We start from the raw sequence: 56,428 nt of genomic DNA on the forward strand, positions 1-56,428 counted from the left end.
GGGAGGATCTCGACCCATATCGTTCATCTGCTTTTCGACTTCTGGCCCGAAGGGGTCGCCGGACCCCTGGCCCGGGAGGCCGACAAGGTTCTGATCCCGCGCCGGAACGTCCTGACAATCAGCATCGTCCTGACCCTGCTCGTCGCCACCAACGGGGTCGAGAGCCTGCGGGTCGCCCTGTGCCGGGCCTACGGGGTCGAGCGGTTCCGGCCGTGGTGGCAGGCGCGCCTCATCGGGATCGGCTTCATCCTGATCGGCGCGGGCGCGCTCGTCGCCTCTTCGGTCCTGGTCGTCCTGTGGCCGTCGATCTGGCGGTGGGCCTTGTCCTACATGCCGGATCTCAGAGGGCTCGGCCCGACCTACGACGTGGTGCGCTACGGCCTGGCGTCGTTCATCCTGGTGGCGGGCCTCGCCGCGACCCATCTCTGGCTGCCCGACACCCGGCCGCAGTCGCGGGACGTGGTGCCGGGCATTGCGGCCACCCTGGTCCTGTGGCTCGTCGGAGCGAGCCTGTACGGCGAGTTTCTCGCCACCATGACCCATCTGAAAGCCACTTATGCGGGTCTGGCGGGCATCCTGACCGCGCTGATCTTCCTCCAGATCTCGGCGGCGATCTTCATCTTCGGGGCCGAGCTCAACGCGGCGCTGCGCCGCCGGAGGACATGCGGTGAGGGGGCGCGCAAACCGGTGTCCGCATCCCAGGACGGAGAGCCGCTGTCCGTCGCGTCGCTCTAAAGCCTCGGACCCGAAAGTGGACTTGCGCTTTTGGGATCCATCCGATGCTTTCGTCTTGAATGAGAGCATCGGTCAGAACGGACCCGAAGGGCCGCGTCAGCGAAAACCGGATCCACTTTTCGCTGACGCGGCCCTCTGGGTCCGTCCGATGCTCTAGGAGCTCACGCCTTCATCCCGCTTTCGCTCGCAGTCCCGCTTCGGGGTCTGCTGAGGAGCCTGCTGCTGCTGGGCGATGGTCGTCTCGTCGCGGGAGATATCCGCCGCCGGGGACGGGGTGGCGAAGGCTGTCAGGACGGCAAGGGAGAGAATGCGGAGCATGGTCGGTCTGTCCTTGGTCGAAGCGACCCGATGCTAAGGGGATACGGCCCCGATGGCCAGCGGGTTTCAGGAGACGATGCGAGCGATGCCGCTCGGGCGTTCGGAGCCCTCTTGAAATCCGAAAAAAGCGTTCCTACCATCAATATTGCCGAGGCCTTTCAGAGGCTTGGCATTACGGGCGCCGGCGGGTGTCCGGCGCTCTCACGTCCATGTTGCTCAATGGAGGATATGGTGATGAGAACAGCCTTCGACTTCTCTCCCCTGTACCGTTCGACGGTCGGCTTCGACCGCCTGTTCGACATGCTCGATCAATCGTCCCAGATCGAGCCCATGACCAACTGGCCGCCCTACAACATCGAGAAGGTGGGCGAGGACCAGTATGTGATCACGATGGCCATCGCGGGCTTCGCTCCGGACGAGATCGAACTCACCCAGAAGGAGAGCCAGCTCCTGGTGGCCGGTCAGAAGAAGGGCTCCGAAGAAGGTCGGCAATATCTGCATCGCGGCATCGCGACCCGCGCCTTCAAGCAGACCTTCAACCTCGCCGACCATGTGAAGGTCACGGATGCGCACCTCGAGAACGGCCTGCTCACGGTCGATCTGAAGCGCGAAGTGCCCGAAGCGCTCAAACCGCGCAGGATCGAGATCAATGCCGGCGCCGACGCGGCACCGGCTGGCCGGCCGCCGCAGCAGATCGAGCACGGCAAGGCCGCCTGACAGGGGCCGTGCCACAGGCAGCGCCGGTTCAGCACTGGCGCTGCCGCACCATCTGAGCGAAAGGAGGATGACACCATGAACATGCGCGATCTCATTCCCTGGGGTCGCAACCAGCAGACGACCCCGAGCCGCTATCGCGACGAGGCCGATCCCTTCATGACCCTGCATCGCGAGATGAACCGGCTCTTCGAAGACGTTTTCCGCGGCTTCGACATGGCGCCGCTCGGCAGCATGAACCGGATGGCGACCTGGCCGCATGTGGAAGTCGTCGACAACGACAAGGATGTCCGCATCTCGGCGGAGCTTCCGGGCCTTGAGGACAAGGATGTGGAGGTCCTGATGGGCGACGGCGTCCTCACCATCCGGGGCGAGAAGAAATCCGCGATCGACGACAAGGAGCGCGCGTTCAGCGAGCGGCACTACGGCCGCTTCGAGCGCCGCATCCCGCTGGCCTGGGAGGTCGAGGAGGACAAGATCGACGCCAGCTTCAGGAACGGCGTTCTCACCGTCACTCTGCCCAAGGCGGCCGAGACTCGCCCGGAGGTGAAACGCATCGCGATCAACCGCGCGGGCGACGAAACCAAGCATTGATCACGGATTGGGAGCGCCCGGACGGGCCGGGCGCTCCCTGGTTCCGTCATACCGATCCGTCGCTCGGGTCAGAGCGACGCATGCATGAACAGCGCCGCCTTCACGAGATCGTCGGGGCCGAGATCGTCCTCGGCGTCGAATTTCAGCATCTCCACGAGGCGGTTGCGGGCGCGGTTGATCCGGCTCTTGATGGTTCCGATGTTGGTGCCGCAGATCCGCGCCGCCTCCTCGTAGGACAAACCCTCCGCGCCGACGAGCAGAAGCGCCTCGCGCTGGTCGACCGGGAGCTTGCCCAAGGCTTTCAGCATGTCGGTGAAATCGAGCCGCGCGCCCTGCTCGGGCATCACGGCGACCTTCTCGGCCCAGGATCCCTCCGGATCCTCCACCTCGCGCTTGTTCCGACGGGTCTGAGTGAGAAAATCGTTGCGCAGGATCGTGAAGAGCCAAGCCTGCATGCTGGTGCCGGGCTGGAACTTGTCGAGATTGCTCAGGCCCTTGAGAAGCGTGCTCTGGACCAGATCATCGGCCCTGTCGACGCTGCCGGACAGGGATATCGCGAAGGCCCGCAGATGGGGAGTGGCATTGAGCATCTGCTGCTTCAGGGAGTTTTCGACCGACACTCTTCCAACTCCTCAATTTCGGACCCGTAAGAAGACCCTCCCCGGCGGGCTGCCGCATTAACCTATGCGAAGCCTGTGGCTCTTTGTGATGATTGCGCCCAAGCTTGGCTTTAGCAGAGGCCGAGGGACAAGAGAGAATATTCCCGTCCGGTCGGCCTTCACGAATCCGTGCGCGCCGCAGCCACGGCGGCTCACCGTGGCTCTTTGGTATAAGCTTGTCTTTGGAATGCCGGTTCTGCAGCCAAGATTCACATGCATCAATGAAACGGATCACAGGCCGTCCTACATCGGACGGAGACGGATGCGTTCTCGCGCATCCATCGCCTGTCTCCGCCGCCCGCGCATTCTTCGAAGCCTGCTCTCTGCCAGTCGGAACGGACAAGGGACGCCATGACCCAGACCCGCTGCATGATCGTCGAAGACCAAGCGTTGATCGGCATGTCCCTCGAGGCCTTCCTCGAGGATGCCGGCTTCGCGGTGGCCGGGGTGTTCATGAGCAATGCCGACGCCCTGAAATGGCTCGAGGGCGACGCGCCGGACATCGCCATCCTGGACATCATGATCAAGGACGGCACCTCGCTGGAGATCGCCCGGGCCCTGAAGAGCCGGGGCGTGCCCTTCACGGTCTATTCCGGCCTGCCGGCGAAAGCCGACTGCCCGCCGGAGCTGCGGAACGTGCCCTGGCTCGAAAAGCCCGTCAGCCGGGAGACCCTTCTGGGCGTGCTCGGCGGGCTGATCGGCCCCGCCGGCGACAGGATCGTCGTCTCCTCGGACACGCTTGCGATGCGCGACTGACAGGGTTCAAGGCGCTGCCCGCAGGACTTGCGTTGAAGCCGCCGCCGAGACGGGGTAGACGCATGGTCTGCGCATTACGGATGTCCCATGACAGTACGCTTCCATCGCGGCGACCTGCCCGCCGGCTACAAGCCGGGCCCGGCGATCGCCATCGACACCGAGACGCTCGGTCTCAATCCGCACCGCGACCGGCTCTGCGTGGTGCAGATCTCCACCGGCGACGGCACCGCCGACGTGGTGCAGATCCTCAAGGACGGGCCCTTGCCGGAGAGCCTGATCCGCGTCCTGTCAGACGAGAGCGTCTTGAAGATCTTCCATTACGCCCGCTTCGACCTGGCGGTGATCTTTCACACCTTCGGCGTCATGCCGCGGCCGATCTACTGCACCAAGATCGCCTCGCGGCTCGTGCGCACCTATACCGACCGCCACGGCCTCAAGGAGCTGGCGCGCGAGCAGCTCGGGGTCGAGCTGTCGAAGCAGCAGCAATCCTCCGATTGGGGCGCCGAGACCCTCACCCCGGCCCAGCTCGACTACGCGGCGTCCGACGTCCTGCACCTGCATGCCCTCAAGGACAAGCTCGATCGTCTGCTGGAGCGCGAGAACAGGCTCGGCATCGCACACCAGTGCTTCAGCTTCCTGCCGACCCGGGCCCAGCTCGACCTGCTCGGCTGGCCCGAGACGGATATTTTCGCCCATTCTTGACGCGCGCTTAAACTTTCCCGCATAAACCCCATATCCGTCATAACATCGCCATGCCGCTCCGGCATGGCGCCGTGCCGATGGCCACGCGCCGGGGATCAGGACGGAAGGGGTTGACGACAGTGGCGGGAATTCAGGGCTCCACCATGCGGGACGGCCCGGCCTCGAGGCCGGCCGTGCGGTCGCGCGCCTTCACCAAGGCCCGTCGCCATTCCCGCTGGGTCCGCTTCGCGAAGGTTGCCATTCCGCTCGGCTCCCTGCTGGGCATGGCCGGCGTCGGCGTCGTGGCCTATTACAATCCGTTCCGGCAGATCGAGAACCTGAGCTTCGGCTCCATCGGGGTGAGCGGCACCCATGTCACCATGGAGAGCCCGAAGCTGAACGGCTTCAAGAATGACAACCGCCCCTACGAGGTGACGGCCAGCGCCGCCACCCAGGACGTGCGCAAGCCCGATCTCGTGCAGCTGAAGGACCTCAAGGCCCGCATCGTGACCGACGAGCGCGGCAGCGTCGCAAGGCTCCAGGCCGATTCCGGCGTCCTCGACACCAAGAAAGAGCAGATGAGGCTGCGCGACAACATCGTGGTCACCACGGATGGCGGCCATGAGGTCAAGCTCCAGACGGCGTTCGTGCGGTTCAAGGCCGGCTCGGTGGTCTCCAACGATCCGGTCACCGTGGCCTTCGGCAGCGGCACCATCGAGGCCGAAGGCCTCGACGTGTCGGACAATGGCAAGGTCATGAGCTTCAAGGGCCGCGTCCGCACCGTCATTCAGCCCTCCTCCGGCTCTCCCCCATCCTCCCCGGAAGCCGCCGGCACAGGCCCCGCGGCGCCCGCACCCCAACAGACAAGTATCCGTCCATGATGAGTTTCACACGCGCCGCCCTGGCCCTCGGGCTTCTCTTTCCGGCTCCCCTTGACGTGGCCTTTGCCCAGGCCAGCAAGGAGCGGGCCGTCGGCTTCGGCAATTTCGGCTCCAGCAAGGAGCCGATCAAGATCGACGCCAACAAGCTCGACGTCTTCGACAAGGAGGGCCGTGCGGTCTTCACCGGTGACGTGGTGGCAGTTCAGGGCGAGAGCACCATGAAGTGCACGATCATGACCGTGTTCTACGAGCAGCGGGACCAGAACGGCGGGCAGGCGGCTCCGTCCACGCAGACGGCGGACGACAGCGCCATCAAGAAGATCGACTGCAAGGGCCCGGTCACCATCGTGTCGCGCACCCAGGTGGCGACCGGCGAGAACGCCACCTTCGACCGGGGCTCCAACAAGATCATGCTGACCGGCAACGCGACCCTGAGCGACGGTCCCAACGTCACCAAGGGCGAGCGGGTGCTCTACGACATCAACACCGGCGTGGCGAACATCGAAACGACGCCCGGCGGTCGGGTGAGGGCGCTGTTCGTGCCCGGCCAGGGCGGGCCGGCTCCGACCGGAGCCGGTGGGGGAGCCTCTCCCGCCTCCAAGCCGAAGCCCCAGCAGCGGCCGGCCACGAACTAGAGCGGGCGTTCAGTTCCCGCTTTTCCCTTTTCACGATCGACGATTGAGCCAGTGAAACCGCTTTTCAACCGTTCTCAAACCGGTCCCTCCGACGTGAGCCTCCTGGAAACCCGTTCGGCCGGGACGGGCCCGCATGTCTTCCACCGCGCCGAGAGCGACACCGTGTTCGGCGGCCCCGGGGTCCTGGCGGTCAAAGGCCTGCAGAAGAGCTATCGCGGCCGCACCGTGGTGCAGGATGCGGGCCTGAACGTGCGCGCCGGCGAGGCCGTGGGCCTGCTCGGTCCCAACGGCGCCGGCAAGACCACCATCTTCTACATGATCACCGGACTGGTGAGCGCCGACCGCGGCGTCATCAGCCTGGACGGGCACGACGTCACGGGCCTGCCCATGTACCGCCGCGCCCGCCTCGGCATCGGCTACCTCCCGCAGGAGGCCTCGATCTTCCGCGGCCTCAACGTGGAGGACAACATCCGCGCCGTGCTGGAGATCGTCGAGCCGAGCCGCAAGGAGCGCGAGCGCAAGCTCGATGCCCTGCTCGACGAGTTCAACATCACGCGCCTGCGCAAGTCGCCCTCCATCGCGCTCTCGGGCGGCGAGCGGCGGCGCTGCGAGATCGCCCGGGCGCTCGCCGGCGAGCCGACCTTCATGCTCCTCGACGAGCCTTTCGCGGGCATCGACCCCATCGCGGTGGGCGACATCCAGAACCTCGTGCGCCACCTGACCCGGCGCGGCATCGGTGTGCTCATCACCGACCACAACGTGCGTGAAACCCTCGGCCTCATCGACCGGGCCTACATCATCCATTCCGGCCGCGTCCTGACCGAGGGCACGCCGGATGCGATCGTGTCGAACGAGGAGGTGCGCCGCCTGTATCTGGGCGAGGACTTCCGTCTCTAGCGCATCGTGCGGCCCTGCGGGCCACGCCAGTAACCCGGAGGGCCGCGCCAGCGAATACCGGGTCCACTTTTCACTGGCGTGGCCCTTCGGGTCGCGGACGCGGCCCTCTGTGTCCGTCCGATGCGCTAGGACGATTGACCTTTTGACCTTCGGGGAAGGGCCGGGGTAGAACGGTCGAGGCATGCAAGAAGCATGCCCATACGGCCTCGGGTGCGTTCATGACGGCGATACAGCGGCTGGAGCTGCGCCAGGGCCAGTCCCTGACGATGACTCCCCAGCTCGTTCAATCGATCAAGCTGCTTCAGCTCTCCCATGCTGAGCTCGCGGCCTATGTGGAGGCTGAGCTCGAGCGCAATCCCCTCCTGCAGGAGGGCGACACCCTGGCCGACGCGGCCCCGCCGAGCCTTGCCGATTTCCTGCATGCCAAGCAGAAGGCGGAGGCCGCCGGGCCGAGGATGATCCCCGGGCCACCCCCGTCCCGGCGGGAGGCCCTGCCGGTCTCGTCCGCGCCCGCGGCCGGCGCGGCCCATAGCGAACTCAGGCCCGAAATGGAGGATATGCTCGCCCGGGTGACGAGCCTGAGCGAACATCTCGAGACGCAGCTCGAGCTCGCCACCGCGGACCCGACCCTGCGCAGGATCGGCCGGCACCTGATCCACAATCTCGACGAGGCCGGCTACCTCACCGAGGATCTCGCGGAGCTCGCTGCCCGCCTCCAGGTCGCGCCCGCCGACGCCGAGGCGGCCTTGAGGCTGATCCAGGGGTTCGAGCCGCCCGGGATCGGCGCACGCAATCTGGCCGAATGCCTGAGCCTCCAGCTGCGCGAGCGCAACCGGCTCGATCCGGCCATGGAGACCCTGCTCGCCCATCTCCCTCTCGTCGCCCGGCAGGATTTCGCCGCCTTGAGAAAGCTCTGCGGCGTCGACGAGGAGGATCTCGCCGACATGCTGGCCGAGATCCGCCGCCTCGAGCCCAAGCCTGGACTTGCCTTCACGCCTGTCCCGGTCGATGTGCTCGTGCCCGACGTTCTGGTGCGGACCGCCCCGGATGGCGGCCTGACTGTCGAGCTCAACCCTGACACCCTTCCCCGCATCCTGCTCAACCGGACCTATTATGCGCAAGTCGCCAAGGTGGTGCGCAAGGATGAGGACAAGAGCTTTCTGTCCGACTGCCTGCAGGCCGCAAGCTGGCTGACCCGCAGCCTGGACCAGCGCGCCAGGACGATCCTCAAGGTCGCCGCCGAGATCGTTCGCCAGCAGGAGGCATTCTTCCGCCAGGGAGTGGGCGCCCTGTGCCCCATGACCCTCAGGAGCGTCGCGGAGGCGATCGGAACGCACGAATCCACCGTCTCCCGGGTCGCGGCGAACAAGGCGCTCGGCACCGAGCGCGGCACGCATCCGATGAAGTTCTTCTTCAGCGCCGCCACCGGGGAGGGCGAGCACTCGGCCAAGGCCGTCCGCCACCGAATCAGACAGCTGATCGAGGCCGAGACTCCCGCTGCTGTGCTCTCGGATGAGGCAATTGCCCAGAAATTGAAGGCGGACGGGATCCGGGTCGCCCGGCGTACGGTCGCGAAATACCGGGAGTCCCTGCGCATCCCGTCTTCAGCGGACCGCCGCCGCGCGGGCCGGATGAAGCCCTGACCTGGCAAGCGCGCCCATTTCAAGGCTTGCATTGGGCCTCATTCGGATCATCATCGACCCCAAGCGCCACCCCGAAGGATCGCCACGAAGCGACGGCGCAAGAGGAGGAGATCACCATGACATTGAGGGTGTCGGGGAAGAATCTCGATATCGGCGAAGCCCTTAGGTCCCAGGTCCGGGACCGGATGGCCGGCGCCCTGTCGAAATATTTCGACGGCGGCTATTCGGGTCACGTGACGGTCACCCGCGACGGCACCGGCTATCGCACCGACTGCGTTCTTCACCTGACGTCGGGCATGACCCTGGAAGCCTCCGGGGCGGCTCAGGACGCTTATGCCAGCTTCGACCAGACGGCAGGCCGGATCGAGAACCGCCTGCGCCGCTACAAGCAACGGCTGAAGGATCGTTCCGGCGCCGGGAACGGGCGCGCGGGCGGCCTCGAAATGGCCTATTCCGTCCTTGAAGCCCCCAGCGACGAGGCGAGCGAGGACGAGGCCTACCATCCGATGGTGATCGCCGAGACCACCAAGCCGCTCCACAGGCTCTCCGTCAGCGACGCTGTGATGCAGCTCGATCTCACCGGAGCTCCTGCCCTTGTGTTCATCCACGCTAGCACCGGCCGCGTGAACGTCGTATACCGCCGCGGCGACGGAGCGATCGGTTGGGTCGATCCGCCGCTCGCACAGCCTTGACGGGGGAGCTACCTCTTCTTGGCCCGGTTCTTGCGTGGAACGGTGAGAGGCCTTCCAGGCTTCACATCAAAATGCAGCGTGATCGATGCCTTTGCTGGATTTCTTAGACCCCCGGGCCGTTCTGCCCGCCCTGCGCGTCAGCGGCAAAAAGCAGGCCCTTCAGGAACTGGCCTCCCAGGCGGCCCGGCTCACGGGTCTCCCCGACAGCGCCATCTACGAGGCTCTCCTGCAGCGCGAGCGCCTCGGCTCGACCGGAATCGGCGAGGGCATCGCCATTCCTCACGGCAAACTGCCGAATCTCACCCGGATCTTCGGCCTCATCGCGAGGCTCGACAGACCGGTCGATTTCGAAGCTCTCGATGGTCAGCCGGTCGACGTGCTCTTCCTTCTGCTCGCACCCGAAGGAGCCGGCGCCGATCATCTGAAGGCCCTGGCCCGGGTCGCCCGGGTGCTGCGGGAACCTGGGCTGATCGAGCGGGTTCGGGCCACCCGGGACGCCACAGCCCTTTACGCCATCATGACCGAACTGCCGAAGGCCGCCTGACCGAATCGCGGACGGCCCTCTGACCCAGCGTCAATGACTCCTTAACACGTTCGCCCCAATCTTGCCGCAAAGTCCTAAAGGGGGATTCGGGGGAATGTCGTCTCTTGCTCGTGTGAGGCGGCCGTCGGTGCGGGTGCGGGTCGCCGCGTTGAGCGGCGTCATGGTGCTCGGCTTCGCGGTCATCGGCGCCGTATTTCAGACAGGCCGCCATGAGGTCGAACAGGCGCTGTCGGTGCAGCAGACCTATTCCGCCCTGGCCGAGAAGGCCAACCAAGTCCGGAGCCGGGCCGACGCCCTGAAAGTGACCGCCGGCGAATGGACGGCAAGCCGCCTCGCCCACCATGGCCAGGCCTTCGTCGATCAGCACAAGGCTCTGGCCGCCCAGCTCGACGAGATGGGTGCCGCCACCGGGGCCACCCTGATCGCCCCCGAGGTCGCAGCCCTGAAGCAGCATGCGGCCGCCTTGATCGGCCAGGGCAACGCCCTCGGCAAGCTCTATGCCGCCGTCGGCAGCAAGCCGGACGAAGGCGCACAGGGACGCCTGCTGAAGGCCGAGACCAATCTCGAAAAGCTCGTGCGGCCCCTGACCGGCAGCGGCGAGACCATCGCCTGGCGCCTGTGGGCGGCCATGCTCGGCATGTTCAACCAGGAGGCCCGCGCCCGCATCCTGCTCGAGGAGAGCATCCTCGGCGCCTTCGAGGTCGAGCAGGGACGCTTCACCCGGGCGCTGGCCCAGTTCTCCGGCGATCCCAAGGACAAGGCGGTGATCGACTCCGCCAGCGTCTCGTTCCAGGAGGCGTTCCACGCCTGGAGCGAGCTGGAGCAGCAGGTCTCCGGCCAGGGCGAGAAGCTGATGGGGCAGTTCGACCTGCTCGTCCCGGTCCTCGACCAGCTGCTCGCCAAGGTCCGCGCGGAGGCGCACGAGACGGACGAGCAGCTCACCGCCTCGCAGCATCGCACCTTCACGCTGATCCTCTGGGCCATGGGAGCCACGCTGCTGTTCGGCCTCGTGCTCAACGTCCTCGTCGGACGGTCGATCTCGCTGCCCCTGACCCGCCTCCAGCAGGCCATGCGGCGGCTGGCGGACGGCGATGCGGCGAGCGAGGTCCCGTTCACCGGCAACACCGACGAGATCGGCGCCATGGCCCGCACGGTCCTGGTGTTCCGCGACAATGCCCGCGAGCGCGAGCGGCTGACGCAGGAGCGCGAGGGCATGGCGGCCGTGGACGCCCAGCGGGCCCACGCGATCTCCAACGCGATCATGGCCTTCGACGCTTCGGTCGAGCAGATCCTTGCAGAGGTCCGGGACGTCACGGGCGAACTCGCCAAGGCGTCCGGGCAGCTGGAGGGGTCGGCCCATCACGTCACCCAGCAGGCCCAGATCGCGGGAGCCGCCTCCACCCGCACGGCGCACAACATGTCGGCGGTGGCAAGCGCCGCCGAGGAGCTCGACGCGTCCCTGGCCGAAGTCGCGGCCCAGACCCAGGCCTCGGCGCAGGCCTCCGAACGCGCGGTCGCTGAGGCGCGCGGCGCGTCCGGCAGCATGTCGACGCTCTCGACGGCCACCTCTCAGATCGGCGAGGTGGCGAACCTCATCCGAACCATCGCGGCCCAGACCAACCTGCTTGCGCTCAACGCCACCATCGAGGCGGCCCGGGCCGGCGAGGCCGGCAAGGGCTTCGCGGTCGTCGCCTCCGAGGTGAAGGATCTGGCCGGCCAGACTGCCAAGGCCACCGAGGAGATCGCCCGTCAGATCGAGGCCGTCCAGGCGGCCTCGCGGGAGACCCTGGTGGCGCTCGGCACGGTGCAGGCCTCCGTGGAGGATCTGGCCGGGGTCGTGTCCACGGTGGCCGGAACGGTGAGCCAGCAGACGGCAGCCGTGTCCGAGATCGCCCGCTCCGTGGCCCAGGTCTCGACGGAGGCGCAGGCCGGCACCTCCGCCATCGAGACGACGCAAGGAGTCGCGACCCAGTCCCTCGACGCCGCCCGCAATGTGGCGGATCTCTCGGTCGCCCTGGAGAGCCAAGCCCAGCGCCTCGGGGCCGAGATCGGCCAGTTCCTCCAGAGCGTCAGGGCGGCCTGATCCGACGGGCCGGGGCGTCTCAGGGCTTCCCGGCCATTTCCCAGACGAGCTGCACGTTCGCCGTGTAGCGGATCGTCGCCGGCGGCACGATCGGAACCGATTCGGCCCCCTTGGCCATCGCCATGGACATGCGCATGTCCGGCTGCGGCTCGAAGGGCTGGGCGGAACCGTCCCGGATCTCCAGGAGGCGGCCCAGGGACACGCCGGCGGCCGCGGCATAGATCTCCGCCTGGCGACGGGCGTCGCGCACGGCCGCTTCCCGGGCCCGGTCGCCGCCCTCTTCCTGCCGGTCGAGCCCGAAGGCGACCGACTGGAAGGTCATGTCGCCGCTCGCCAGGATCTCGCCGGCGAGACGCCCGACGCCGTCGAGGTCGCGGGTGGTGATCCGCAGCTGGTGATTGGCGGAGAATTTCGGGGTCTTCACCTCCTTGCCGTCCGGGCCGAGCTGCGGAGGCGTCTGGAAGACCTGGAAATTGACCGTCCGGATGTCCTCTCGCTTGACGCCGAGCCCCTGGATGCGGGCGAGCACCCGCTCGGTGGCCGTATTGTTGGCGGCGCTCGCCTGCGCCACCGTGTCGGCCTGCGTGGCGACCGTCACATGAATGCGGGCGAAATCCGGCTTCAGCTCCGCCTCGCCGGTTCCCATCACGCTGATCGTCGGCTGGCGCGGCGCGGGATCTTGAGCGAGCGCCGGGGCGGCAAGGCTCAGGGCTGCGAGGGCAGCGGCAACGGCAACGGCAAGGCGCATGGAAAGAGTCCTTCTCGAAGACACAAGCTCCGCCCATGGGCGGAGCTTTCAGGGCATCGCGACGATGCCGGACCGAACCTGAGCGGCGGATTAACGCCCGGTCTTCACCCGGGTCCAGAGCCGCGTGACGGTGCGCTGCGAGCGCTCGTCATAGGCCGTGTTGGTGAACAGGCGCTTCATGGTGGCGTCGTCCGGGTAGATGCCGGGATTGTCGAGGATCGCCTTGTCGATGAACTGCTTGGCCGCGAGATTGCCCGACGCGTAGGACACGAAGTTCGCGTTCCTGGCGGCGATCTCGGGCTTCATCATGAAGTTGATGAACTCGTGCGCCTCCGCGACGTTCTTGGCGTCCGCCGGGATCACGAAGCTGTCGAACCACATCAGCGCGCCCTCGCGCGGGATGACGTAGCCGACCTCGACGCCGTTCTTGGCTTCCTCGGCGCGGTTCTTGGCCTGGATCACGTCGCCCGAATAGCCCACCGCCACGCAGATGTCGCCGTTGGCGAGGGCGTTGATGTATTCGGAGGAGTGGAACTTCTGGATGTTGCCGCGGATGCGGAACAGGGCGTCGCCCGCCTTGTTCAGATCCTCCAGGCGCTTCGAATCCGGGTTGAGGCCGAGATAGGCCATGACGCCGGGAAAAAGGTCCTCGGGGCTGTCGAGCATGTAGATGCCGCAGGCCTTCAGCTTGGAGGCGATCTCCGGCTTCATCACCAGATCCCAGGTGTTGAGCGGCATGTCGCCGAGGATCTCCTTCACCTTCTTCACGTTGATGCCGATGCCCGTGGTGCCCCACATGTAGTTGACGGCATATTGGTTGCCCGGATCGAACACGGCGAGACGCTGCGTCACCTCGGGCCATTGATTGGCGAGGTTCGGCAGCTTGGCCTTGTCGAGCTTCTGGAACACCTTGGCGCCGATCAGGCGCTGCACGAACGGGCCCGACGGCACGACGATGTCGTAGCCTGACTTGCCGGCCAGAAGCTTGGTCTCGACGATCTCGTTGTTGTCATAGGTGTCGTAGACCACCTTGATGCCGGTCTGCTTCGTGAACTCGTCGAGCGCCTTCGGGTCCACGTAGTCGGACCAGTTATAGACGTTGACCACGCGCTCCTGGGCGGCGGCGGCGGTGACGAGACCGAGGGTCAGAGCAACCGAGGCGAGAAGACGGAACATTTTGGGGCGGCACTCCTCAAGACAGGTGACAACGAGGCAGGCTAGGAAATTCCGGGCCAAGAAACAATGTCCAAGGCGCAACCGCGATGGCAGGCCTCAGGCTGCCCGCCTGATCGCCGTCGCCAGCCGCTCCAGCCCGGCATCGAGGGTCGCGTCCTTCTTGGCAAAGCAGAAGCGCACCACGGTCTTCACCGCGCCCTCCGCATAGAAGGCCGAGACCGGGATCGCCGCGACCCCATGCTCCATGACCAGGCGGCGGCAGAAGGCGACGTCGTCGCTCTCGCCCAGGGCCGCGATGTCGATGTTGACGAAATAGGTGCCCTGGCTCGGGATCACGTCGAAGCCGAGGCTCCGCAACCCGTCGGTGAAGCGGTCGCGGCTGCGGGCGAAGTTCGTCCGCATGCCGCCGAAATAGGAATCGTCCTTGCCGAGCCCGTAGGCCACCGCGGCCTGGAGGTTCGGAGCCGTCGTGAAGGCGAGGAACTGGTGCGACTTCGCCAGCACCTTCATGATCGGCGGGGCGGCGCAGACGAAGCCGACCTTCCAGCCCGTGAGGCTGAAGATCTTGCCCGCCGAGCCGATCTTCACCGAACGCTCGCGCATGCCCTCGAGCCCCAGCACCGGGCGGTGCTTGCGGCCGTCGAAAACCACGTGCTCCCAGACCTCGTCCGAGATCGCGATGGCGTCGAATTTCCGGCAGAACGCGGCGAGAAGGTTCAGATCCTCGTCCGGGAACACGGTGGCGGTCGGGTTGAGCGGGTTGTTGAACACCACCGCCTTGGTCTTGGGCGAGAAGGCCTTCGCCAGCGCCTCTTCCGTCAGGCGGAAATGGGGCGGCTGCAGGGTGACGAATTTCGGCACCCCCCCGGCGAGCCGCACGAGGGGCAGATAGGCGTCGTACATGGGCTCGAACAGCACCACCTCGTCGCCCGGCTCCACGATGCCCAGGATCGCGCCCGCGAGGGCTTCCGTGGCCCCGGAGGTCACCATCACCTCGGTGCCGGCATCGAGGTCGAGGCCCTGCCAGTGCTTGTAATGGGCGGCGATCGCGGTGCGCAGCTCCGGAATGCCCATCATGGAGGGGTACTGGTTGTAGCCGTTGAGCACCGCCTCCGCCGCCGCCCGCCGCACGTCCTCGGGGCCGGGATCGTCCGGAAAGCCTTGGCCGAGATTGATCGCCCCGGTCTCGCGGGCGAGGCTCGACATGACTTCGAACACGGTGGTGGGCAGGTTGGCGAACAGTCGGTTCATGCCGCTCTCTCGTTGCTGGATCGTCGTGGCGTCGAGGTGCTTCGTATCACGGAGCGGCGGACAATCGAACCGGCATTCTCGCAGGACATGCACGGCCGCGCGCGATCCGGCCTTCCCACCGCGCCATCATCGGGACGGGGCCGGTGATGACGTGCGGAGGTGGCCCAACGGGCGGGCGGCCATCGCCGGGAGGGTGCCAGGACGGGCGGAGGGCGACGGAACGGCCAGCAGGCCGGGCGTGGCGAAAAGATGCCTCGGGGGCGCCGACCGCGATGCGACGGGCGGCCGTCCCGGCCTCGGCAGGACGTCGACCCGGTCAGGCGCATCCATGGCCCCTCGCCAGATGCCCGCCGCAGGCCTATCTGAGGAGGCCATGCACACGCTTCTTGCTCCCGCCACGCGCTTGTGGCTTCGCCTGCGCCTGAACGAGGTCGGTCCTCTGCTGTCCATGTCGGCCTGTGGGTTCTTCGCCTGGGCCTTCATCGCGCTGGCCGACGAGGTGCGGGAAGGGGAAACCCACGCCCTCGACAGCCGGCTCCTGCTGGCCCTGCGGGATCCGCAGAATCCGGCCAATCCCCTCGGACCCTCCTGGCTGGAGGAATCGGCCCGGGACATCACCGGCCTCGGCGGCTACGCGATCCTGACGCTCCTTACCCTGGCGGCGGTCACGTATCTGCTCATGGCGGGCAAGCGCGGCGCGGCCCTCCTGGTCCTGGCCGCCATCGTCGGGGGCACGCTCCTCTCCACGGGCCTCAAGCTCGGATTCGAGCGGCCCCGGCCGGATCTGGTGCCCCACGCGACGCGGGTCTACACGGCAAGCTTCCCGAGCGGCCACGCGATGATGTCGGCGATCACCTATCTGACCTTGGGCGCCCTGCTCGCCCGGGTGGAGAGGAGCCGGCGCGTCAGCGCGTTCATCATGGGCCTGGCTATGCTCACGACCCTGCTCGTGGGGGTGAGCCGCGTCTATCTCGGCGTGCACTGGCCGAGCGACGTCCTGGCCGGATGGGCGGTGGGCGCCGCCTGGGCGTCCCTGTGCTGGTTCGTGGCCCTGCAACTGCAGCGGCGCGGCCAGGTGGAGAAGCCCGGCGAGGCCTCGCCTCCCGCGGATGCCAAGCTGGAATGACCGACGATCCCAAACCGGTCCGCAAGCCGCCCCGGAAGGTGACGCCCACCTATCTGCAGCGGGCGGCGCTCGCCTATCTCGAGCGCTATGCCTCCTCGGCCGAGAACCTGCGCCGCGTGCTGCGGCGCAAGGTCGACAAGCGCTGCCGCCTGCGTGGCGAGGATCCGGCCGCGTTTCACGACATGATCGACGAGGTCGTGGCCAAGAGCCTGAGGAGCGGCCTCATCGACGACACCCGCTATGCGGAGGCCCGCGTCGCCTCCCTGCGCCGCCGGGGCGGCTCGGCCCGGGCGATCCAGGCCAAGCTCTCGGCCAAGGGCGTCGACCGCACTGCCATCGCGGCGGCGCTCGAGGGCAAGGAGGGCGACGAGGAGCAGGCGGCCCGCGCCTTCGCCCGCCGCCGCAGGCTCGGGCCGTTCCGGCCGGGCGAGCGGGCGCCCTATCGCGACAAGGATCTGGCCGCCATGGCGCGGGCCGGGTTCCGCTTCGACGTGGCGCGCGACATCGTCGACGGAGAGCGCGACGAGCCCGACGAGCCGTAGCGTTCGAATTTTACCCGGATGTATTGACGGCGTAATTTAACCCGGATAAAAGTCGGCTCCACGACGGACGAGGACAACATGGGTGAAAACCTCAAGACCTACACGGCCTTCGCCGGCGCGCGCCTGATCCGGTCGGGCCCGCTCCCGGCGGTCGCCGAAGCGGCCAAGACGGCGCTGGATCGCGGCGAGACGGAGCCCGTGGTCGTTCTCGACGATGAGACCTGCCACGTCGTGGAGGTGGATTTCCGGGGCACCCCGGAGGATGTGCGCAACCGGCTGAGCGACCGGTCCGACACCGGCCCGGGCCCGTTCGAGCCGCGCGGGCCGGGCCGGCCCAGGCTCGGGGTCGTCGCCCGGGAGGTGACGCTGCTGCCGCGGCACTGGGACTGGCTCAACGGGCAGCCGGGCGGCGCGTCGGTCGCCCTGCGCAAGCTGGTCGAGGAGGCGCGGCGGGGCAGCGAAGGCCAGGACCGCGTCCGGCAGGCCCGGGAGGCGCTTTATCGCTTCATGGCGATTCTGGCGGGGAACGAAGCCGCCTTCGAGGAGGCCTCGCGCGCCCTCTTTGCCGGCGACCGGACGCTGTTCATGGCCCTGATCCGGCTGTGGCCGAAGGATATCCGGGCCCATGCCGAGAGACTGTCGGGCCCGGCCTTCGCGGACAAACCGGCCGAAACGTGAGACGACGGACGCCGCCCCTATCGCACGAACATGATGGTCGGCTTGTCCTTGTAGGTGGTGCGGCGAAATTCCCGGTAGCCGCATTTCTCCGCCACCCGGATCGACGGCTCGTTCTCCGGTGCAATGATGCAGGCGGTGCGCACGGGGCCGAAATGCCCCTCGCCCCAGGCGATTGCGGCGCGTGCGGCCTCGGTCGCGTAGCCCTTGCCGTGGCCGTGCGGCGCGATCACCCAGCCGATCTCCGGAATGCCGTCGAGGGGCGGTTCGATCACGCGCCGGAAATCCGAGAAGCCGACTTCTCCCACGAAACGGCCGCCGTCCTTCTCGGTCACGGCCCAATAGCCGAAGCCCAACAGGGTCCAATGTCCGACATAGCGCACCAGCCGGGACCAGACCTCCTCCTGCGTGGACGGCTTGCCGCCGATGAAGCGCGTTATCTCCGGATCGGTCCAGAGGGCGAGGCAATCGGCGAAGTCGCCGATTCTGTGCCCGCGCAGAACGAGGCGCTCGGTCTCGAGAATCGGGACGGACAAGGAGGCTGAAGTGGCTGTGCGCATCGGTTCGATCGTTTGGGACCTTTCCTGCGCCGCAGAGCGCAGCGCGCGGCGTCCGACGATCTCTGCATAACGGTCGTGGTCCTGCAAGGACCCAGACGCCTCGGATGCCGGCCCCGAGGGTGAGCGGGCCCCTTACAGCAAGCCGGCCCCCACATTCACCGCCAGGGCCAGGATCGTCGTGTTGAACAGGAACGACAGGATCGTATGGGCCAGCACGAGACGGCGCATGCGCCGGGCCACGATGACCACGTCCGAGGTCTGCGCCGCCGCACCCAGGTTGAACGAGAAATACAGGAAATCACAGTAATCCGGCCGGCCCTCGTGGGGAAAAGCCAAGCCCCGCCGCTCACCCTTGTCGCCATAATATTCGTGCGCGTAATGGATGGCGTAGATCGTGTGCACGAAGAACCACGAGCACAGAATGGTGAGGCCCGCGATGGTCAGGTGGAATCCCTGCTGATCGGCCGGGGTCGCCTGGATGTTGGTCAGTTCGACCGCGATGGCCGCGAGGCTCGCTACCGAGGCGGCGAGCGTCAGAACGAGCACGACGACGGCGCTTTCGTCCTCCAGGGCCGCCCGCTCCTGCATCTGGGTCGTGGAGGAGCGCAGGGCCATGGTCCAGGCGAGAACGAGATAGCAGGCCACGCCGATGTCCCAGGCCACGAGCATCCGGGAATTCACCGGCCAGGACGCCGGCAGGAGCGCGAAGACCAGGAGCGCTGCGAGGGCGGAGCCGAGAAGCCTCGGACGCAGGCGGGCCTGCATGGGAATCCACATCACACACCTGCGATCCGAATGGGACGAGACCTCTGGAGCCTGACACGACCTGTCCTAGATCACCAAGCCTATCCACACAAAGGAGATCGTGATGAACCGCAAGGCAAGAGCCGTTTGGCAGGGCACGGGCAAGGATGGCAGCGGCCATCTCACGTCCGATTCCGGCGTGCTGTCCTCGACGCCGTATTCCTTCAAGACCCGATTCGAGAACGAGAAGGGCACGAACCCGGAGGAGCTGATCGCCGCCGCCCATGCCGGCTGCTTCACCATGGCGCTCGCCTTCCAGCTCCAGGGTGCCGGCTTCACGCCCACGGAGCTTGCCACGGAAGCGGTCGTCTCCCTCGAGCAGGAGGGCAGCGGCTTCGCGATCCGGAAATCGGCCCTGACGCTCACCGCCAACGTGCCGGGCATCGACCGGGCCAAGTTCGAGGAACTCGCCCGCGCGGCGGAGAAGAACTGCCCGGTCTCCAAGGTGCTCAACGCCGAGATCACCATGGACTTCACGCTGGCGTGAGCCCTGCCTAACGCCGTCACCGCCTCATACCCCTCTCAACGTCATCACCGGGCTTGTCCCGGTGATCCCGATCCGGGAAGCGCCGCGTTCCAGGCAATCGAAATGGCCGGCCCGAGGCCGGCCATGACATCGAAGGGCCGAGGGCCCCTACATCGCGGCCTTCTTGTAGCTGTCGATGATGGCCTGCCCGTCGGGGCCGGCCTTCTTCAGCCAGTCCTGCGTCAGCTGCTCGCCGACCTTCTGCAGGCCCGCCTTGAGCTCGGGGCTCGGGGGCTGCACCTTCATGCCCTTCGCGGTCATCTGGTCGACGTACCACTTGGTCTTGTCCTGAGCAGTCTTCCAGCCCCGCTCCTCGGCGGTCTTGGCGGCCTTCAGAACGGCCTCCTGGGTCGGCTTGTCGAGGGCGTCGAAGGCCGCCTTGTTGACGAAGGTCAGGTTCTTCGGGATCCAGGCCTGGGTGTCGTAGAAGTGCGAGAGCGATTCCCACACCTTCGAATCGTAGCCCGTGGCGCCCGAGGTCATGAAGGTGTTGACCACGCCCGTCGCGAGCGCCTGCGGCAGGTCCGCCGCCTGGACCGTGACCGGCTGCGCGCCGACGAGCTCGGCGATGCGGGCGGTGCCGGGATTGTAGGAGCGCCACTTCACCCCTTTCAGATCCTCGACGGTGGCGATGTCCTTCTTGGCGAAGATCCCCTGCGGGGGCCACGGCACGGCGAACAGCAGCATCAGGCCCTGGCTGGCGAACTTCTTCTCGATGGCCGGCTTCTGCACGTCCCAGAGCTTCTTCGCCTGATCGAACGAGGTGGCGAGGAACGGCACCACGTCGAGGCCGTAGACCGGATCCTCGTTCTCGTGCAGGGACATCAGGACCTCGCCGGCCTGGGCCTGTCCGGTCTGCACCGCGCGCTTGATCTCGGGCGCCTTGAAGAGCGAGGCGTTCGCATGGACGGTGACCTGCAGCTTGCCGCCGGTCGCGTCGGCCACGTCCTTGGCGAAGGCGTTGAGGTTCTCGGTGTGGAAGTTGTCCGGCGGATAGGCGGCCGGCAGGTTCCACTTGGTCTGCGCCAGCGCGGGCGCTGCCATGAGCAGGGCTCCCGCGAGGCTCAGGCCGAAGCGCGTCATGTGTCTCATCGTTCGTCTCCCTCTTGTTGTCATGAACGAGGCTAATCCGGAAAGGCCATCTGCGGCAGCACCATCACGATGCTCGGGAACACCGTGATGATGGCGACCGCCGCGACGAGCAGGAAGAAGAAGGGCAGCGAGGCCAGCGCCACCGTGTTCGAATCCTTTCCCGACATGGTCTGCAGCACGAACAGGTTGAAGCCGACCGGCGGCGAGACCTCCGCCATCTCGACCACCAGGATCAGGAAGATGCCGAACCAGATCAGGTCGAAGCCCGCCGTCTTGACCATCGGGATCACCACCGCGGTGGTCAGCACGATCATCGAGATGCCGTCGAGGGCCGTGCCGAGCAGGATGTACATGACCGTGAGCGCCGCGATGAGCGCATAGGGCGAGAGGTGCAGGCTGTCGACCCAGGAGGCGAGCGCCTGGGGAATGCCCGTATAGGCCATCGAGGTCGACATGAAGGAGGCGCCGGCCAGGATCAGCATGATCATGCAGGTGATGCGCGTCGTCCCCATGACGCTGGCCCAGAACGAGTCCCAGGACAGCGACCCCGACCACCAGGCGATGGCGAGCGAGCCGAGCACGCCCCAGGCGGCGCATTCCGTCGCGGTCGCCCAGCCGAGCAGCAGGGTCAGGAAGACGAGCGCGATCAGGAGCGCGACCGGAATGAGGTTGGTCGATTCCTTCAGCTTCTCGCGGAAGCTCATCGTCGGCTCGGGCGGCGGCGACTTCTGCGGGTTGGCGAGCGACCACACGGCGATGTAGCCGGAATAGAGAGCCATCACGAGCAGCCCGGGCAGGAAGCCCGCGAGGAAGATCTGGATGATCGACACGTTGGCCGCCACCGCATAGACCACCATGGTGATGGAGGGCGGGATGAGGATCCCGAGCGTGCCGGCGCCCGCCAGGCTCCCGAGGCTCACCATGTCGTCGTAGCCGCGCTTCTTCAGCTCCGGCAGGGCGATCTTGGCCACCGTCGCGCAGGTGGCGGCGGACGAGCCGGAGACCGACCCGAAGATCCCGCAGGCGAGCACGTTCACGTGCATGAGCCGTCCCGGCAGCCAGTTGAGCCAGGGCGCGAGGCCGCGGAACATCTCCTCGGACAGCCTGGTGCGGAACAGGATCTCGCCCATCCAGATGAAAAGCGGGAGCGCCGCGAGCGTCCAGGAGGCGGAATTGCCCCAGATCGTGGTGGCGAGCACCGAGCCCGCCGGAATGCCCCCGCCGACGAACTGCATGCCGACCCAGCCGCAGGCCATGAGCGCGATGGCGATCCAGACGCCGCCGGCGAGGAGCACGGCAAGAAGCAGGAGCAGCAGCCCCGAGATCTCGATGAGTTCCATGACGTCCTACACTCCGCTCTGGATCGCGCGCTCCACCACCTCTTCGGCCGTGGTGGCGGGCGGCTTCTCGTAGCGCGGATCGCCGCCGCGCAGCACGTGGACGAACTCGTCGACGAAGGCGATGAACAGGATCACCAGGCCGGCCGCGTAGCCGATCTGCGGAATCCAGAGCGGGATCGCCAGCACGCCTTGCGCCATGTCGTTGAAGCGCCAGCTGTCGTAGGTGAGCACGACCGCGTGCCAGGCGAAGAAGCCCACGAAGCCGAGGCCGATCACCAGCGAGAACATCTCGAGCCACCAGCGGGTCCGGCCGCGCACGCGGTCCGTGAGCAGGCCGACCCGGATCATCTCGCCGGAGCGGAAGGTGTGGGCGAGACCCAGGAACGCCATCGCGGCCATGGACCAGGAGGCGAGATCGTCGCCGGCCGGGATGTTGACGCCAATGCCACGGCCCAGGGAGAGGCCCATCATCAGCAGGAAGATCACGAGGAGGAACAGGCCCGCAAGGTAGCCTGAGACGCGGTAGAGACCATCGAGGAAGGTGCGGATCATGCAGTCCGTTTCGGGCGTTCGGCAGGGAAGCTTGGCCAAGTCTAGGGGCATTCACGGCGGGTGCAAGCGCTTCCTTGCCGCCGCTTGCCCAGGCATTGGGCAGAACCTCGAAAAGTGCCCATCGTCCCGACAGAACCAATCATCAACTTCGCCGTTGAGAGGTGAGAAGTGACCGCGCGTCACGGATCAATCAGGAGGAATACATGGCTTCGAAGCATCTTGTGCTGGCGCTCCTCGGGACGGCCCTGGCGTCGGCCCCGGCTCTTGCCCAGACTCAGCCCTCCAGCTCGTCGGCCAGCCCGAGCGCCGCGTCGTCGTCCATGTCCACGGGCAACTGGATGACCCAGGAGCAGCCGGGACAATGGCGCGCGTCCAAGCTCGAGGGCCTGGACGTGTACAACAACAACAACGAGAAGGTCGGCGACATCAGCGAGGTTCTCGTAGATCAGAGCGGCAAGATCCAGGCCGTCGTCATCGGCGTCGGCGGGTTCCTCGGCATGGGCGAACACGACGTGGCCGTCCCCTTCGACCAGATCAAGTTCGTCAACGAGCCGCGCGCCAATGCGACGGCGTCGAACACCACGACCGGAACGGCCGGCATGAGCGGCAACAATGCCGGCACGACGGCCGGCACGACCACGACCGCGCCGGCGACCACCGGTTCGACCGCGTCGAACGCCAATGCGGCGAATGCCAACGTGAACCGGTCGGCTCCCGACCATGCCATGCTGGACATGACGAAGGATCAGCTGAAGGCTGCCCCGGAGTTCAAGTACAGCCGCTAAGGCGGATCACCGAACGAGAAAGGGGCCCGCCGGGCCCCTTTCTTGTCGACCTCTCACGACTTCTGGTGCGCGATGATCCGGTCCTTGATCGCATCATAGGCGTTCTGCGGGATGATCTTCTTGTCCACGAGCTCGTTCTTCGCCTTGTAGGGCCGCCCCTTGATGATCGCCTCGGCCCGGGCCTCCCCGATCTGGGGCAGCTTGTCGAGCTGATCCTTGGGCGCGGTGTTGATGTCGATCAGGGCGCTCGTGGAGGCGGTCGTGCCGGGCATCGGCTTGGCCGCGCCCGCGCCCGCGGCCGGGGCCGGAGCGGTCATCGGCGGCTTCGCGGCCGCGCCCGGCGAGGCGGCCCCGGGGGCGGCCGTCTGCGCGAGAACCGGAGAGGCAAGCAGGGATCCGAGAGCGACCAGCGCTCCGAAATGGGACAGGCGCATCGTAACCTCCTCTGGCCGGACCCATTCTGAAGGCGTTCGGTCCGGCTTCATCAACCTACACAATCAACGCAGATCGGTCCCTGAACGATCCGTTTTCCCAGGTTCATGATCGGGACGCGCCTATCGCGCTCCGTCCTCATCCACCCGGCGCCAGGCCAGGATTTCGGCGCCTGGGCCCTCCGGCGATGCGACCTCCCGTCCCTCTCCCGGACCTCGCCTTCTCTCCACGACCGTGCTAGAACAAAACACGAACAACCTGCTGGAAGACCATGGACGAGAAGCTTTCGAAGAAGCTGCGCATCCTGGCGGACGCGGCCAAATACGACGCCTCCTGCTCCTCCTCCGGGGCGCCCAAGCGCAAGGCGGATTTGGGCGGGCTCGGCTCGACCGAGGGAAGCGGCATCTGCCACGCCTATACGCCGGATGGGCGCTGCGTGTCGCTGCTCAAGATCCTGCTCACCAATTACTGCCTGTTCGACTGCGCCTATTGCGTGAACCGGCGTTCTTCCAACGTGAAGCGGGCGAAGTTTTCCGTCGACGAGGTGGTGACGCTCACCGTCGAGTTCTACAAGCGCAACTACATCGAGGGATTGTTCCTGTCGTCGGGCATCATCCGCTCGCCGGACTACACCATGGAACAGATGCTGCTCGTGGCCAAGAAGCTGCGGCGCGACCACGGGTTTCGCGGCTACATCCACCTGAAGACGATCCCCGAGGCGAGCCCCTGGCTCATCGAGGAGGCAGGGCTGTGGGCCGACCGCCTGTCCATCAACCTCGAACTGCCGACGGAAAGGAGCCTGGAGCGTCTGGCGCCCGAAAAGGACGGTGCCTCCATCGAGACCGCCATGGCGCAGATGTTCGAACGCATCGAGGAGGCCCGCGAGGAGCGCCGCCATTTCTCGCCGGCGGGCCAGACCACCCAGATGATCGTCGGTGCGGACGAGACCACGGACGCGGACGTGCTGCGCACCTCGGCCAAGCTCTACGGCCATTACGACATGAAGCGCGTCTATTATTCCGCCTTCAGCCCGATCCCGGACTCGAGCGCCATCCTGCCCCTGAAATCGCCCCCGCTCATGCGCGAGAGCAGGCTCTACCAGGCCGATTGGCTGCTGCGCTATTACGGCTTCGACGTGGACGAGATCGCCTCCGGGGGCGAGAAGGGCATGCTCGATCTCGACGTGGATCCGAAGCTCGCCTGGGCGCTGAAGAACCGCCATCGCTTCCCGGTCGACGTGAACCGGGCCGACCGGGAGATGCTGCTGCGCGTGCCGGGCCTCGGTGCCCGGGCGGTCGACAAGATCGTGGTGGCACGCAGGCACACGAGCCTGCGGCTGGAGGACGTCGCGCGCCTCACCTCGGGCCTCAAGCGCGCCAAGCCGTTCCTCATCACGGCCGATCATCATCCGAAAGCCAGGCTCGATACCCTCGACCTGCGCGAGAGGCTGATCGAGAAGCCGGAACAGCTGAGCCTGTTCGGATGAATCTGCACCGCATCACCCTCAAGGCCGGCGCCGACCTCGACGGCTTTCGCCGGTCGGTCCGGTGGCTCGTCGCCGAGGAGCTGGCGCCGCAGCACGTCGTCTTCGAGAGTGACGAAGCACCGGCCCTGTTCGGCCGGGACGTCGCGGGCGACGCGCCCGCGATCTCGATCCCGAAGGGCGTGGCGCGGCTCATCGAACCCGTGGTCTGCCACACCGACCCGGAACGCTACGCCCTGCTCTACCAGCTCGTGTGGCGGGTGCTGAACGGCGAGCGCGACCTGCTGGAGATCGCCAGCGATCCCCTGGTCCACCGGATCGACCTGATGGCGCGCTCCGTGCGGCGCGACCTGCACAAGATGCACGCCTTCGTGCGCTTCCGCCGAATGACCGGCGGGGATCTCGAACGCTTCGCCGCGTGGTTCGAACCCGAGCACTTCATCCTGGAGGCGGCGGCGCCCTTCTTCGTCGACCGCTTCCGCTCCATGGACTGGACCATTCTCACGCCCATCGGGTCCGTCCGGTGGGACCGCGCGGCCCTGACCTTCGGCCCGCCGGGGCAGCGCGAGGACGCGCCCGCCGAGGACAGCTTCGAGGAGGGCTGGCGCGGCTATTACGAGAGCGTGTTCAACCCGGCCCGGGTGAACCCGACCGCCATGCGCGCCGAGATGCCGAAGAAGTACTGGCGCAACATGCCCGAGACCGCGGCGATTCCCGGCCTGATCCAAACCGCCTCGCAGCGCGTTGAACGGATGATCGAACAGGAGGCGACGATGCCCACCAAACGCACCCCCGAGCGCGCTCTTGAGGCCATGTGGGATCAGGAGCCGAAGACCCTGGCGGAGCTCAACGCCATCATCGCCAAGGCGGGACCGCTCGTGCCCGGCGCGACCCAGGCCGTGTTCGGCGAAGGGCCCGCTCATGCGGAGATCGTCTTCGTGGGCGAGCAGCCGGGTGACCAGGAGGACCTGCAGGGACGCCCCTTCGTGGGACCCGCGGGCAAGCTCCTGACAAAGGCCATGAAGGAAGCCGGCATCGACCGCGAGCAGGCCTACCTCACCAACGCGGTGAAGCACTTCAAATTCGAGCAGCGCGGCCACCGGCGCATCCACGCCAAGCCCACGGCCGGCGAGGTGAAGCATTACCGGCCCTGGCTCATGAAGGAGCTGGAGCTGGTGAAGCCGAAGCTCGTCGTGGCGCTCGGCGCCACCGCCCTGCTGGCGCTCACCGGCAAGGCGACCCCGATCACCCGCTCGCGCGGACGGGCGCGGCTCGGGCCCTACGAGGGTTACGTCACCGTGCATCCCTCGTACCTGCTGCGCCTCCCCGACGAGGCGACGAAGCGGGAGGCCTATGAGGCGTTCCTGAACGACCTGCGGCGCATCCGCGATCTCGCCCGGGCCGATCTGGAGACCGGCGAGCTGCCGCTGGCGGCCGAATAGCCCTCGCCGGACCGGGCTCTCTCTAGGCCCTCGCGGCCGTGCGTTCGGCGAGCTTGCGCCGCAGATCGAGCCGCCTCATGGTCGGCGTGACCGTGATGCCGTGGAGCACGATGGAGACCAGGATGATGAACCCGGTCGTGCTCCACAGAAGATGACCGTCATCGAATTTCGCATGGCCCATGGCATAGGCGAGATAATAGACCGAGCCGATGCCGCGGATGCCGAAGAAGCCGATGGCCGCCTTTTCGCCGGAGGGCGGATGGGTTCCGATCAGCCCGATCCAGCCCGCAAGCGGCCGCACGACGAAGATCGCCAGGAACGCATAGGCGGCGGCCTGCCACGTGAGGGCGTCGAAGAGGTCGCCTCCCGTGATCGCTCCGCCGAACAGGACGAGCAGCACCATCATCATGAGCCGCTCGAGCTCCTCGGCGAAGTCGTGCAGTTTCTGATGGTATTCGTGCTCCGGCTCCGTAGCGCGCAGAGCCAGCGCGGCCACGAACACCGCGACAAACCCATAGCCCCTCACCATCTCGGTCAAACCATAGGCGATGCAGGTGATGCCGAGCGCCACGAATCCGGCCCCGGTCCGCGAGAGCTTGGCCCGATTCGGCAGGTGAAAGGTGAGCCAGCCGAGCGCCCGTCCGACCCCGTATCCCATGCCGATTCCGGCCGCGATCTTCCACGCCACCGCGTAGACGAACCACTCCGCGATGCCGGTCACGCCTCCCTCCTGCGTGAGGGAGATGGCGAGCAGCACGAAGGGAAAGGCGAGGCCGTCGTTGAGGCCGGCTTCGGACGTGAGGGTGAAGCGTACCTCGTCCTCCTCCCGGTCCATGGGCGGGCCGACCTGCACGTCGCTCGCCAACACCGGATCGGTGGGCGCCAGCGCGCCGGCCAGCAGCAGGGAAGCGGCGAGGCTCAGGCCCAGCATCTGCTGACCCATCCAGACGAGGCCGAGAATGGTCAGCGGCATGGCGATGCCGAGCAGCCGCCAGGTCAGCCGCCATCGCTTCCATCCGAACGGCCGGTCGATCTTCAGGCCGGCCCCCATGAGCGAGATGATGACGACGAATTCGCTGAGATGCTCGACGATGGCGAGCTCCTCGCCGGGGTGCGGCATGACGCCCGGAAGCTCGGGGAAGGCGAAGATCAGCGCTCCGAGCCCGACGCAGAAGATCGGAAGGGACAGAGGCAGTTCCTTGAGCACCATGGGGAGCCAGGCGGTGAGCAGCACCACCACGCCGAACCCCGCCAGCACGACGACATAAGCATTCATCAGCGGGCGAACGCCGCCCGAACTCGGCAGTTCCGCGGCGGAAGCGTTAATCCCCGTTAACCGCCCCTTAAACTGCCACAATTAGGGTGCTCCAGAGCATGAAAGGCCGGACGATATACCGGTCATGTCGATGCGGGGTTTTTAGAGGTGGCGAACGGACGTGACCGGCGGGAGCCGGTCTTCGATGCGCCCGCTGGCGAAGCGGGCGGGCTGGACTTTCGCCTTTCGCCCGAGGACCGGGCAGGGGGAACGATGGCGCGCAGGCGGGCTTCTTCGAACGGCGGCGACGGGCCGCGCCGTCCCGCGAGGCCCAGAAAAGCCAAGCGCAAGGGTGGCCGTTCCCTGTTCAGCAAGCTCGTCTATGCCGGGCTGGTGCTGTGTCTCTGGGGCGTCATCGGGGTCGGCGGCGTGGTGGCCTATTACGCCTCGCAGCTGCCGCCCATCGATCAGCTCACGGTGCCCAAGCGCCCGCCGAACATCGCCATCATGGCCAGCGACGGCTCGCTTCTCGCCAACCGCGGCGAGACCGGCGGGCGCACCGTCACGCTCAAGGAGCTGCCGCCCTACCTGCCCAAGGCCTTCGTGGCCATCGAGGACCGGCGCTTCTACGACCATTTCGGCATCGACCCGACGGGCATCGCCCGCGCGGTCTACCGCAACCTGGCCCACAAGGGCGGCCTGCAGGGCGGCTCGACCCTCACGCAGCAGCTTGCCAAGAACCTGTTCCTGACCCAGGAGCGCACCGCCTCGCGCAAGATCCAGGAAGCCATCCTGGCGCTCTGGCTCGAGCGCAACTACTCGAAGGACCAGATCCTCGAGCTCTACCTGAACCGGGTCTATTTCGGCGCCGGCGCCTACGGGGTCGAGGCGGCCGCCCAGCGCTATTACGGCAAGTCGGCCCGCAACGTGTCGCTCTCGGAGGCGGCCGTTCTGGCGGGCCTCGTGCAGTCGCCGTCGCGTCTGGCCCCCAACCGCAATCCCGAGCGCGCTCAGGCCCGCGCGGAGCTGGTGATCGCGGCCATGAACGAGATCGGCTTCATCACGCCGGGCATGACCAAGACGGCCCTCGGGGCGCCCGCCGAGCCGGTGCGTGCGAACGGGGCCGGCTCGGCCAATTACGCGGCCGATTACGTGATGGACGTGCTCGACGACTTCGTCGGCAACGTCGAATCCGACATCGTGGTCTCGACCACCATCGAACCCTCCCTGCAGACGACGGCCGAACGCGTCCTGGTGGAGGAGCTCGACGCCAAGGGTCAGAAATTCAACGTGAGCCAGGGCGCCTTCGTGGCCCTGCAGCCGGACGGCGCGGTCAAGGCCCTGGTGGGCGGCCGCAATTACGAGACGAGCCAGTTCAACCGGGCCACCACGGCCCGCCGGCAGCCGGGCTCGTCCTTCAAGCCCTTCGTCTATCTGACCGCCGTGGAGCGGGGCTATACGCCCGACACGGTCCTCGAGGACGGGCCGGTCAATTTCGGCGGCTGGGCGCCCAAGAACTACGACCGCAAGTATCGCGGGCCGATCGCCCTGCGCGATGCGCTGGCGCTCTCCCTCAACACCATCGCGGTGAAGCTCAACATGGAGGTCGGGCCGAAGAACGTGGTGCAGACCGCGCAGCGGCTCGGCATCTCGTCGCCCCTGCAGGCCAACGGCTCCCTGGCGCTCGGCACCTCCGAGGTGACGCCCCTCGAACTGGTGAGCGCCTACGCGGCCTTCGCCAACGGCGGCACGGGGGTCGTGCCCTACGTGATCTCGCAGGTGAAGACCACGGACGGCAAGCTGATCTACAAGCGCCCGGGCTCCGGCGGCCTGGGCCGCGTCATCGACGCCAACGCGGTCGCGATGATGAACGAGATGATGCACAACACCTTCGTGGTCGGCACGGCGCGGTCGGCGCAGGTTCCCGGCTGGGCCATGGCAGGCAAGACCGGCACCACCGACGACTTCAAGGACGCCTGGTTCGTGGGCTTCACGGGCAATCTCGTGGCGGGGGTCTGGCTCGGCAACGACGACGGCACGCTCACCAAGCGGGTCAGCGGCGGCAATCTGCCGAGCGAGATCTGGCACAATTTCATGAAGGTGGCCCTGAAGGACAAGCAGCCCGTGCCGCTTCCGGGCAGCGAGCGGTTCCGGGACGACGTGCCGGTGGCCAATGCCGGCCCCGATCCGCGCTATGCCAATGCGGGAACCGGCGACAATGCCTGGATCCCGCCCCAGCCCGCGCCGCAGCGGCGCGCCAGCCGCGAGAAGAACTTCTTCGAGAAGCTGTTTGGGCTCTGAGCCGGCTTCCGGCACGGCCCGGTCCTCGCGCCAGGGTCGGGACCGGCCTTCTGCACGCTGGAGTTGCCAAATTCCCGCGGTTTGTCAGCGGGGATTGAAGGAGCAGTCATTCTTGCAAACCCATCGTGTGTTTTTGCCAGGCCGACCCTCTTTGTCCAAGGAGCTTGCACATCGGATGGTTTAGATATGATCCATCGTTGCATCGATCGTGATCCGCGTTTCGCGAAGCGGATCGACGGCACCATCGACGAGAGGAACGGATCATGACCTCACCCATCCAAGTCACCGGGATCCTGCCAGCCCGTCTGGTGCCGGACGCAGCGAGCACCCTAACGGCCGCCTCGGTGATTCAGGGCAATGCCGACGACAACGAGCTCGGCACTCCGGAAACCCCGATATCCGTCACGATCAACGGCGCCGAGGGCTACGATACGCTCTGGGGCGGTCTGGCCGGCGACGAGCTTCACGGCGACATCGACAACGACCTGCTGATCGGCGGCGCCGGGAACGACACCCTCGACGGAGGCATCGACTGGGATACCCTCTCCTATCGGGAGGAGACGGGCGGTGCGGGCATCGTGCTCAACCTGAGCGATTCGGCCTGGACCTATGGGGACACGACCTACGAGTCGCTCACCGGCACGGACACGTGGGGCGATCTCGACACCCTGCTCAATTTCGAGGAGGTCTACGGTTCGACCGCCGGCGACGTGATCTATGCGGGCAATTCCCTGCAGGGCTGGTACATCTACGGCAACGAGGGCGACGACACCCTGACCGGCGGCGGCAACGACGATACGCTGGTCGGCGGCGCGGGGAACGACACGCTCGTCAACGGTACGGTGATCTATATCGGCACGGAGACGATCCATGCCGATCTGTCCACCGGCCGGGCCTCGGGACAGGGCGAAGACACGCTGGTCAACGTGACCCGCCTCATCGGCGGCGAGGGCAACGACACCATCTACGGCGGCAGGTTCGCCTCAACCATCGACGGCAGCCTCGGAAACGACGTCCTCTATGCGGGTGCCTCGACCACGATCGTGGCCACGTTGGGCAACGACACCGTGCATGGCGGAATGGCGAACGGCACCTTGTCTGCCCCGAGCGTGAACCGAATCACCGGCAATGGATCGACAACGCTCACCTATGAGGATCTCAGCGCGTCCCTGGGAGCCATCAAGGCCGATCTCGGCAATGGCTGGGTCGACGAATATTACAACGGCGTCAGAAATGCCACTGACACGATCTTCAAGATCGGCTCGCTCATCGGATCGAACGGGAACGACACGATCTTCGGCAGCGCCTTGAACAACACCATCTCGGGCGGTGGCGGCAACGATTACATCGTCGGCTTCGGCGGCAGCGACTCCCTGTCCGGCGGCGACGGCAACGATACGCTCGCCGGCAGCGACGGCTACACGGATACGCTCGTCGGCGGCCTCGGCAACGATACCTACGTGACCGGAGACCGCGACGACGTGCTCGTCGATGCCGGCGGCACAGACACCATCGAAACCTATCTGTCCACGTACACGCTCCAGGCGGGCATCGAGAACCTGACCGCTCAGACCTCCAGCAGCGTGTCGTTGACGGGCAACGGCCTGAACAATGTCCTGACGGGGAAAGGCGGCAACGACACCCTGAACGGCGCCGCCGGCCGCGACACCATGATCGGAGGCGACGGCAACGACGTCTTCTACATCGACGATCTCGGCGACCTTGCGGTCGAACTCAACGGCGCGACGGGCGGCACCGATACGGTCATCATCTCGGTCCGCAACTACGACGGCACGAAGCTTGCCAATATCGAGCGCATCCAGTTCGTCGGCGAAGGCAGCATCGCCGGGACCAACGCGGTGCCCGAGATCGGCGGGCTCGCGTCGCCGGTGAACCTGACGATCGCCGACACCGAGACCGTCAGGGAATTCACGTCCGTCACCATCACGGATGCGGACAGCGCCAGCGTCACGGCCGTCGTGAGCCTGAACAACAGCTACGGCGCGCTGACCCATCTCGGCATCGGCACCTATGATGCCCAGGAGCGACGCTACACGGTCACGGGCACCGCGGAGCAGGTCCAGAACGCCCTGCGCGGCCTCGTCCACGATCCCTTCGACCGGCCGAACGATGCGGCGGGAAACGCCCTGACGACGGCTTTCGCCATCACGCTCACCGATGGGGAAGGGGCCTCGGCCACGCCCAACGCGAACGTCTCCGTGACGAGCGTGACGGCCAACCGCGCTCCCACGATTTCCTTCGTGCCGCAGACCTTCACGATGGCCGACACGGAAAACACGGACCTCGTGGCGCCGTTCACCCTTCTCGGGGTGAACGAACCGAATGCCGGCGACGTGCTGACCGTGAGCATCCGGCTCGACGACGCCGGAAAGGGCGCGCTGGTCCCGGTCCAGGGCGGCGCCTACGATGCGGCCACGGGCACGTTCACGGTCACCGGCACCCTCGCGCAGGTGCGCACGGCGATTGCCGCGCTCCTGTTCAATCCGACCGACCGTCCCCTGGCGGAGAGCGGTTCCATCGAGACGACCACGTTCGCGATCACGGTCACGGATGCGAGCGGCGCGACGGCCACGGCGGCCAGCGTCGCCACGGTGAATTCCGTCGCGACCGGGTATGTCAATCATGCGCCGACTGCACCGGTTCTGTCGCACAGCGACATCTCCGACAGGCTGACGATGGACCTGACCGTCGGATCCCTGACGGCAACCGATCAGGACGGCGATGCCCTGACCATCACGTTCGACTGGGCGCAGCCCGATTCGTCGGGGCTCGTCAGCGCCGACGGGCGCTTCAAGATCGTCAACGGCATCGTGGTGGTCAACGATCCGTCGCTCGTCCAGGTCGAGGGCAACCAGACCTTCACCTACGCGGTCACGGCCACGGACGGTCACGGCGGCACCACCTCGGGCTCGATCGCGATCCATGTGGCGGACGTCAACCACGGGCCGACGGCGCCCCTTCTCGCCGGCGGCACGATCTCCGAGACGTCGGCCGCCCATGCGGTCGCCGGCACGCTCTCCTCGACCGATGCCGACAACGATCCAGTCACCTTTGCCTTCACGAACGCGCTCGGCGGAACGAACGGGCGCGTCAGCGCCGACGGCCGCTTCGAAATCGTCAACGGCACCATCCAGGTCAGGGACCCGTCCCTGATCCAGGTGACCGGCGACGCCACCTTCAGCTACGGCGTCGTCGCATCGGACGGCTATGGCGGCAAGGTTTCGAGCACCATCGCCATCAAGGTGACGGATGCGAACCCGGCGCCCCTCGACATCCTGCTGTCCGGCACCGCGGTCGCCGAACACAGCGCCGTCGGCCAGATCATCGGCACCCTGTCCTCGACTCTTCCGGGCCAGGGCCAGCGCACTTACACCCTGCTCAACGACGGCGGCGGGCGCGTGGAGCTGGTCGACAACCAGCTGCGCGTCAAGAACAACGCCAAGATCGATTACGAGCAGCTCACCTCGTTCAAGGTCACCGTCGCGGTGACCGACGGCTCGGTCCGGAAGGTCAAGGACTTCACGATCAAGATCCAGGACGTCAATCCCGAGACGGTGACCGGGACCGACGGCTCCGACCTGATCAGGGGCGGCAGCGGCGCAGACACGATCGCGGGCGGAACCGGGAACGACACCTTGAGCGGCGGCGCCGGGACGGACGTTCTCTCCGGCGGCAAGGGGGCCGACATCTTCCTGTTCGAGCGCAGCACGCCGGGCACGGCCGGCCCTGACCTGATTCAGGACTTCAAGGTCGCGGAATACGACCGCGTCTATCTGTCCCTGAGCACCTTCACGGGGTTCAAGACCTCCGATCTCGGCCGGTTGAAGGCGAGCGACTTCGTCCTCGGCACGAAGGCCCTGGGAAAAGAGGATCGGGTCATCTACGACCAGGCCAAGGGCGAGCTCTACTACGACGCCGACGGGACGGGTGGCGCCAGCCAGGTCCACATCGCGACCTTCACGAATGCGGGCACCAAGCCGGCCTTGACCTATGCCAGCTTCTTCATCGTCTGATTGACCATCGATCCGGCTAAAGCATCGGACCCAAAAGTGGACTTGCACTTTTGGGATCCATCCGATGCTTTCTTCTTGGATGAGAGCATCGGTCAGAACGGAAAACCGGATCCACTTTTCACTGGCGTGGCCCTTCGGGTCGCTGACGCGGCCCTCTGGGTCCGTCCGATGCTCTAGATCCGGGCGGCGCCCGACAGGCGCCGTCCGCGGCAGAGCCATCAGCCGGGCTTTCCCCGACGAGCCCGTCCCGTGGCCAGGAAGAGGCCGAGCGCCAGCACGCCCGTGGCCGCGATGGTGGCCGGCAGGGGAAGCGCGGAGCCGTCGAGATTGTGGCCGAGGAGAATGCCCACCACGCCCGCGAAGGTCATCTGGCAGATGCCGAGCAGGGACGAGGCCGCGCCGGCCCAGTCCGGAAAGGGCATCAGCGCCGAGGCCATGGATTGCGGCATGGTGAGGCCGACGCCCACCCCGTAGATCGCCATGGGGGCGCTGATGGCGAGCGAGGACCGCACCCCCGCCAGCACCAGGCACAGCATGGTCAGGCCGCCGAGCGCGAGGCACGTCACGCCGATCCGGATGGTGCCGTCGAGCCCGTAGCGGCCGACGAGATGCTGCGCCAGGGTGGTGCCGGTCATGAAGCCCGCCACCACGAAGGTGAACGAGAACGCGAAGGACAATTCGTCGAGGCCGTAGATCTTCTGCAGCACGAAGGACGAGCCCGAAATGAAGGCGAAGAGCCCGCCATAGGTGAGCATCGACAGGCCCACATAGGTCCGGTACCCGGCATGGCCGAGCAGGAGCCCGAAACCGCGCAGGATCGCCGGAAACGAGATCGGCACGTCCGATTTCCGGCGGATGCTTTCGGGCATGCGCCACAGGATCGTGGCGGCGAGCGCGATGCCGCAGACGATCATGGCCCCGAAGGTCACGCGCCAGCCGGTGAAGCGCTCGATGACCCCGCCGAGAACGGGAGCCGCAGCCGGCACCACGCCCATGATCGTGCCCATGCGCGACAATTCGCGCCCGGCGCGCGGCCCCTCGTAGAAATCGCGCACGATGGCGCGCCCGAGCACGATGGGTCCCGAAGCACCGAGCGCCTGAAGGAAGCGCGCGCCGATCAGGGTCTCGATGGTGGGCGAGAGCGCGCAGATCAGGCTCGCGAGGGTGAAGAGCCCGAGACCGAAGAGCAGCACCGGCTTGCGTCCGATCCGGTCGGATACCGGCCCGTAGAAGAACTGCCCGGCCGCGAAGCCGAGGAGGAAGGCCGACAGGGTGAGCTGCGTCTGCCCGGTCGTGGCGTTCAGGCCCGCGGCGATCGCCGGGAGCGATGGCAGATACATGTCCGTCGACAGGGGACCCAGCGCGGTGAGCAGGGCCAGGACGACGGTGAGGGCCAGCGTGTCGGGTTTGAGCATGAGACGGTTTCGTCGGTGACAGGCACGCCCGGTTAAGCCGAAATCGGCGCACCTGTCATCTGATTTGGCGGTTCCTAAGCTGCCCGGACGGTCGCCAGGAAGTCGTTGACCTGGTTGCGCAGGTGCTCGGCCTGGCCCACGAGAGCCGAGGAGGACGTCAGCACCTGATGGGCCGCGACCTCCGTCGCCTCGGCCACCTGGGCCACCCGGCTGATATTGGCCGTCACCTCGCCGGTTCCCGCCGAGGCCTGGTTGACCGAGGCGACGATCTCCCGGGTGGCGGCGCCCTGCTGGTCCACCGCCATGGCAATGCTGCCGGACACATCGCTCATGGCCTGGATGCGCTGGGTGATGCCGCTGATCGCTTCCACGGCCTTGGAGGTCGAGGTCTGGATCGCGGCGATCTGGCTCGAGATGTCGGCCGTGGCCTTGGAGGTCTGGTCGGCGAGCGACTTCACCTCGGTGGCCACTACGGCGAAGCCGCGGCCGGCCTCGCCGGCGCGGGCGGCTTCGATGGTGGCGTTCAAGGCCAGCAGGTTGGTCTGGCCGGCGATCGCCGAGATCATGTCGATCACGGCCCCGACCCGGTCGGCCGCGGCGCTCAGCTGCGAGACGATCTCGGTCGTCAGGGTCGCGGCCTGCACGGCCTCGCGGGACATGACGGCCGACTGCTCGACCTGGCGGCTGATCTCGCCCACGGAGGCGCCGAGCTCTTCGGTGGCGCTCGACATGGCGAGCACGTTGGCCGAGGTCTGCTCGGCGGCGGCCGCCACGGCCGTGGAGCGCGAGGACGTGGCCTGGGCGGAATTGGTCAGCTGCTCGGCCGTGGCCTGCATGCGGCCAGCCGCCGTCGAGACCGATTCGATGATCTCGCCGATGGCGCCGTCGAAGGTCTCGGCCAGCTCGGTCATCATGCGCTTGCGCTGGACCTCGGACGCCTCCCGGGCCTGGATCGCCTCGAGCTCCAGGGCCTTGTTGCGGACCATACGGTCCTTGAACACCTGGACCGTCTCGATCATCTGGCCGATGTCGCGGCTGCGGTTGCCGGACGGCAGCTCGGCCGCCAGATCGTCGTCGGCGAGCCGGCGCATGACCGAGGTCAGATTGCGCAGGGGCGCCACGATGCTGACCTTCGTCATCAGGAGGCTGATCAGCACGCCGAGCGCGATGCCGGCGGCCGCGACGCCGATCTGGAGCCGGACGGCGCCATTGGCGCTGTCCTCGGCGGCCGCGCGCATGTCGGCGAGCTTCTTGGCCGTGTAGGTGCTGTAGGCCTTCACCGTGTCGGTGACGCTGCGCTGCGACGCGAGTCCCTTATCCACCTCGGCGGCCATGACGGCCGGGTCGGTGCCTTTGCCGGAGGCCGCTACCGCGATCATGGTCCGGATGACGTCGAAATAGGCGTTCAGGGATCCCCGCATCTGGCCGAGCAGGAGCCTCTCCTGGGAATCAGCCACCGCCTCGAGCTTCTTGAACCGGTCGAGCATCTCCCTCGTGCGGCGCTCGGCTTCGGCGCCGAAGTCGGATGCCTTGGTCGGCTGCAGGGCGACCTGGTAGGTCATGCGGCTGATGGCGATGATGTCGACGCGCAGGTCCATGGCCTCGCGGGCGGCCTCCTCGCGCGGGCCGACGATCTCCATCGCGTCCTTGAGCCGGGAGGTTTCGCGCCAGCCCACGACCGCGATCACCGCGGCGACCAGTCCCATGAGGGAGACGACCGCGATCACCTTCTGCGGGATCGAAAATTTTTCAGTGCCATTGGAATCTTGCCCCTGCCGACCGGCCGTGCGTCTGGCTCTCGAGGAAGCGGCCGGATCGACGAAGGTCAGGTCTATTGCCCTAACGGCATGTCTGCGGGGCAGCAGTTAAGAAACCGATAAATTGTCCAATGGAAACAATGGAGACGGGCAAAACCGCGGTGGGAGCCATCCTGCGCATGTCGTGGCCGGGCTCGTCCCGGCCATCCCGATCCTGTGGAACGCCACGCTTTTCCGCTCGATATCACCGGCACAAGGCCGGTGATGACGGAGAGGCTCGTGTCGATCGACGGGCTCGGCAGTCCTCACCCGATCCGGTGCAGGGCGCTGCCGTAGGTCTTGAGCCACTCCTCCGCCTCGTCCGTGCGCGGGCAGAGCTGGTGCGTGAGCCTCCAGAACCGGCTGGAATGGTTGAGCTCGCGCAGATGCGCCACCTCGTGGGCGGCGAGATAATCGAGCACGAAGGGCGGCGCCATGATCAGCCGCCAGGAGAAGTTGAGCGCTCCGTTGGCCGAGCACGAGCCCCAGCGGCTCTTGGTGTCGCGCACGGTGATGCGCTTGGCCGGCTGGCCGAGCTGGGCCGTATGCTTCTTCACGGCGGCGGCAAAGTCCTTCCTGGCCTCCGCCTCGAGAAAGTCCCGCACCCGCCGGGCCACGTGGGCGGCCTCGCAGGCGACCGCGATGACCGGCTCGCCCGTGGCGCTCCGGGCCGCCTGGGTCACCCCGCGAATCGCCGACCAGTGGACGATCCGGTGGGGCACGCCACGAAAGGGCACGAGGGCGCCCGGCTCGAAGAGCACCCGCTCCGGCACCTTGGCGAGCCGCGTGGCGATCCACTGGCTGTGGCTGTCGGCGAACTTCTGGGCGAGCCCCACATCGGTGCGCTCGGGGATGCTGAGCACGACCTCGCCGGTCGCGTTGGAGACGCGCAGCGTGATCCGCTTGGCGGTCGGACGACGTTTGAGGGCCACCTTGAAGGTCTGGCCTTCGTGGACGACTTTGAGATGAGGCGGGTCCGCAGGAACGCGGCGGAACAGGGCGGATTTCATGTCCGCAATCTGCCCTGTCAGGCTGATTCTGTCAGCGCAGCCGTTTGCCGCTCCTAAGAACGTATCAAGAACAGGATCATGCCCTTGACGGCTTCGTCCGGGCTGGTTCTCGGCTGTGATTCTCAATGAATTCAACGATTCGAGGAGCGATCTGAGCCCTGAAACGAGAACCGTTGAAGACGCCATAGTGACCGACCCCGGCCTGGAGATGATAGAGCTTCTTGTCGGAGGGAAGGTTGGGGGTCAAGTCCAGGGCCGCCAGGGTCTGGCCCACGCCCGAGATGTCGTCCCGCTCGCCCTCGACCGCCATGATGGCGCAGCGCCGGATGGCCATCAGGTCCACCGGCTGGCCCCGGTGCATCATCTCGCCCTTGGGCAGGTCGTGATTGACGAACACCGTCTCGACCGTTTGCAGGTAGAACTCGGCGGTCAGGTCCATGACCGCGAGATACTCGTCGTAGAAGTCCCGGTGCTTCTCGGCCGAATCGCCGTCGCCCTCCACGAGATGGTTGAACATCTCGTAATGGGCCGTGAGATGCCGGTCGATGTTCATGGCCATGAAGCCGGACAGCTGCAGGAAGCCCGGATAGACGTCGCGCCAGAAGCCCGGGTGGGACGGCGGCACCTTGGTGATGCAGTGCTGGCGGAACCAGTCGATGCCGCGCTCCTCGGCCAGCCGGTTCACGGCGGTGGGCGAGCGGCGGGTGTCGATGGGCCCGCCCATGAGGATCATGGAGCGCGGAACGAGAGGGTCGTTCTCGGCCTCGAGGCGGGCGACCGCCGCGATGACGGGCACGGCCGGCTGGCACACGGCCATCACGCTCAAGTTCGGGCCGAGGTCCCGGAACATGGCCTTGAGATAGTCGATGTAGTCGTCGAGATCGAACCGGCCCTCGGCCAGGGGCACCATGCTGGCGTCGGCCCAGTCGGTGATCATGACCCGGTGGGTCGGCAGGAAGGTTTCGACCGTGCCGCGCAAAAGCGTAGCGTAATGGCCCGACATGGGGGCCACGATCAGGAGCTTCGGCTGGTCCTCGGCCCGGGCGTGATCCCGCTCGAAGGCAATGACGCGGCAGAAGGGGCGCTCCCAGACGATCCGTTCGGTGACCCCCACCTCCTCGTTGCCGATCACCGTCGTAGGCAGGTCGAAGGTGGGCTTGCCATAGCGCCGGGTGGTGCGCTCGAACAGCTCGCAGGCCGCCGAAACGGTCCGGCCGTAGGGCGTGTTCGTGAGGGGATTGTCGGGATTGTCGAAAAAGTGCTTGGTGATATCGGAAGCTGCGCGAGCCGGACTCAAAAGCCAATGCGCGGTATCGTACCATACATAGGAAAAATTCATCTAACTGTCCCCAAGGGCCGGGTGCCTGGTTCTCGCATCACGCGGTAGGCTTTATCCTCAACCGTAATTTTAAGATTAAAGTTCCTTCAGATTATTGCAACAGACTAGCTCCTCCACTGCGAAAACGAACTACATACTTTGGTTTCAGACCGCCGCCGAAGTCGTCGATAGGACGATAGTCCAAGGCCGGATGCTTGGCGAACGTTGAGGCCACCCTATTCTGTTCGGTGATGTCCAAGATCGACCAGAAGAGCCTGACCCACCACGCCCGGCACCTGCGCCTCGACACCCTCGTTCGCCTGCGCTGGCTCGCCATCGCGGGTCAGGCGGCCGCCGTCGCCGGGGTCCGGTTCGGGCTCGGCTTCCCTCTGCCCTTCGCCCTCTGCTTCCTGGTCATCAGCGCCTCGGTCTGGGTCAACCTGCTCCTGCGGATCCAATACCCGGCGAGCCACCGGCTCAGCGACACCATCGCCACGGCGCTCCTCGCCTTCGACATCCTGCAACTGGCGGGGCTCCTCTATCTGACCGGCGGGCTGGAAAACCCCTTCGCCATGCTGTTCCTGGCGCCCGTGCTCATCTCGGCCACGGCGCTCACCCCGGAGCGGACCCTCGGCCTCGGCCTCCTGGCCATCGGCTGCGCGACGCTGCTGGTGCTCGCCCATAAGCCTCTGCCCTGGTCTCCGGCGCAGAGCTTCACGCTGCCGTTCCTCTACGTTACCGGGATCTGGACGGCGATCGTGCTCGGCACGGCCTTCACGGGCATCTATGCCTGGCGCGTCGCCGAGGAGGCCCGGCAGCTCGCCCAGGCGCTCGCCGCCACGGAGCTCGTCCTCGCGCGGGAGCAGCACCTGTCCCAGCTCGACGGCCTCGCGGCCGCGGCGGCCCACGAACTCGGAACCCCCCTGGCCACCATCGCCCTGGTGACCAAGGAGCTGAGCCACGCCATGCCCAAGGACGGGCCGGTGGGCGAGGACCTGCGGCTCCTGCAGGAGCAGGTGGAGCGCTGCCGCACCATCCTGACCAAGCTCACCTCCATGGGCCAGGAGGAGGAATCGGAATTTCTCGAGACCATCTCCCTGAGCCATCTGGTGGAGGAGATCGTCGAGCCGCAGCGCGCCGTGGGGTTCGACGTGCAGGTCGAGACGCGGGGCGAGGGTCCGGAACCCATGGGGCGGCGCAATCCGGGGGTCGTCTACGGCCTGTCCAACATCCTCGACAACGCCACGGACTTCGCCGAAAGCCGGGTGACCATCGAGGCGTTCTGGTCCCCTCACGAGGTTTTCATCGAGATCCGGGACGACGGCCCGGGCTACGCGCCCGATATCCTGCTCAGGGTGGGCGAGCCCTACGTGACCACCCGCAGCGCCGCCGAGCGGACGGAGGACAGCGAGGAGGGCGGCGGCCTGGGGCTCGGCCTGTTCATCGCCAAGACCCTCATCGAGCGCTCGGGGGCGGAACTGACCCTGACGAACGCCGCGCCGCCGGCCTCGGGGGCCATCGCACGGATCGTTTGGCCCCGTCATGCGTTTGAACGAGGTGCGGCAATTTCGCCGCAGGGAGAGTCCACGCTGTCTCTCCAAGGCTAGGGGAAGGATTCCCATATGAGAAAGGAGCCGGACAGGCTCGCTCATGAGGGAGTTAAAGCCCAACATGCAAGGAGATATTCTGATGGCCGATGCGCCTGCCGCGTTCGAAGATCGCGCCGACAAGAGCCTCTTGATCGTCGACGACGACCGGCCGTTCTCGACCCGTCTCGCCCGCGCCATGGAAGGCCGCGGCTATCAGGTTCGCGTGGCCGAAAGCGTGACGGACGGCCTCGCGGCCATCGAAAGCGAACCGCCGGCCTTCGCGGTGATCGACATGCGCCTCGGCGACGGCAACGGGCTGGATGTGATCGAGCGTCTGAAAAGCCGCCGTCCCGACGCCCGCGGCGTGATCCTCACCGGCTACGGCAACATCGCCACGGCCGTGACGGCGGTGAAGATGGGCGCCTTCGACTATCTGGCCAAGCCCGCCGATGCGGACGAGATCCACGCCGCGCTCATGGCGCAGCCGGGCGAACGCGCCCTGCCGCCGGAAAACCCCATGTCGGCCGACCGGGTGCGCTGGGAGCACATCCAGCGCGTCTACGAGCTCTGCGGCCGCAACGTCTCGGAAACCGCGCGCCGCCTCAACATGCACCGCCGGACCCTGCAGCGCATCCTCGCCAAGCGCGCCCCGCGCTGACACCCCGAACGCCAGGCCCTCGCCCGGCTCTCTGCCGGGCTCAGCGCGAGAACGCGCCTGACGGCTCCTGGGCGAGGGGGCGCGGATCCTCACGGTACCGCATCCGGAGCAGAACGAGCCCGAAGACCGGCAGCAGGACATCCGTGTAGAAGATCGCGCCCGCATTGCCCGGGGCGAAATTGTGCGCCTGCACCATCTGCTGCACGTGGCCGGCCGCCGCCCCCCACAGGAAACAGGCCGGACCCGCGAGAGCGGCGAGGCGCAGGCCGCGACCGCCCCTGAACGCCATGAACCCAACCACGGAGAAGCCGAGGCTGGCAAAGCCCACCTCCTTCTGGAACGGGCTGGTCTGCCAGCCGATGAAGGCAGCGGCCATCTCCGAGAAGAAGACATGCATGACGAAGTTGTAGAGGAAGCTCACGCCGAGCGAGAAGAACAGGAACCAGGACAGGAGCGCCTCGACGATTGTCGTCCGGGTCCAGGGTCGCGGGCGGCGCAGCAGGGCGATGAGCGATGCGACCAGCCCGACGGCGAAGAGGGTGAGCGTGAAGTTGCTGAGCAGAAGCCGGATGGCCTGTTCCATGATCGCCCCCGCGACCGGCGGATCCGGTCATGGGCGGGAGAGTGACGCCAGGCGGCCGGTCCCGCAACCGCCGTCAAGACGGACTTGCACAGGAAACGCGTGGCGCGAACCCGCGGCGGGTCAGAGGCGTCCGTCCGCGACCCGGTCCGGATCGGCGAGGGCATGCAGCAGCGAGGCGGCCGAATGGGCGAAGCGCAGGGTCACGGCCTTGCGGCGGGCGCCCGCGAGCGGATGATGCGAGGCCTCCCGGACGATCGCCGCCCCGAAGCTGTCGGCGACGATCAGGCCGCGATCCTCCGGCAGGATGTCGAAGGGCACGGTCTCGGGCACGGCGAAATAGAACCGGTCGCAGAAATCCTCGTAATCGGGCCATTTCCGGTCGGCCCGGAAATCGGCCACGCTCGACTTGATCTCCACGATGGTGAGCGCGCCGTCGGGGGCAAGCGCGATGAGATCGGCGCGCCGGCCGTTGGCGAGGGTGAATTCCGGCAGGCTCACGTGGCCGAGCTGCGCGAACAGGCGGCGCACGCCGCGCTGGACTCCGAGGGCGATGGTGGATTGGCGGCCATCCGTGGGCAGGACGATGGGGCGGGAAACAAGGGCGGGCGAATCGGACATGAAGCCCAGGGTACGCCCCCGCGGCCGGCCTGCAACGGCCCCGTTGTCGCGCTTGTCCGGGTCTCACTTGCCCGGGACTCACTTGCCCGGGACTCAACGGCGCCGCGCGTCTCCGATAGACTGGCGGCGAGCGCCCTCACCCGAGTCACGAGGCCGGCCATGGCAGGCGAACCTTCCGACGACTGGACGATCCGCGTGATGACGCGCCCGGACCTGGACCTGGCGATCGACTGGGCGGCCGCCGAGGGCTGGAACCCCGGCCTCGGGGACGTGGAATGCTTTCACGCGGCCGATCCGGGAGGATTCCTGGTCGGCAGTCTCGGCACCGAGCCGGTCGCCTCCATCTCGGTGGTCCGCTACGGCGGCGCGTTCGGCTTTCTCGGTCTTTACATCGTCCGGCCCGACCGACGCGGCCAGGGCTTCGGCCACCGTCTGTGGCAGGCCGGCATGGATCGTCTCGCGAACCGCCTTGTGGGCCTCGACGGGGTGGTGGCCCAGCAGGACAATTACCGGCGGTCCGGCTTCGCCCTGGCCCATCGCAACATCCGTTTCGGGGGCATCCCGCACCTCGAAGCGCCCCGGGACGCAGGCCTGCGGCCGGTGAAGCCTGAAATCGTCGATGCCGTTCTCGCCTACGACCGACCGTTCTTTCCGGCACCGCGCGACACCTTCCTGCGCTGCTGGCTCAGGCCGGAGGCCCGCAAGGCCGTCGCTCTCGTGAGGGACGGGGGCGTCGAGGGTTACGGGGTCGTCCGGGCCTGTCGCAGCGGCTTCAAGATCGGCCCCCTGTTCGCCGACGGCGAGCATGAGGCCGACCTGCTGTTCCGGGCGCTCGCATCGGAAGCGAAGGGCGATGCGGTGTTCCTCGACCTGCCCGAGCCGAACGCGGCCGCCCACCGGCTCGCCGCGCGCCATGGCCTCTCGGCCGTGTTCGAGACGGCCCGGATGTATCGCGGCGAAACCCCGGACCTGCCCCTGCCGCGCATCTACGGGATCTCGACCTTCGAACTGGGGTGACGGTCGCGTCCATATCGCGGGAACGACAACCCGCTCCGTCATGGCCAGGCCTGTCCCGGCCCTTCCGATCCTGTAAGGCCCGATCCTAGCGCATCGTGCGGAAAAGTGGACCCGGTTTTCGCTTGCGCGGCCCGCTGGGTCCGCTCCGAACGATGCGCTGCTTAAGGGAAGGAGTATCGGATCCGATCCCAAAAGTGGGTCCACTTTTGGGTCCGATACTCTAGAGCATCGGACGGAAAAGTGGATCCGGTTTTCCGTTCTGACCGATGCTCTCATCCAAGAAGAAAGCATCGGATGGATCCCAAAAGTGCAAGTCCACTTTTGGGTCCGATGCTTTAGTGCAGCATCAGGTGATGCGGCGACAGGTTCTCCAGCATGTCGCGCAGGTCGTCCATGTGCGGGTTGATGGCAAGCGCGATCTGGAACGCCGCCCGGGCCTCGTTGAGATGGCCGTTGCGCAGGCAGATGTTGCCGAAGCCCGCGATGGCCCCGAAGTGGCGCGGCTCGAGCCGCAGGGTCTGGGCGATGTCGAGCAGGCTGTCCGCGTCGCGCTTCTCGATGGAGGCGAGCGTCGCCCGCTTGTTCCAGGCCTCCGCCCAGCCCGGATGCCGGGCGACCAGATGATCGAGCAGGGGCCGGGCGGTCTTGAGCGATCCCGACCCCATGGCCTCGATGGCGGCCATCAAGGTCTCCTCGGCGAGCCGGTCCTCGTGGGATCCCCACAGGGCCCAGATCTGATCCTCGATGTCCTCGACCGGACGGTCCGGCTCCGCCAGGGCCAGCTCCTTGAACAGCCCCGTCAGGCGGCGCGGCAGGTCCGGGCTCGGGGTGCGGGTCGGCACCTCGAGAACGAGCTGGAACACCGGATCGAGCGGCAGGAGGGACGTCATGGACAGGCTCACCGATCCTCCGTGAAAGGCAGCAAGGCAGAGGAGCAAGGGAGGTGACATAGCGTGGAAGCGCGGCGCGGCGAGGGGTCGTGGCGGCAGAGTTTGAGCGGAGCGACGGCCTGCACGGGACCGGCCCCGGCCGGGCATCCGGCCGTTTTGTGCCGGAGCGCACTTTTTGACCACGAGGCAGATCCCATTCGCCGAGAAAATGCACTAGGGTATCCCACCGTCACCGAAACTGATCGCCTGTTGGAGTTGTCCTTGGGACTTGTCGTGGAGCGCGACCCGCTGCGCCTGGCGTGGAAAACATCTCCTGGTCGCCATCTCGTCGGATTGAGCCTTCTGGCTCTGGCCGGCCTTCTGATCCTTCTCGGCTTCGATCTCGTGCGCCTCGTCGTGGACCGGGCCACCGGGGGATCGGGCGGCTGGCATGCGCCGGCCACCTTCCTGCGGATCGCCCTGAGTCCGCCGGCGGCCCTCTGGCCCGAGCCGATCGTGCTGGTCCCGGGCGTCGTGCTGGGCCCCGAAGCCTTCGCCCTGGCGTCGATCGTCGGGATCCTGATGATCCCCCTTCTCCTCGGCCTGATCCTGGTCGGGCTCGAATGGCTGGTGGTCGGCGTCGGGCTCAGGATGCTGACCAGGACCCAGTCGGCCGCCCTCGACGTCATCCTGAAGGTGCCCACGGCCTCCCACGACGAGATCGCCATGGTGACGGCCCTCGCCGGCCGGGGCCTCGCGCGGGAGAGCGGCGTGCTGGGATCCAGCCTGCTCATGCCGGTGAAGCTCGGCGGGATGATCGGGCTCGCCTGCGCGTACGTGTTCGTCATGGATTGGCGTCTCGGGGCCGCCCTGGCGCTGGTGTTGGTCCTGGGCGCGGTGGTGAGCGCCCGCCGCTCCCTCCTGCGCTTCGACGCCACCGCCGCCCGGCACCAGGAGGGCGATGAGGCCGAGGGCGTGTTCGCGGAGCTGGAGCACCGCATTCCGGCCCTGCGGGCGCACGGCACGGCCCCCTACGAGCGCAACCGGGTGCGGGAGGCGCTGGTCGCGAGCCATCGGCCGGTGATGAAGCGGGAATACCGCCTCGCCCTGGCGGAGGCGGGCTCCGCGGCCGTGCTCATGATCGCCCCCCTGTCCGTCCTGACCCTGGGAGCCTGGTTCTCGCAGGGTCGTCCCGTGTCGGCCGGGACGGTGGCGGCCAGCGTGCTCGCGGCGGCGCTCGCCGCCTACGGCACCCGGGAGGTGGTCCAGTGGCACCGGCTCGCCTTGAGGGCGAGGGCGCTTCTCATCGATCTGGGTCGGGGGCTCGGGCCGCTGAAGCTGCGCGCCGCCCTGAAGGGCAAGGCCGGCCTCCCCGACAGCGGCGCCCTCGTGGCCCAGGGCGTCTCGGCCTATGACCCGGCGAGCGGGGCGCGGGTGACCTCGGTCAACCTGAACCTCGCCTTCCCGTCCCATGTGGCCCTGGTGGGCGACGGGGATGCAGGCCCGCGGCTCCTGGCGGCCCTCATGAGCGGCCAGATCCCGCCATCCATGGGCCGCCTGACCTATGGCGGCATCGACCTGTCCGCCGCCGATCCGGTGGAGCGCAGCCGGCGCATCGCCTTCGCGGGCGGCACCGTGCTGATCGACGGCAGCCTCAAGGACAACCTGCTCTACGGCGCCGCTGCGCCGGCGGGCGAGCTCGACCACCGCCTGTCCGAGGCCATCGCGGTGGCCGGCCTGGACCGTCTGACTCATGCCCGTGGCCTGTCCGGAACCATCGATCCGGACCGGGAGCCGACATTCGCCGCCGCCATCGTGGATGCGCGCCGCGCCGTGCAGGCGGCGCTCGCCGCCGAGCAGCTCGACCGCTTTGTCGACCCCTTCAGCGCCACCCGCTACAACCGCTATGCCACGATCGGCGAGAACCTCCTGTTCGGAAAGCCCATCGGGGATTCGTTCCAGGAGGATCGCTTGGCGAGCCACCCCTTCGTGCGAGCGATCCTGGAGGCCAACGAGCTCACCAAGCCGCTCGCCCGGATGGGGCTCTCCATCGCCACGAGCATGATCGAGATCTTCTCCGACATCCCGGACGGGTCCCCCCTCTTCGAGCGCTTCTCGTTCTTCTCGGCGGCGGACCGCCCGTATTTCCAGGATCTTGTCGACCGGAGGAACGAGCAGCGGCGCAGCGACCAGACCTCCCGGGACCGGGAGCGCCTGATCGGTCTCGCCCTGCGCTACAACGAGAGCCGGCATCGCCTGGGACTGCTCGAGGCCGGCCTGGAGGCGCAGATCCTCGTGGCCCGGGCCGATTTCGCCCGCATGCTGCCGGTGAGCCTGAAATCCGCGATCGAGTTCTACGACGAGGAGCGGTTCTGCGCGGCGGCCAGCATCCAGGACAACCTGCTCTTCGGGCGCATCGCGGCCGATCAGGCCGGCGCGCTCGCGTCGGTCCAGGAGGTCACGCGCCGCGTCCTGACCCAGAGGGGCCTCGACGGGGAGGTGTCGCGCATCGGGCTCGACACGCCGATCGACCCGCAGGGCGACGATCTCACCCTGAGCGAGGCGGCCGCCATCGACCTCGTGCGCGGCCTCGTGCGCCGCCCGAGCATCCTGGTGGTGCAGCGGGCGCTCGACGGTCTGCCGGGACCGGCCGCCGACCGGCTCGTCGCGTCCCTGCGCCGCGCCCTCGTGGGACGGGGGCTGATCCTCGCGACGCCGGCGATCTCGCCGGCCATGGATCAACCGCCCTTCGACGCGGTTATCCATTTCGAGCGGGGCGAGCCGGTCATGGATCGCCGCACCAGATCCCTGGAGGCGCTGAGTGCGTGATACAATATTTACCTTGACCTGCCGACCCGCTCGTGGGCAGCTTATCGATGTGCGCCAGCGCACATAAGCAGGGTTTTCGATTGGCCATGATCCTGAAATGATAAGGCGTGTTGCATCCTCTGACGCGTTGCGGGTCCGGTTCTGGGGCATACGCGGCTCCACCTGCGCCTCCGGTCCGCAATTCGTCGAGTTCGGTTCGCACACCCCCTGTATCGAGGTCCGCTGCGGCGAGCGCCTGTTCATCCTCGATGCGGGAACCGGTCTGTCCGCCTTCGGCAGCGAACTCGGCCCCTCCGCCCCGGACAAGATCGACATCCTTCTCAGCCACCTCCATCTCGATCACATCAGCGGCCTGCCCTTCTTCAAGCCCGCTCTTCTCGCCAAGGAGCGGGTGATCCGCACCTATTGCGGCAATCTCGAGGGCGAGAGCGCCATGGAGCCTCTAAACCGGATCTTCGCCCCGCCGCTGTTTCCCGTCCGCCTCGGCCAGCTTCCGGCCCGCTTCGAACACCACGGCTTCAAAGCGGGCGAGCCCCTCACCCTGGACGACGGCGCGCGGATCGAGACCCACCTGCTCAACCATCCCGGCGGCGCCACGGGCTTTCGCATCAGCCATCGGGGCCGCAGCGTCTGCTACATCAGCGACGTGGAGCACAGCGACGTCTGGCCCGACCCGGGCCTCCAGCATTTCGTGCGCGACGCCGACCTGATGATCTTCGACGGCATGTTCTCCGACGCCGAGTATTCCTATTGCCGCGGCTGGGGCCATTCCACGTGGCAGAAGGGCGTGGAGCTCGCACAGAGCGCCGGCGTGAAATCCCTGGCGATCTTCCATCTCTATCCCGGCCACGACGACGGCTTCCTGAAAGCCGCCGAAGTCGAGATGCAGGCCGTCATGCCGACGGCCTTCATGGCCCGCGAGCGCCAGTCCTTCATCTTCGAGCCCATGGAAGACAACATGGACATGAACTGCTCCGAACCCGCCCTGGCTCAGGCCGGCGGCGGCTGACCACCCCCCGCCTCAGGGATTCCGCGACTTGGAATGATCGCGCGGGATCGAACGCCCGAACGGTGCCCCGGCCCTGACGAAGAGCGCGCCGAACGACCCTTACGCCTGAGGCCGCCGGACCACGCCCTGCACGACGGTGCCGCGGCCGATCAGCTCCGGCGGCGGGTTCTCCCAGTCGATCTCCTGCGGCTGGCGCCCGTGCCGGTAGGCCATCCAGCGGCCCTGGTCGTCCTGGTACACGCCGTAGACCAGCGGCCCGCGCCAGTGCCGCTCGCGACGCACGAGGCCGACGAGGTCGCGCACGCTGCGCAGCACGAGCCATGTGATGCCGAGAAGGGTCAGCGGCAAGCTCACGAGCCAGAGCGCCTGGATCGGTTCGGACGAGCTTTGGAACTTGGAGAGCCAATCGGCCCAGAGGCTGTAGGGTTGATCCATGGCGGCAACTCCCTCGGGTTGAAGCGACCACCAGCACCGCTGGTGGCCGGGGAGTTGAGAAGCCGCCTGTAGACGACCGCGATGACCTTTAGGCTTTCGCCCTGGACATGCGCCATCGCCTCCCCGACCGTAAGGTTGGGAAGGCATCGTTGACGACCGATACCGGCCGCTACAGGTCGGGGTTCTCACGCCCCGGAACCGGGTGCGCCCGGCTCCGGTGACGAGATAACACGGTTGCACCCGGGGGCGTCAATCGGGCCGGGGGGTGCGGGCCGTCAGGCCACCCGCCACGTCATCACTGGCTCACACCACTTCCACGTCATCACCGGCCTTGTGCCGGTGATCTCGATGGTTTGAAGCGCCGCGCTCTTCCGAACCGGGATGGCCGGGACAGGCCCGGCCATGACGTGCGGAGGGTGTCATCCCCGTCATGGCTATGATGCAGCCCGGCAGCCTCCGACGATGCGGCGGCCAGGACGGGGCATCGGGTGTGAACGGGTCTCCCCTTTGCGCAAAAATCGTCTAGAGCCTCGGACGTGACCCAGAGGGCCGCGTCAGCGAAAAGTGGACACCACTTTTGGGTCCGAGGCTCCCTCTCTTGACCGGCGCATCGGAACAGGCGGACCCGAAGGGCCACGTCAGTGACCTGCAGGGCCACGCTAGTGAAAACCGGGTCCACTTTTCCGTCCGATGCGCTAAGGTGCCTGCCCGTTCATCAGACAGGCCTTTCATGTCAGCTCCCATCCTCGTCACCGGTGCGGCCGGCTTCATCGGTTTTCACGTGGTGCAGCGGCTTCTGGCCGATGGCCATCAGGTGGTCGGCGTCGACAGCTTCACGCCCTATTACGACGTAGGCCTGAAGGAGGCACGCTTCGGAAAGCTGACGCCGCACAACACCTTCCTGGGCGAGCGCCTGGACCTGTCCGACGTGCAGGCGACCCGCGATCTGTTTCAGCATCACCGCTTCGAGAAAGTGATCCACCTCGCAGCGCAGCCCGGGGTGCGCTTCGTCGATCCCCAGCCCTATGCCGCGTCGAACCTGATGGGCTTCATGAACATGCTGGAAGCCTGCCGGCATGGCGGGATCCAGCACCTCGTCTATGCGTCGTCGAGCTCGGTCTACGGGGCGAACCGCAAGCTGCCCTTCTCCGAGCACGACGGCACCGACCATCCGATCAGCCTCTACGCGGCCACCAAGAAGGCGAACGAGATGATGGCGCATTCCTATGCGTGCCTGTTCGGCCTGCCCGCGACGGGCCTGCGCTTCTTCACGGTCTACGGACCCTGGGGCCGGCCCGACATGGCTGTCTACAAGTTCACCCACGCCATCGCCGAGGGCCGCGGGATCGAGGTCGCGAATGCCGGCAAGGTCTGGCGCGACTTCACCTACGTGGACGACATCGTGGAAGGGGTCGTCCGACTGGTGGACCGGGTCCCCACGCCCGATCCGGCCTGGAACGCCGAGCGTCCCGACCCGGCCATCAGCCCGGCCCCGCACCGGATCTACAACATCGGCAACGACAATCCCGAAGAGGTGAACGATCTCGTGGCCCTGATCGAGGAGGCCCTGGGCAGGAAGGCCAACCGGGTCGACGTGCCGCTGCCGCCGGGCGACGTGCTGGAGACCCGCGCCGACGTGACGGACCTGCGCCGTGACGTGGGCTTCGCGCCCTCGACGTCCCTGAAGGAGGGCATCAGGCGCTTCGTCGGATGGTACCGGGACTATCACAGGGCCTGAGATGATCGTCGTATTCGCTCTGCTCTCGTCGGCGCTTCTCTCGGCCCTTCTCATCCTCGTCCTGAAGCCCCTGCTCGTCCGCTACGCCCTGGCGCGACCGAATGCGCGCTCGAGCCACAAGACGCCGACGCCGCAAGGAGGAGGGATCGCGGTCCTGGCCGCGACGCTGGCCGTTGCAGGCTGCTCGGCGATCTGGCTCGTGCTGCCCGTCGCGTCCTTGTCGGTCGTCGGGGCCGCGGCGATCGCCTTCGCGGTCCTGGGCACGGCCGACGACATCCAGCCGCTGCCGGCCTGGATCCGGCTCGTCATGCAGTTCGTCATCGTGACCGCGGTCGTTCTCGCATTCGGGACGAGGCTCCTGCCCGAGCCCGTTCCCCTGGCTGCGGAGCGGGTTCTCCTCGTCGTGGGCGGCGTGTGGTTCGTCAATCTCGTCAATTTCATGGACGGGCTGGACTGGATCACCGTGGCCGAGATGGTTCCGATCACGGGCTTCGTGGCGGGCCTGGGCCTCGTCGGCATCATGCCGCTGTGGATCGCGGTCCTCGCCGCGGCCTTGTGCGGGGCGCTCGTCGGCTTCGCCCCCTTCAACAGGCCCGTCGCCAGGCTGTTCCTGGGGGATGTGGGGTCCCTGTCGATCGGGCTTCTCGTCGGCTGGATGCTGCTGCAACTCGCCGGAACCGGCGGGCTCGCGGCCGCGATCCTGCTGCCGCTCTACTACCTGATGGATGCGACCATCACCCTGCTGCGCCGCCTCGCCCGGGGCGAGAAGGTCTGGGAAGCGCATCGCAGCCACTTCTATCAGAAGGCCACCGACAACGGCGTCCGGGTCCTCGCGGTTGACGCCCATGTGTTCGGCCTCAACCTTGTCCTGGCCGCTCTCGCCGCTATGACCCTTGTCTGGCCCTCGGGCGCCGTGCAGGTCGTGGCGCTCGCCCTCGGGGTCGTTCTCGTGGGCCTGGTTCTCAGGCGTTTCTCTCGACCCGGACTGGAGGTTTCCCGATGAATGCACCCCTGATTGCCCTGACCGGCGCCACGGGTTTCATCGGACGACACGAGCTGCCCATGCGGGGGTACCGGGTGCGGGTTCTGCTGCGCCGTCCGTCCGAGGTGCCGGCCGGCGCCTCGAGCGCGGTCATCGGCGACATCGCCTCCCCGCACAACATGGCGGCCGCCCTGCGCGACGTGGACATCGTGATCCATTCGGCCGGCCTGGCGCATGCCATGTCCGGGCGGCCGGAGGACGATTACCGGACGATCAACACGGACGCGACCGTCCGGCTCGCCCAGGCGGCCGAGCGGGCCGGGGTCAAGCGCTTCGTGTTCCTGTCGTCGATCCGCGCCCAGACCGGTCCCGTGGCCGACGGGATGGTCACCGAAGACCGGGAACCGCAGCCCACCGACCCCTATGGCCGTTCGAAGCTCGAGGCGGAGCGGGGCCTTGCCGCCCTCGGTCTCGACTGGGCGGCCCTTCGTCCCGTGCTCGTCTACGGGCCCGGCATGAAGGGCAACATGGCGGCTCTCCTGAGCCTGGCGCGATCGCCCTGGCCTCTGCCGCTCGGCGGATTGACCGCCCGGCGCTCGCTCCTGTCCCTCGACAACCTGGCGGCCGCCGTGGACACGGTCGTCGGCGCGCCCGGTCCCCTGAGGCGTCCTTTCATCGTGGCCGATCCGGAGCCGGTCACGATTCCCGAGATGGTCACGGCTCTGCGCAAGGGGCTGGGCCGCGGGCCCGGATTGGTCCCGGTGCCGTCCTTCCTGCTCAGGGGAGCCGCCGCCCTGGCCGGCCGGCACGAGGCCTACGAGCGTCTGGCAGGCTCGCTGGTCGCGAGCCCGCAGGCCCTGAGGGACCTGGGATGGCAGCCGGTCAGTTCGACGCGAGACGCGCTTGCGGAGCTGGCGCGGCGGGAGGGGGCGCCGGCTTCCGGCGCTTGAACTCCGGAATCGCTTCCTCGAACACATGCTCGGCCAGGGCGCGATCGCCGTTCGCGAGGGCGCGGCCGAGGATCTGCAGCCATTGGTCGACCCGGTCGCGGTCGGCGAAGATGGGCTTGGCCGCCATGACGCCGTCGATGCCGATTTCCGTGCGCGGCTCCTCGCGGGCGAAGAGGATCTCGTGCAGCCTCTCGCCCGGGCGCGTTCCCGTGACGGCGATCTCGATATCCTCGCCCGGCTCGTAGCCGGCGAGCCGGATCATGCGTTCGGCCAGGTCGTAGATCCGCACGGGCTGGCCCATCTTGAGCACATAGACCGAGGCGCGCTCGTCCCCGTTGGTGCGCTCCGTCAGCGCCCGGCTCTCCTCCGCGTGGGACGCCGAGGTGAGCACCAGGTCGGCAGCCTCGCGGGTGGTCATGAAGTAGCGCACCATGTCGGGATGGGTGACCGTGATCGGGCCGCCGCGGGCGATCTGCGCCTTGAATTTCGGCACCACCGACCCGACCGAGCCCAGCACGTTGCCGAACCGGACCGCGATGATCCGGGTGGCGCCGTTGCGGCCCATGAACTCGGCGTCGAGCGCCTGCCCGTACATCTCGGCGAAGCGCTTGGTGGCGCCGAGCATGGAGACCGGATCGATGGCCTTGTCGGTGGAGATCATCACGATGGTGTCGGCCCCGGCCTCCACGGCCGCGTCAGCCACGTTCACGGAGCCGAACACGTTCGTCTTGATGCCTTCCGTCCAGTTCTTCTCGAGGTAAGGAACGTGCTTGAGGGCCGCCGCGTGGAAGACCACCTCGGGCTTGAACGCGTTCATCACCTCGCGCACCCGGTCCCGGTCGCGCACGTCGGCGATGACGCCGTCCACACGGGTGTCGCTCGAGAGCAGCGTCGGGTTCTCCAGGATGTGGTGCAGGGACGGCTCGGAGCTCTCGAGGACCAGGAGGTCGCTCGCCCCGAAGGCGACGACGCGGGTGCAGATCTCCGACCCGATGGACCCGCCGCCTCCGGTCACCAGCACGCGCTTGCCCCGGATGAAATGTTCGAGCCGCCTGCGGTCGATCTGCACGGTCGGACGCAGGAGCAGATCCTCGATCTCGAGCGGAGCGAGCTCGGCATCGCGCATGCCCTCGCCCAGGCTTGTGACCCGCACCAGCGGCAGGCCGAGGCGGCGGGCGCGGGCGAGCAGCATGTCCGGGTTGGCCTCGGGCGTCAGGGCGCTCGGGGTCGCCAGCAGGCGGCGGATGGGTGTCCCCCGCTCCTGGAAATCCTGGATCACCTGGTCGAGATCTGCGAACGTGCCGAGAACAGGCACGCCGCGCATGGATTGGCCGAGATCGTCCGTGCGCCAGGACAGGATGCCCTTGGGCTGGGTCTTCTTGACGGTTCCGGCCTCGATGGCGCGCAGGACCACCTCGGCGTCGCTGCCGCGCCCGAGCAGCAGGGTCGGGGTGCTGGAATCCCGCTCGAGGGTGTGGCGCGAGCGGGCATATTTCAGATAGCGGAAGGCCAGACGCGGGCCGCCCAGCAGGAACATCTGGATCAGCCAGTAGAGGGCGATCGTGACCTTGCCGAAGAAGAAGGTGCCCCGCAGCTGCGGCGAGACCAGGATGTAGTCGACCATCAGCAGGGTCACGGCCAGGATGGTCGCAGCCCGGAAGATGTTGAAGAGATCCGGCAGGGACGCGAAACGCCACTTGGACCGGTAGAGCTGGGAAAACCCATAGACCACGCCCGCGAAGGCGATGAAGGGCGGCAGGAACAGCGGCAGATGGACCAGCCGGTCGGACAGGAGCGGGCCTTCGAAGCGCACGTAGAAGGTCGCGAGGACGGCGATGCCCGTCATCACGAGATCGTGCACGATGATAAGCGTCTTCTTGAGACCCTGCCGATTCATAGCCCCGCCATACCCCCGAGCATCGGACCCAAAAGTGGACTTGCCCGTTTGGGATCCATCCGATGCTCCCTTTCTCGAAGCAGCGCATTGCGCGGAAAAACCTATCCACTTTTCCGCACGATGCGATCGTCTCGGGGTATCGGATGGGCTCACCCCTTTGTCAATGTAAGACAGTCACCGACGACAGGGACAAATCGGCCGGTCTCAAGGGCCCGGAAGCGGGCTCTCCGCCACCACCAGGAGACCGCCCGCCTGCGCCAGGACCTGCGCCCGGACGGCGAAGACCGCTGCGAGCCGCGCGCCGGTCAGAACCGCTTCGGGCGGCCCGAAGGCCTCGGTTTTCCCCTGGTGGAGCAGCAGGATATCGTCGGCGAAGCGGGCCGCGAGCGTCAGGTCGTGCATGATGGCGACCACCGTCGCGCCGGTCCGGGCATGGGCTTTCAGGACTTCGAGAACCACGAGCTGGTGGCGCGGATCGAGGGCCGCGACGGGCTCGTCGACCAGCAGAACCGGCGCCTGCGTCGCGAGAGCGCGGGCCAGAAGCACGCGGGCCCGCTCGCCGCCGGATAGGGCCGTGGCGGGCCTGTCCGCGAAGCCCTGCAATCCGACCGCCCGGAGCGCCGATGCGACCGCCTCCCGGCCGGCCTGCGACAACCGGTCGAGCTTCTCCCCATGGGGCAGGCGGCCGAGCGCCACGACGCCCGCCACCGGCAGGGGCCAGGCCACGAAACCGCCCTGAGGCAGATAGGCGATCGCGCGGGCCCGGTCGGAGGCGCGCATCCGCGCGAGGGGAACGCCGTCGAGCGCCACATCGCCCCCGGCCGGCTCCGTCAGCCCGGCGAGGGCCCGCAGCAGGGTTGTCTTGCCGGCGCCGTTGGGCCCGACGATCACCGTGAGGCGTCCCGGCGCCGGAGACAGGTCGATCCGGTCGAGGGCACGGCGGGTCGCCAGATCGACCGACAGGGAGCGGGCCTCGAGCCGCCTCATGCGGGTGTCTCCACCAGATCGGCCTTCCGCCGGGCGATCACCCAGAGGAAGAACGGCACGCCGAGCAGCGCCGTGAGCACGCCGATCTTCACCTCGGCCGCCGAGGGAACGAGGCGCACGGCGATGTCGGCGGCGAGAAGCAGGGCTGCGCCGGCGAGGCCCGCCGGAACGAGGGTGCGCGCCGGATCGTAGCTCACGAAGGGACGCACGAGATGGGGCACGACCAGGCCGACGAACCCGATGGAGCCGGCCACCGCCACCGAGGCGCCCGTGCCGACGGCCGCGCCCGCCACGATGAGAGCCCGCAGGAGCGGCACGCCGATCCCGAGGCTGCGCGCCGTCTCCTCGCCCAGCGCGAGCGCCCGCAGGCCGGGCGCCGCCGACAGGATCAGACCCGAGGCCAGGACGATGAAAGGGGCGGCCAGGAGCACGTGGACCATCGACCGGTCCTCGAAGGAGCCCAGGAGCCAGAAGACGATCTCGGTGACGGCGAAGGGATTGGGCGAGAGGCTGATGGCGAGCGACGTGCCCGCCCCGGCAAGGGATCCGACGGCGAGCCCCGCCAGGACCAGCACCACGATGGTGGCGCCCCGTCCCGCCACCGCCACGACGAGGCCGACGGACAGGAGGGCGCCCGCGATCGCCGCGAAGGGCAGGGCCCAGGACAGACTGCCGACGAGCCCGGAATAGATCACCAGCACGGCCCCGAAGGCCGCCGCCTGCGGGGCGCCGAACACCGCCGTGTCGGCGAGCGGGTTGCGCAGCAGCCCCT

The 56,428-nt window shown here is 67.4% G+C and carries 52 protein-coding genes (1 of these 52 cut by a window edge); 29 read left to right on the plus strand and 23 right to left on the minus strand.

Annotated features, from left to right (window positions below):
• The coding region (locus tag NF876_RS11830; protein ID WP_262268997.1) for a YihY/virulence factor BrkB family protein at positions 1-735 on the plus strand (735 nt) is incomplete at its 5' end.
• A 153-nt stretch (positions 736-888) separates the two neighbouring features.
• Here the strand turns inward: NF876_RS11830 and NF876_RS11835 are convergent.
• A complete protein-coding gene (locus tag NF876_RS11835; RefSeq protein WP_210806253.1) occupies positions 889-1,053 on the minus strand; it encodes a hypothetical protein in 165 nt (54 codons plus the stop codon).
• A 234-nt stretch (positions 1,054-1,287) separates the two neighbouring features.
• Here NF876_RS11835 and NF876_RS11840 point away from each other — a divergent pair, with 234 nt between their 5' ends.
• Positions 1,288-1,770: an Hsp20 family protein gene (locus NF876_RS11840; RefSeq protein ID WP_173947039.1), complete on the plus strand. Its 483-nt coding sequence runs from the start codon at positions 1,288-1,290 to the stop codon at positions 1,768-1,770.
• Between the two features lie 75 nt (positions 1,771-1,845).
• Complete coding sequence (locus NF876_RS11845) at positions 1,846-2,361, plus strand: Hsp20/alpha crystallin family protein (RefSeq protein ID WP_210806255.1); 516 nt, start codon at positions 1,846-1,848, stop codon at positions 2,359-2,361.
• A gap of 68 nt (positions 2,362-2,429) precedes the next feature.
• Here the strand turns inward: NF876_RS11845 and NF876_RS11850 are convergent, their stop codons facing one another.
• Positions 2,430-2,981, minus strand: a complete 552-nt coding sequence (locus NF876_RS11850; protein WP_173947041.1) for a sigma-70 family RNA polymerase sigma factor — start codon at positions 2,979-2,981, stop codon at positions 2,430-2,432.
• A 390-nt stretch (positions 2,982-3,371) separates the two neighbouring features.
• Here NF876_RS11850 and NF876_RS11855 point away from each other — a divergent pair, with 390 nt between their 5' ends.
• The 9 genes from NF876_RS11855 to NF876_RS11895 all read left to right on the plus strand — a co-directional run bounded on the left by NF876_RS11855 (position 3,372) and on the right by NF876_RS11895 (position 11,832).
• Complete coding sequence (locus tag NF876_RS11855; protein ID WP_262268998.1) at positions 3,372-3,776, plus strand: response regulator; 405 nt, start codon at positions 3,372-3,374, stop codon at positions 3,774-3,776.
• An 87-nt stretch (positions 3,777-3,863) separates the two neighbouring features.
• Positions 3,864-4,478 (plus strand): ribonuclease D, encoded by a 615-nt coding sequence (locus NF876_RS11860; protein WP_262268999.1) that lies wholly within the window; start codon positions 3,864-3,866, stop codon positions 4,476-4,478.
• Between the two features lie 119 nt (positions 4,479-4,597).
• Positions 4,598-5,338, plus strand: a complete 741-nt coding sequence (gene lptC / locus NF876_RS11865) for an LPS export ABC transporter periplasmic protein LptC (protein ID WP_262269073.1) — start codon at positions 4,598-4,600, stop codon at positions 5,336-5,338.
• A complete protein-coding gene (locus tag NF876_RS11870) occupies positions 5,335-5,973 on the plus strand; it encodes an LptA/OstA family protein (RefSeq protein WP_262269000.1) in 639 nt (212 codons plus the stop codon). Before lptC ends, NF876_RS11870 begins: the two co-directional genes overlap by 4 nt.
• Before the next feature lie 102 nt (positions 5,974-6,075).
• Positions 6,076-6,870 carry an LPS export ABC transporter ATP-binding protein gene (gene lptB, locus NF876_RS11875; RefSeq protein ID WP_373696649.1) on the plus strand — a complete coding sequence of 265 codons (795 nt, stop codon included), beginning with the start codon at positions 6,076-6,078 and terminating at the stop codon, positions 6,868-6,870.
• 218 nt (positions 6,871-7,088) lie between these two features.
• The gene (gene rpoN, locus NF876_RS11880; RefSeq protein WP_262269002.1) at positions 7,089-8,513 is read left to right on the plus strand and encodes an RNA polymerase factor sigma-54; all 1,425 of its coding nucleotides are present in this window, start codon (positions 7,089-7,091) and stop codon (positions 8,511-8,513) included.
• A gap of 116 nt (positions 8,514-8,629) precedes the next feature.
• Entirely contained in the window at positions 8,630-9,205 is a 576-nt protein-coding gene (gene hpf, locus NF876_RS11885) for a ribosome hibernation-promoting factor, HPF/YfiA family (protein WP_173947047.1), read from the plus strand.
• Between the two features lie 85 nt (positions 9,206-9,290).
• A complete protein-coding gene (gene ptsN, locus NF876_RS11890) occupies positions 9,291-9,749 on the plus strand; it encodes a PTS IIA-like nitrogen regulatory protein PtsN (RefSeq protein WP_262269003.1) in 459 nt (152 codons plus the stop codon).
• Between the two features lie 94 nt (positions 9,750-9,843).
• Entirely contained in the window at positions 9,844-11,832 is a 1,989-nt protein-coding gene (locus NF876_RS11895) for a methyl-accepting chemotaxis protein (protein ID WP_262269004.1), read from the plus strand.
• Between the two features lie 19 nt (positions 11,833-11,851).
• Here the strand turns inward: NF876_RS11895 and NF876_RS11900 are convergent, their stop codons facing one another.
• The 3 genes from NF876_RS11900 to NF876_RS11910 all read right to left on the minus strand — a co-directional run bounded on the left by NF876_RS11900 (position 11,852) and on the right by NF876_RS11910 (position 15,007).
• A complete protein-coding gene (locus tag NF876_RS11900; protein WP_262269005.1) occupies positions 11,852-12,580 on the minus strand; it encodes an SIMPL domain-containing protein in 729 nt (242 codons plus the stop codon).
• A 90-nt stretch (positions 12,581-12,670) separates the two neighbouring features.
• Positions 12,671-13,756, minus strand: coding sequence for a polyamine ABC transporter substrate-binding protein (locus NF876_RS11905; RefSeq protein ID WP_262269006.1), 1,086 nt, complete (start codon positions 13,754-13,756; stop codon positions 12,671-12,673).
• Between the two features lie 96 nt (positions 13,757-13,852).
• Positions 13,853-15,007 (minus strand): aminotransferase, encoded by a 1,155-nt coding sequence (locus NF876_RS11910; RefSeq protein WP_262269007.1) that lies wholly within the window; start codon positions 15,005-15,007, stop codon positions 13,853-13,855.
• A 343-nt stretch (positions 15,008-15,350) separates the two neighbouring features.
• On the opposite strand from NF876_RS11910, the gene NF876_RS11915 reads away from it, so the two are divergent.
• The 3 genes from NF876_RS11915 (at position 15,351) to NF876_RS11925 (ending at position 17,353) form a co-directional block, all read left to right on the plus strand.
• Entirely contained in the window at positions 15,351-16,133 is a 783-nt protein-coding gene (locus NF876_RS11915; RefSeq protein ID WP_373696650.1) for a phosphatase PAP2 family protein, read from the plus strand.
• On the plus strand, positions 16,130-16,675 hold the full coding sequence (locus NF876_RS11920; RefSeq protein WP_262269009.1) for a regulatory protein RecX: 546 nt from the start codon (positions 16,130-16,132) through the stop codon (positions 16,673-16,675). The genes NF876_RS11915 and NF876_RS11920 overlap by 4 nt, the downstream gene beginning before the upstream one ends.
• 78 nt (positions 16,676-16,753) lie before the next feature.
• Positions 16,754-17,353 carry a DUF2239 family protein gene (locus tag NF876_RS11925; protein WP_262269010.1) on the plus strand — a complete coding sequence of 200 codons (600 nt, stop codon included), beginning with the start codon at positions 16,754-16,756 and terminating at the stop codon, positions 17,351-17,353.
• A 17-nt stretch (positions 17,354-17,370) separates the two neighbouring features.
• Here the strand turns inward: NF876_RS11925 and NF876_RS11930 are convergent, their stop codons facing one another.
• Both NF876_RS11930 and NF876_RS11935 read right to left on the minus strand, forming a co-directional pair.
• The gene (locus NF876_RS11930; RefSeq protein ID WP_262269011.1) at positions 17,371-17,910 is read right to left on the minus strand and encodes a GNAT family N-acetyltransferase; all 540 of its coding nucleotides are present in this window, start codon (positions 17,908-17,910) and stop codon (positions 17,371-17,373) included.
• A gap of 132 nt (positions 17,911-18,042) precedes the next feature.
• Positions 18,043-18,687, minus strand: a complete 645-nt coding sequence (locus tag NF876_RS11935) for a DUF1345 domain-containing protein (RefSeq protein ID WP_262269012.1) — start codon at positions 18,685-18,687, stop codon at positions 18,043-18,045.
• Between the two features lie 91 nt (positions 18,688-18,778).
• On the opposite strand from NF876_RS11935, the gene NF876_RS11940 reads away from it, so the two are divergent.
• Positions 18,779-19,201: an OsmC family protein gene (locus NF876_RS11940; RefSeq protein WP_262269013.1), complete on the plus strand. Its 423-nt coding sequence runs from the start codon at positions 18,779-18,781 to the stop codon at positions 19,199-19,201.
• Positions 19,202-19,348: 147 nt separating this feature from the next.
• On the opposite strand, the gene NF876_RS11945 is transcribed toward NF876_RS11940, so the two are convergent.
• Genes NF876_RS11945 through NF876_RS11955 form a run of 3 tightly spaced genes read right to left on the minus strand, consistent with a single transcriptional unit; the run spans position 19,349 to position 22,224 of the window.
• On the minus strand, positions 19,349-20,332 hold the full coding sequence (locus NF876_RS11945; RefSeq protein ID WP_262269014.1) for a TRAP transporter substrate-binding protein: 984 nt from the start codon (positions 20,330-20,332) through the stop codon (positions 19,349-19,351).
• A gap of 32 nt (positions 20,333-20,364) precedes the next feature.
• Positions 20,365-21,672, minus strand: coding sequence for a TRAP transporter large permease (locus NF876_RS11950; protein WP_262269015.1), 1,308 nt, complete (start codon positions 21,670-21,672; stop codon positions 20,365-20,367).
• Between the two features lie 6 nt (positions 21,673-21,678).
• On the minus strand, positions 21,679-22,224 hold the full coding sequence (locus NF876_RS11955; RefSeq protein WP_262269016.1) for a TRAP transporter small permease: 546 nt from the start codon (positions 22,222-22,224) through the stop codon (positions 21,679-21,681).
• Positions 22,225-22,427: 203 nt separating this feature from the next.
• Here NF876_RS11955 and NF876_RS11960 point away from each other — a divergent pair, with 203 nt between their 5' ends.
• Positions 22,428-23,009 carry a PRC-barrel domain-containing protein gene (locus NF876_RS11960; RefSeq protein WP_262269017.1) on the plus strand — a complete coding sequence of 194 codons (582 nt, stop codon included), beginning with the start codon at positions 22,428-22,430 and terminating at the stop codon, positions 23,007-23,009.
• Positions 23,010-23,062: 53 nt separating this feature from the next.
• Here NF876_RS11960 and NF876_RS11965 read toward each other — a convergent pair whose 3' ends face one another.
• Positions 23,063-23,443 (minus strand): ComEA family DNA-binding protein, encoded by a 381-nt coding sequence (locus NF876_RS11965; protein WP_262269018.1) that lies wholly within the window; start codon positions 23,441-23,443, stop codon positions 23,063-23,065.
• Between the two features lie 269 nt (positions 23,444-23,712).
• Between NF876_RS11965 and NF876_RS11970 the strand changes: the two genes are divergently transcribed.
• Together NF876_RS11970 and NF876_RS11975 are read left to right on the plus strand one after the other, a co-directional pair.
• Entirely contained in the window at positions 23,713-24,927 is a 1,215-nt protein-coding gene (locus tag NF876_RS11970) for a putative DNA modification/repair radical SAM protein (protein WP_262269019.1), read from the plus strand.
• Positions 24,924-26,366, plus strand: a complete 1,443-nt coding sequence (locus NF876_RS11975) for a UdgX family uracil-DNA binding protein (protein WP_262269020.1) — start codon at positions 24,924-24,926, stop codon at positions 26,364-26,366. The genes NF876_RS11970 and NF876_RS11975 overlap by 4 nt, the downstream gene beginning before the upstream one ends.
• Positions 26,367-26,388: 22 nt before the next feature.
• On the opposite strand, the gene NF876_RS11980 is transcribed toward NF876_RS11975, so the two are convergent.
• Positions 26,389-27,642 carry a cation:proton antiporter gene (locus tag NF876_RS11980; protein ID WP_262269021.1) on the minus strand — a complete coding sequence of 418 codons (1,254 nt, stop codon included), beginning with the start codon at positions 27,640-27,642 and terminating at the stop codon, positions 26,389-26,391.
• Between the two features lie 147 nt (positions 27,643-27,789).
• Here NF876_RS11980 and NF876_RS11985 point away from each other — a divergent pair, with 147 nt between their 5' ends.
• The gene (locus NF876_RS11985; RefSeq protein WP_262269022.1) at positions 27,790-29,922 is read left to right on the plus strand and encodes a transglycosylase domain-containing protein; all 2,133 of its coding nucleotides are present in this window, start codon (positions 27,790-27,792) and stop codon (positions 29,920-29,922) included.
• Between the two features lie 263 nt (positions 29,923-30,185).
• Positions 30,186-33,956: a beta strand repeat-containing protein gene (locus NF876_RS11990; RefSeq protein ID WP_262269023.1), complete on the plus strand. Its 3,771-nt coding sequence runs from the start codon at positions 30,186-30,188 to the stop codon at positions 33,954-33,956.
• A 218-nt stretch (positions 33,957-34,174) separates the two neighbouring features.
• Here the strand turns inward: NF876_RS11990 and NF876_RS11995 are convergent, their stop codons facing one another.
• The 4 genes from NF876_RS11995 to NF876_RS12010 all read right to left on the minus strand — a co-directional run bounded on the left by NF876_RS11995 (position 34,175) and on the right by NF876_RS12010 (position 39,516).
• Positions 34,175-35,371 (minus strand): multidrug effflux MFS transporter, encoded by a 1,197-nt coding sequence (locus NF876_RS11995; protein ID WP_262269024.1) that lies wholly within the window; start codon positions 35,369-35,371, stop codon positions 34,175-34,177.
• A 74-nt stretch (positions 35,372-35,445) separates the two neighbouring features.
• A complete protein-coding gene (locus tag NF876_RS12000) occupies positions 35,446-37,098 on the minus strand; it encodes a methyl-accepting chemotaxis protein (RefSeq protein ID WP_373696646.1) in 1,653 nt (550 codons plus the stop codon).
• 335 nt (positions 37,099-37,433) lie between these two features.
• Positions 37,434-38,177 (minus strand): M48 family metallopeptidase, encoded by a 744-nt coding sequence (locus tag NF876_RS12005; RefSeq protein WP_262269025.1) that lies wholly within the window; start codon positions 38,175-38,177, stop codon positions 37,434-37,436.
• 76 nt (positions 38,178-38,253) lie between these two features.
• A complete protein-coding gene (locus NF876_RS12010) occupies positions 38,254-39,516 on the minus strand; it encodes a polyhydroxyalkanoate depolymerase (RefSeq protein ID WP_262269026.1) in 1,263 nt (420 codons plus the stop codon).
• A 230-nt stretch (positions 39,517-39,746) separates the two neighbouring features.
• Between NF876_RS12010 and NF876_RS12015 the strand changes: the two genes are divergently transcribed.
• Both NF876_RS12015 and NF876_RS12020 read left to right on the plus strand, forming a co-directional pair.
• Positions 39,747-41,102 (plus strand): ActS/PrrB/RegB family redox-sensitive histidine kinase, encoded by a 1,356-nt coding sequence (locus NF876_RS12015; RefSeq protein ID WP_262269075.1) that lies wholly within the window; start codon positions 39,747-39,749, stop codon positions 41,100-41,102.
• 82 nt (positions 41,103-41,184) lie between these two features.
• Positions 41,185-41,742 (plus strand): ActR/PrrA/RegA family redox response regulator transcription factor, encoded by a 558-nt coding sequence (locus tag NF876_RS12020; protein WP_009490768.1) that lies wholly within the window; start codon positions 41,185-41,187, stop codon positions 41,740-41,742.
• A gap of 40 nt (positions 41,743-41,782) precedes the next feature.
• On the opposite strand, the gene NF876_RS12025 is transcribed toward NF876_RS12020, so the two are convergent.
• Entirely contained in the window at positions 41,783-42,325 is a 543-nt protein-coding gene (locus NF876_RS12025) for a DUF6790 family protein (RefSeq protein ID WP_262269027.1), read from the minus strand.
• 120 nt (positions 42,326-42,445) lie between these two features.
• On the minus strand, positions 42,446-42,943 hold the full coding sequence (locus NF876_RS12030; RefSeq protein WP_262269028.1) for an MmcB family DNA repair protein: 498 nt from the start codon (positions 42,941-42,943) through the stop codon (positions 42,446-42,448).
• A gap of 159 nt (positions 42,944-43,102) precedes the next feature.
• Between NF876_RS12030 and NF876_RS12035 the strand changes: the two genes are divergently transcribed.
• Positions 43,103-43,960: a GNAT family N-acetyltransferase gene (locus NF876_RS12035; RefSeq protein ID WP_262269029.1), complete on the plus strand. Its 858-nt coding sequence runs from the start codon at positions 43,103-43,105 to the stop codon at positions 43,958-43,960.
• Between the two features lie 335 nt (positions 43,961-44,295).
• Here the strand turns inward: NF876_RS12035 and NF876_RS12040 are convergent, their stop codons facing one another.
• Positions 44,296-44,850, minus strand: coding sequence for a hypothetical protein (locus NF876_RS12040; protein ID WP_262269030.1), 555 nt, complete (start codon positions 44,848-44,850; stop codon positions 44,296-44,298).
• A gap of 261 nt (positions 44,851-45,111) precedes the next feature.
• On the opposite strand from NF876_RS12040, the gene NF876_RS12045 reads away from it, so the two are divergent.
• Complete coding sequence (locus NF876_RS12045; protein ID WP_262269031.1) at positions 45,112-47,658, plus strand: ABC transporter ATP-binding protein; 2,547 nt, start codon at positions 45,112-45,114, stop codon at positions 47,656-47,658.
• Between the two features lie 97 nt (positions 47,659-47,755).
• Complete coding sequence (locus tag NF876_RS12050) at positions 47,756-48,667, plus strand: MBL fold metallo-hydrolase (protein ID WP_262269032.1); 912 nt, start codon at positions 47,756-47,758, stop codon at positions 48,665-48,667.
• 99 nt (positions 48,668-48,766) lie between these two features.
• Here NF876_RS12050 and NF876_RS12055 read toward each other — a convergent pair whose 3' ends face one another.
• Positions 48,767-49,102, minus strand: a complete 336-nt coding sequence (locus tag NF876_RS12055) for a hypothetical protein (protein ID WP_262269033.1) — start codon at positions 49,100-49,102, stop codon at positions 48,767-48,769.
• A gap of 730 nt (positions 49,103-49,832) precedes the next feature.
• Here NF876_RS12055 and NF876_RS12060 point away from each other — a divergent pair.
• Genes NF876_RS12060 through NF876_RS12070 form a run of 3 tightly spaced genes read left to right on the plus strand, consistent with a single transcriptional unit; the run spans position 49,833 to position 52,772 of the window.
• Positions 49,833-50,840, plus strand: a complete 1,008-nt coding sequence (locus tag NF876_RS12060; RefSeq protein ID WP_262269034.1) for an NAD-dependent epimerase — start codon at positions 49,833-49,835, stop codon at positions 50,838-50,840.
• 1 nt (position 50,841) lies between these two features.
• Positions 50,842-51,843, plus strand: a complete 1,002-nt coding sequence (locus NF876_RS12065) for an MraY family glycosyltransferase (RefSeq protein WP_262269035.1) — start codon at positions 50,842-50,844, stop codon at positions 51,841-51,843.
• Entirely contained in the window at positions 51,840-52,772 is a 933-nt protein-coding gene (locus NF876_RS12070) for an NAD-dependent epimerase/dehydratase family protein (protein WP_262269036.1), read from the plus strand. Before NF876_RS12065 ends, NF876_RS12070 begins: the two co-directional genes overlap by 4 nt.
• On the opposite strand, the gene NF876_RS12075 is transcribed toward NF876_RS12070, so the two are convergent.
• The 3 genes from NF876_RS12075 to NF876_RS12085 form a co-directional block, all read right to left on the minus strand.
• A complete protein-coding gene (locus NF876_RS12075) occupies positions 52,705-54,669 on the minus strand; it encodes a nucleoside-diphosphate sugar epimerase/dehydratase (RefSeq protein ID WP_262269037.1) in 1,965 nt (654 codons plus the stop codon). The two genes, NF876_RS12070 and NF876_RS12075, sit on opposite strands and share 68 nt — an antisense overlap.
• Before the next feature lie 204 nt (positions 54,670-54,873).
• Entirely contained in the window at positions 54,874-55,656 is a 783-nt protein-coding gene (locus NF876_RS12080; RefSeq protein ID WP_262269038.1) for an ABC transporter ATP-binding protein, read from the minus strand.
• Positions 55,653-56,428, minus strand: partial view of a FecCD family ABC transporter permease gene (locus NF876_RS12085; RefSeq protein WP_262269039.1) — the 3' portion only. It continues 229 nt past the right edge of the window; only the last 776 of its 1,005 coding nucleotides appear in the window; its start codon lies off the right edge, out of view — the gene reads right to left on this strand; it ends in the stop codon at positions 55,653-55,655. Before NF876_RS12085 ends, NF876_RS12080 begins: the two co-directional genes overlap by 4 nt.

The sequence above is a fragment of the Microvirga yunnanensis genome (genome assembly GCF_025460875.1).

Bases quoted from the DNA above. Each gene is read 5' to 3' on its own strand.
- NF876_RS11835 (WP_210806253.1), bottom strand. From the start codon at position 1,053: ATGCTCCGCATTCTCTCCCTTGCCGTCCTGACAGCCTTCGCCACCCCG.
- NF876_RS11840 (WP_173947039.1), top strand. From the start codon at position 1,288: ATGAGAACAGCCTTCGACTTCTCTCCCCTGTACCGTTCGACGGTCGGC.
- NF876_RS11845 (WP_210806255.1), top strand. From the start codon at position 1,846: ATGAACATGCGCGATCTCATTCCCTGGGGTCGCAACCAGCAGACGACC.
- NF876_RS11855 (WP_262268998.1), top strand. From the start codon at position 3,372: ATGACCCAGACCCGCTGCATGATCGTCGAAGACCAAGCGTTGATCGGC.
- NF876_RS11860 (WP_262268999.1), top strand. From the start codon at position 3,864: ATGACAGTACGCTTCCATCGCGGCGACCTGCCCGCCGGCTACAAGCCG.
- NF876_RS11870 (WP_262269000.1), top strand. From the start codon at position 5,335: ATGATGAGTTTCACACGCGCCGCCCTGGCCCTCGGGCTTCTCTTTCCG.
- rpoN (WP_262269002.1), top strand. From the start codon at position 7,089: ATGACGGCGATACAGCGGCTGGAGCTGCGCCAGGGCCAGTCCCTGACG.
- hpf (WP_173947047.1), top strand. From the start codon at position 8,630: ATGACATTGAGGGTGTCGGGGAAGAATCTCGATATCGGCGAAGCCCTT.
- ptsN (WP_262269003.1), top strand. From the start codon at position 9,291: ATGCCTTTGCTGGATTTCTTAGACCCCCGGGCCGTTCTGCCCGCCCTG.
- NF876_RS11895 (WP_262269004.1), top strand. From the start codon at position 9,844: ATGTCGTCTCTTGCTCGTGTGAGGCGGCCGTCGGTGCGGGTGCGGGTC.
- NF876_RS11900 (WP_262269005.1), bottom strand. From the start codon at position 12,580: ATGCGCCTTGCCGTTGCCGTTGCCGCTGCCCTCGCAGCCCTGAGCCTT.
- NF876_RS11905 (WP_262269006.1), bottom strand. From the start codon at position 13,756: ATGTTCCGTCTTCTCGCCTCGGTTGCTCTGACCCTCGGTCTCGTCACC.
- NF876_RS11910 (WP_262269007.1), bottom strand. From the start codon at position 15,007: ATGAACCGACTGTTCGCCAACCTGCCCACCACCGTGTTCGAAGTCATG.
- NF876_RS11915 (WP_373696650.1), top strand. From the start codon at position 15,351: ATGCCCGCCGCAGGCCTATCTGAGGAGGCCATGCACACGCTTCTTGCT.
- NF876_RS11920 (WP_262269009.1), top strand. From the start codon at position 16,130: ATGACCGACGATCCCAAACCGGTCCGCAAGCCGCCCCGGAAGGTGACG.
- NF876_RS11925 (WP_262269010.1), top strand. From the start codon at position 16,754: ATGGGTGAAAACCTCAAGACCTACACGGCCTTCGCCGGCGCGCGCCTG.
- NF876_RS11930 (WP_262269011.1), bottom strand. From the start codon at position 17,910: ATGCGCACAGCCACTTCAGCCTCCTTGTCCGTCCCGATTCTCGAGACC.
- NF876_RS11935 (WP_262269012.1), bottom strand. From the start codon at position 18,687: ATGTGGATTCCCATGCAGGCCCGCCTGCGTCCGAGGCTTCTCGGCTCC.
- NF876_RS11940 (WP_262269013.1), top strand. From the start codon at position 18,779: ATGAACCGCAAGGCAAGAGCCGTTTGGCAGGGCACGGGCAAGGATGGC.
- NF876_RS11945 (WP_262269014.1), bottom strand. From the start codon at position 20,332: ATGAGACACATGACGCGCTTCGGCCTGAGCCTCGCGGGAGCCCTGCTC.
- NF876_RS11950 (WP_262269015.1), bottom strand. From the start codon at position 21,672: ATGGAACTCATCGAGATCTCGGGGCTGCTGCTCCTGCTTCTTGCCGTG.
- NF876_RS11955 (WP_262269016.1), bottom strand. From the start codon at position 22,224: ATGATCCGCACCTTCCTCGATGGTCTCTACCGCGTCTCAGGCTACCTT.
- NF876_RS11960 (WP_262269017.1), top strand. From the start codon at position 22,428: ATGGCTTCGAAGCATCTTGTGCTGGCGCTCCTCGGGACGGCCCTGGCG.
- NF876_RS11965 (WP_262269018.1), bottom strand. From the start codon at position 23,443: ATGCGCCTGTCCCATTTCGGAGCGCTGGTCGCTCTCGGATCCCTGCTT.
- NF876_RS11970 (WP_262269019.1), top strand. From the start codon at position 23,713: ATGGACGAGAAGCTTTCGAAGAAGCTGCGCATCCTGGCGGACGCGGCC.
- NF876_RS11975 (WP_262269020.1), top strand. From the start codon at position 24,924: ATGAATCTGCACCGCATCACCCTCAAGGCCGGCGCCGACCTCGACGGC.
- NF876_RS11980 (WP_262269021.1), bottom strand. From the start codon at position 27,642: ATGAATGCTTATGTCGTCGTGCTGGCGGGGTTCGGCGTGGTGGTGCTG.
- NF876_RS11990 (WP_262269023.1), top strand. From the start codon at position 30,186: ATGACCTCACCCATCCAAGTCACCGGGATCCTGCCAGCCCGTCTGGTG.
- NF876_RS11995 (WP_262269024.1), bottom strand. From the start codon at position 35,371: ATGCTCAAACCCGACACGCTGGCCCTCACCGTCGTCCTGGCCCTGCTC.
- NF876_RS12005 (WP_262269025.1), bottom strand. From the start codon at position 38,177: ATGAAATCCGCCCTGTTCCGCCGCGTTCCTGCGGACCCGCCTCATCTC.
- NF876_RS12010 (WP_262269026.1), bottom strand. From the start codon at position 39,516: ATGAATTTTTCCTATGTATGGTACGATACCGCGCATTGGCTTTTGAGT.
- NF876_RS12015 (WP_262269075.1), top strand. From the start codon at position 39,747: ATGTCCAAGATCGACCAGAAGAGCCTGACCCACCACGCCCGGCACCTG.
- NF876_RS12020 (WP_009490768.1), top strand. From the start codon at position 41,185: ATGGCCGATGCGCCTGCCGCGTTCGAAGATCGCGCCGACAAGAGCCTC.
- NF876_RS12025 (WP_262269027.1), bottom strand. From the start codon at position 42,325: ATGGAACAGGCCATCCGGCTTCTGCTCAGCAACTTCACGCTCACCCTC.
- NF876_RS12030 (WP_262269028.1), bottom strand. From the start codon at position 42,943: ATGTCCGATTCGCCCGCCCTTGTTTCCCGCCCCATCGTCCTGCCCACG.
- NF876_RS12035 (WP_262269029.1), top strand. From the start codon at position 43,103: ATGGCAGGCGAACCTTCCGACGACTGGACGATCCGCGTGATGACGCGC.
- NF876_RS12040 (WP_262269030.1), bottom strand. From the start codon at position 44,850: ATGACGTCCCTCCTGCCGCTCGATCCGGTGTTCCAGCTCGTTCTCGAG.
- NF876_RS12050 (WP_262269032.1), top strand. From the start codon at position 47,756: ATGATAAGGCGTGTTGCATCCTCTGACGCGTTGCGGGTCCGGTTCTGG.
- NF876_RS12055 (WP_262269033.1), bottom strand. From the start codon at position 49,102: ATGGATCAACCCTACAGCCTCTGGGCCGATTGGCTCTCCAAGTTCCAA.
- NF876_RS12060 (WP_262269034.1), top strand. From the start codon at position 49,833: ATGTCAGCTCCCATCCTCGTCACCGGTGCGGCCGGCTTCATCGGTTTT.
- NF876_RS12065 (WP_262269035.1), top strand. From the start codon at position 50,842: ATGATCGTCGTATTCGCTCTGCTCTCGTCGGCGCTTCTCTCGGCCCTT.
- NF876_RS12070 (WP_262269036.1), top strand. From the start codon at position 51,840: ATGAATGCACCCCTGATTGCCCTGACCGGCGCCACGGGTTTCATCGGA.
- NF876_RS12075 (WP_262269037.1), bottom strand. From the start codon at position 54,669: ATGAATCGGCAGGGTCTCAAGAAGACGCTTATCATCGTGCACGATCTC.
- NF876_RS12080 (WP_262269038.1), bottom strand. From the start codon at position 55,656: ATGAGGCGGCTCGAGGCCCGCTCCCTGTCGGTCGATCTGGCGACCCGC.